The organism is Inquilinus sp. CAU 1745 (genome assembly GCF_039839375.1).
Lineage (GTDB): Bacteria > Pseudomonadota > Alphaproteobacteria > DSM-16000 > Inquilinaceae > JBDOQU01.
This window is the reverse complement of record NZ_JBDOQU010000017.1, coordinates 54195-109066: the sequence shown is the minus strand read 5'-3', so window position 1 is coordinate 109066 and position 54872 is coordinate 54195. Positions and strand designations below refer to the sequence as shown.

The following is a 54872-nucleotide window of genomic DNA, read 5'->3' as shown; positions in this document are numbered from 1 at the left end:
ATCGACGCCAAGGCCGCGGAGGCGGCCAAGGCAGGGGCGGGAATGCTGGTGATGCCGGAATACAATTCCGCCCATTGGCTGATGTACAAGCCCGCTGGCCTTGCCCGCCATGAGGAGGTGGCCTTCATGGCGGCCGAAGGGGTCCGCGCGCTGCCCGGGCTGCCGGAGATCGCCCGTCGCCACGGCGTCGCGCTGCTGGCGGGCACCATGCCGGCCGCCGACGGCGAAGGCGGGTTCTTCAACCGCGCCCATCTGGTGCTGGAGGACGGGACGATCGTAACCCAGGACAAGCTGTGCCTGACGCCTGCGGAGAAGGACCCTGAGGCATGGTCGCTCACCGCGTCGGACAGGCTGAAGGTGATCGAGTGGCGGGGGCTGAAGGTCGCGATCATGATCTGCCTGGACATCGAACTGCCGGCGCTTGCCGCCGCCGTCGCTGACCGCACGCTGGACCTGATCCTGACGCCGTCGATGACCGGAAAGCCGTCCGGCTACCACCGCGTTTTCGGCTGCGCCAAGGCGCGGGCGGTGGAGTTGCAGACGATCGTCGCGGCGGTCGGGACGATCGGGACCCAGTGGCCGGGCGAGACCAACTATTCCGGCGCGTCCGTCTTCACCCCGTGCGAGGAGGCGCTGGGCTTCACCGGCATCCATGCGTCCGTCGAGCCGACCGGCGATACGGAGGATGACGGGCCGATGCTGATCGCCCGCGACCTGCCCGTCGACACGATCCGCGATCTGCGCGCGGGCGGCGCGGAAGTCTGGCCCGGCGCCTGGAGGGCCGACCGGCTGCGGATCGAGGCCGCCTGAACCCCGCCATGCTGGCGCGCGTCGGGCGCTCCGGCGTAGTGTGCGCCCATGGCGCTGACCTTCCAAACCATGCGGAGCGGGTTCCGGCGACCGCGGGGCTGGTCCCTGGCGGCGCTGGCGCTTGTCGGGCTGCTGTTCGTCGCCCTGACCGCATGGTCGGCGTTCGAACTGGCGCTGAGGCGCAATCTGGCGCGGCTGGGGGACGAGGCCGAGAACCGGCTGACCCTGCTGGACATGACGCTGGAAGCGACCATCGAGGGCTTCCGCTACCTGCCCTTCGTGGTCGCTCAGGCGGAGCCGATCCAGATCCTGCTGGAAAACCCGGACGATCCCGCCGCCGTCGCCGCCGCCAACAACTATCTGTACGGCCTCAACGAGACGACGGCGTCCAACCAGCTCTATGTCATGGACATCAACGGGCTGACGCTCGCCTCCAGCAATTGGCGGGAGCCGGACAGCTTCGTCGGCCAGAACTACACCTTCCGCCCCTACTATCAGGACGCGGTGAGGGACCGGGCGGGGCAGTACTACGCGCTGGGGACCAGCAGCGGCATCCCCGGATACTACCTCTCCCGCCGCATCGACATCGACGGCCGTCCGGCCGGCGTCGCGGTGGTGAAGGTCGATCTGCGGCAGGTCGAGGCCCGCTGGTCACAATCGGACGAGTTGATCGCCGCGATCGACGAGAAGGGCGTGGCCTTCCTCTCCGCCCGCGCCGACTGGCGATACCGGCCGCTCTATCCGCTGGATCGCGAAATCCGCCGCCTTCTGGAGACGACGCGGCAGTACGGACCCGGCTCATCGACCGCCCCGCCCATCTTCGCCTCCCGGCAGGATTGGCGGGGCGCGCAGCTTGTCCGATTCACTGATCCGCCGGAGGAGGATAGCGGGCGCTATGTCCTCTATCGCCGCGCCCTGCCCCGGCACAACTGGTCACTGATGTTCTTCAAGCCCGTCTCCGAATTGGGCTGGCGGTCGATCGGGGCGGGCATCGCGGCTGGAACCGGGGCGATCGCCCTCATCCTGCTGACGGTGGTCGCCTATCAGCGGCACCGCACCACGACGTTGAAGCTGAACGCCCACAAATTCCTGGAGCAGCGGGTGGCGCGCCGGACGCTGGAGCTGCGGGAGGCGAACAGCCGCCTGCGCAGCGAGATGGAGGAGCGGGTCCGGGCGGAGGAGGAACGGCGGGCGGCGCAGGCCGGGCTGATCCAGGCGTCGAAGCTGGCGAGCCTGGGGCAGGCGCTGGCGGGCGTGGCCCATGAGGTGAATCAGCCTCTGGCGGCGCTTCGGACCTACCTCGCCAGCATGAAGATCCTGGTGCGGCGACGGGAGTGGACTACGGTCGACGACAACCTGTCCTCCATGCAGTCCCTGCTGGAGCGGCTGACCTCCCTGACCGGGCACCTCAAGACCTATTCCCGGAAGGAGACGGAGGCGCGCCAGCCGACCGATCTGCGGCAGGTCGTGTCCAACGCCCTGTCGCTCATCGGCTATCGCTTCAAATCCTCCGGTATCGCGCTGACGGTCGACACGCCCGACGGGCCGGTCTATGTGCTGGGCAACGCGATCAGGCTGGAGCAGGTGCTGGTGAACATCCTGTCCAACGCCGTCGACGCCCTGCAATCGGTCGACCGGCGTGCGCTATCCGTCGCTCTGGCCGCGGACGGGGACGAGGCGATGATCACCGTTACCGACACCGGCAGCGGCATCGAAGCCGACCGGCTGGAGCTGATCTTCGACCCCTTCTTCACCACGAAGGAGGTCGGCGAAGGCCTCGGGCTTGGCCTCTCCATTGTATATGGGATCATCAAGGATCTGGACGGAGGGATCGAGGTCAACAGCGCCGTGGGGCGCGGCACGACCTTCCGCATCCGCATCCCCCTTCAGACGATCGCCCAAGAGGGCGCGGCGCGCGAGCGCGAAGAAAGCATGGCGACGTGACACGACTGAATGTGCTGGTGGTCGACGACGAGAAGGTCGTCCGGGATTCCATCATCCAATGGCTGGGCCTGCTGGATTTCGACGTCACGGACGCGCCGGACGCCGAAAAGGGTCTGGCGGCGGCGGAGCGCCTGAAGCCGGACGTGGTGCTGACCGACGTCAAGATGCCCAGAATCACCGGCCTTGAACTGATGCGGTCGATCCGCCGGCTGGACGAGAGCATCTCCGTCGTCCTGCTGACGGCCCATGGCGACATCCCGATGGCGGTGGAGGCGATGCGCGACGGCGCGTTCGACTTCGTCCAGAAGCCCTATATGCCCGAACATCTGGCAGCGGTGCTGCAACGGGCCGGCGAGCAGTGCCGGCTGAAGCGGGAGATCGAGCAGTTGCGCTTCCGTCTGGACGGACGGGAGACGGCCCTGGAAGGCCGGCTGGTCGGCATGTCGCCGACGCTGGCGCGGCTGCGGCAGGCAGTAACCGAACTGGCGGCCATCGACGCCGACGTGATCATCACCGGCGAGACGGGGACGGGCAAGGAGGTGGTGTCGCGGGCTATCCACGATCTCTCCCCCCGCGCCGATGGCCCCTTCGTCGCCGTGAACTGCGCCGCCATACCGGCCGAGCTGGTCGAGAGCGAGCTGTTCGGGCACGAAGCGGGCGCCTTCACCGGCGCACGCGGCCAAAGGATCGGCAAGTTCGAACAGGCGACCGGCGGCACCCTGCTGCTGGACGAGATCGAGAGCATGCCGCTCGCCGTCCAGGCGAAGGTTCTGCGCGTCCTTCAGGAGCGGGTGGTGGAAAGGGTGGGCTCCAACCGCCAGATCAGCCTGGACATCCGCGTCATCGCCGCCTCCAAGGCCGACCTCATGGCCGAAAGCCAGGCCGGGCGCTTCCGGTCCGATCTCTATTTCCGGCTCAATGCGGCGGAGATCGACCTGGCGCCCCTGCGCCGGAGGATGGAGGACATCCCGCTTCTATTCGAACTGTTCGTGGATCGCGCCTGCACCCGCCTCGGCAAGCCGCGCCGAACCGCGTCCTCGTCGGACATCGCCGCCCTCATGGCGCACCGATGGCCCGGCAATGTCCGCGAACTGAAGATGATCGCGGAGCGTTTCGCGCTGGGCCTCTCGGCCACAGGGCGATCGGTGGAGGAAATCCTGCGCCTGGGCGGAACGGCGTCGCATGGCGAAACGACGGGGCTGGCCGATCTGGTGGCCGCCTACGAACGCCGACTGATCGAGATGGCGCTGGAGGAGCATGGCGGCTCGGTCACCGCCGTGATGGAGGCTCTTCAGGTCCCCAGGCGGACCCTGAACGAGAAGATGGTCAAGCACGGCATCGACCGCGGCGATTTCATCGACCGGGCGGGGGACGGGTAGGGTTTCGCCGCCCGCCACCTTCTCACGCTGAGCTTGTCGAAGCGTCTGTGCCCACATGGTTCGACGGGCTCACCATGAGGAAGAGGGGCGCGAACCTTTCCCTTCCTCGTCATTCCGGACTTGATCCGGAATCCATAGGCCATCGCCGCTTCACCGACAGCGAAGGAACGAGCGCGGCCCCAGCTTCCATCGACGCCGCATGGATGCTGGATCGGGGTCCAGCATGACGACGAATGGGGGAAGAATCACCCCACGCTGGCGATCAGCTTCGCCAAAAGGGCCGCCAGCGTGTCCCGTTCCTCAGCCGTCAGGCCGGAGAGGATCTGGTGCTCGTTCTCGACATGGGCGGTCACCGCCTCGTCGATGAGGGCGAGGCCCTTTTCCGTCAGCCGGACGACCACGCCGCGCCGGTCGGTCGGATGGGGTTCCCGCGCGATGAGGCCGGCGCGTTCCAACCGGTCGAGCCGGTTTGTCATGGCGCCCGATGAGATCATCGTCGCCTCGTAGAGCGCGGTCGGCGTCAGCGCGTGGGGCTTTCCCGATCGCCGAAGCGTCGCCAGCACGTCGAATTCCCCCGGCTGCAACCCGAACCGCGCGAATAGCGGGTTTATCCGATCCCGCGTGACGTAGGCCGCTTCGGCCAGCCGTCCCAGGACGGCCATGGGGCTGGCATCCAGATCCGGCCGCTCCCTCCCCCATTGCTCCACCGCTCTCGCCGCACGATCCATTTAACTCACCATAAGTATCTTGACGTAAAGTATCTTTACACTAAAGATTATCGCGAAACCAGTTGCAAGCCAAGGGTGATGGAAAAATGACCAGAGTCGCGGTTCTTGTCGGCAGCCTGCGCCGGGAATCCTACAGCCGGAAGGTCGCCAACGCGATCGCCGGGCTGTTCGATGATGGCGGGAAGCTGGTCAACGACAACACGAAGGCGTTCCTGACGACGTTCGGTCAAGCCTTCGAAGGCTTCATCAGGAAGGCTGCGGCATGACGGACGAAACGGCTGCGCCCGTCGCCACCGGGAAAGGCCCGATGAGTCGGCTTCAGGATTCGGCGTTCGGCCTGCTGCTCGTCACCGGAGGGCTGCTCGGCATGACGCCGCCCTTCGGCAAGCTGGCGGCCGAAGGCGGAATCCCGCCGACCTTGTGGTCCTTCGTCATCTCCTTCGGCGCGGGCAGCGTGCTGCTCTGCGTATTGCTGGCGCGGCGGATGCCCCTCAGACTCACCGCGCACAAGCTGCGCTACTTCGTCATCGCGGCCGCGATCTCCTACGCCATCCCGAACATACTGATGTTCTCCGCCATCCCGCATCTGGGCGCGGGCTACACGGCCATCATGCTGACGCTGTCGCCGGTGGTGACGCTGGTGCTGTCGATCCTTCTGGGCGTGCGCCGGCCCAGCATGCTGGGCGTGGCGGGCATCGCGGTCGGTTTCGCCGGGGCGGTGATGGTGACGATGACGCGCGGCGAGGCCTCCCAGCCGGCGGACCTGTTCTGGGTGGGCATCGGCCTGCTGATCCCGGTCAGCCTCGCCGCCGGCAACATCTACCGGACCAAGGACTGGCCGGAAGGGGCCGGGCCAACCGAGCTGGCGGTCGGCAGCCATCTGGCGGCGGCGGCGATGCTGCTTGCCGGGGTCTTCGCCATCGGCGACGGCGGCTCCTTCGGCAGCCTTCTCGACGCGCCGTTGCTGGTGGTTGCGCAAGTCGCCGCCTCCGCCGCGATGTTCGCCTTCTTCTTCCGGTTACAAGCAGTCGGCGGACCGGTCTATCTGAGCCAGATCGGCTATGTCGGGGCGGCAGTCAGCCTCGTCGCTGGAATCTTCTTCCTGGGCGAAAGCTATTCTCCGCCGACCTGGATCGGAACCGCCATCATCATGGCCGGCGTGATCATGACCACCAGGGCGCAAAGCCGGGCTTCCTGACCGGCTGCCCCGGCGGAATTCCGCCGGGGCACCTCTCGCGCCGGCAGGATTCCGCCGATTATCCTTCCCTGCTCGCCGGCGATGCATGCCGCCGCCGCCCGACGATATGAATCAGGAACCCGATGACGATCGCCGCGGCCCCGACGCCGATGAAGATCGGCTCCATCACAAGCAACGCGACGGCCCCGATCCCGAACAGGATGCGTTCGGCCCATCCGGCGGGTCCCAGCAGCCATGCGCCGGTCGCCACCGCGAGCGCGGAGACCGCTATGACGGAGATGACGAACGAAAGGAGGACCACCTGCCATCCGCCCTGGAACAGGAGGCCTATGCCGGGGTCCGACAGCACGATGATGAACGGAACCAGAAAGGCCGAGAGCGTATATCGCCAGGTCAGCCACATGGTCTTCACCGGCTTGCCGCCCGTGATGGCGGAAGCGGCGAACGGCGAGAGCGCGGTGGGCGGGGAAACCTCGCTGAGCACGGAATAGTAGAAGATGAACATGGCCGCGGCATATGCCGGAACGCCCACATCCTGCAAGGCGGGGCCGATGATCACCCAGGAGATGATGAAGCTGGCGGTTACCGGAACGGCGAGCCCGAGAAGAATGATGGATATCGCCGACAAGAGCGCGGTGAGGAACAAATTGCCGCCGGCGATCATGACGATGATGTTCGCCAGCTTGAGCCCGAGCCCGGTGAGCGTCATGACGCCAACGATCAGCCCGGCTGCGGCCATGACGGGTATGACCGAAAGCGCGCCCATGGCGCCCTGGGCCAGCGCGTCCCAGATGCGCCGGGGGGTCATCCAGGCTTCCCGGTCCAGGAAGCTGAGGATGAAGGCGAGCCCGGTGGCGTACATCACGGCGCGGAACGGGGTCATTCCCATCGCCATGAACACCACGATCGCGATCAGCGAACTGAAGTGATAGCCGAAGCGCAGCAGCAGCCCGCCGACGGGCTTGACCTCGATATCGACCGTGTGGGTCTTGAAGCGCCGGGCGTCCATCTCGATCGACAGGATGATGCCGAGATAATAGAGGAGCGTCGGGATCGTCGCCCAGATCAGCACCTGCAGATAGGAAACGCCCAGTAGCGCAGCGATGATGAAGGCGGCGGCCCCCAATGTCGGCGGCGACATGATGGCGCCGATGCCGGCGGCGGCAAGGACGGCGCCGCCATGTTCCTGCGGGTATCCGGCCTTTCGCAGCAGTGGCCACGATATACCGCCCAGCGTCACGGTGGTGGCGACGCCGGAGCCGGAGACGGTGCCGAGCAGGAAGCCGGCCATGGTCACGGTCCTTCCCGGTCCGGCCTTCGACTGGCCGAAGGCGGAGAAGGACAGGTCGATGAAGAAGCGGGTGGCGCCGGACGCGCTGAGCACCGCGCCGTAAATCGTGAAGAGAATGATGTAGGTCGCCGCAACGTCCGTGGGAACGCCGAACAATCCCTGCGTGCCCATGACGTTGTGGCCGACCAGCCGGGCCCAGCCGAAAGCCGAGGTGCCGAAGGGCGCTGGGAACAGAGGGCCCCAGAACGCGTAGCCGAAGAAGAAGAGGACCACCAGCGGGACCAGCAGCCCGACGGTTCGGCGGGCCGCTTCCAGAGTGACCAGAATGGCGATCGTCCCCATCGCCATGTCCAGCGGGGTCGGGATGATGGCGCGCCGGAAGAAGGAATCCCAGTCCGAGATGATGTAGGCGAACGGAACCGCCGCAATCACCGCCAGCGCCCAGTCCAGGAGATGCGGGTTGTCCGGCGCTTCGGAACCCGATCCGTTCGGCCGGCTCCAGCCGCGATAGACCAGGAAGGTCATGGGCAGGCTGATCATCAGGAACGACGGCAGGTAGAACTGCTTCGCCATCGGGTTGAAAACCCAGTAGAGCGCGAAAAGCGAAAGGCACACGCCTATCGTCTGGGCCGCGAGAAGAGGCATACCGCTCAGCCGACGGGCAGGCTTTTCGGCCTCGAACTCAGCAAGCAGCGCTTCCTCATCGATAGGCTGATCGCCGACGACGCTGACGCCGGATCGCTCGGTCATGGATTCTCCTCAATGCCCAGGACGACGAATGGCTGCCCGTCCTCGACCAGCCGCCAAAGCTCAAGTGGCGGCGCGCCGGGCACATGCACGGTGCGCTCGCCGAGGTCTGTAGCAGCTATTGACAGGCGTTCAAGCACTAACGGATGCGCGGGATCCGGCGGCACGACCCATTCGCGACGGTCCGGTTCCTCCGCACGTCGCGGGGCGCCGGGAACCGCGTAATATTCCTCCAGCACGGCCAATTGGTCCGCCGCGATCTGCACCAGCCGGTAGCGGCCGTCAGGCAGAACTTCGTAGCGTTCCTCGGCCGGTGTGCCGTAGATCGAATTGCGGTAGCTCACCGCGAAATGCTCGCCGTGCAGGGGCACGCTCGCCAGAATGCCGCCGTCGTGGCTGCGAACGACGATTGCCCGAGCGGCTTCACCCTGCGCGGGGTCGAGCCCGGCCGCCGAGGCGGCCGGACTCACCAGACAGGCGAGCACGACGGCGACGGCGGCCGGATTACGCAAGGAGGTTAACCGGCCTGATCGTAGTAGGCCTGCGATCCGGGACAAGTTTCGATGAACGGAATCTCGCCGGCCGTGGAGGGATCGAGTTCCTTGGCCGCCGGATGCACCTGAACCAGGTCTTCCTTGTTGTCGAAGATGGCTGCGGTGATGTTCTGCTGCAGCTCCTCATCCATGTCGGCGCGCACGACCAGGACGTTCGGCGAGGCGATGACCGAAACGGCTTCCGACTGACCCTGGTAGGTGTCGGCGGGCACGGACTTCTCCATGTAGTAGCCGCCATATTCAGTGGCGAGGGCCTCGGCATATTCGCCGATCGGGACGATCTTCATCTCGCCCGTGCTGGCCAGGTCGACCAGAGCGCCGGTCGGCAGGCCGCCGGACCAGAATCCCGCGTCGATCGTGCCGTCACGCAGCGCCGCCACCGTCTCCGCCGCGCCAAGCTGGCGCCGGTCGATGTCCGATTCGGGGTCGAGACCGGCAGCCTCGAGAATCCGGATGGCGCCAACCTCGGTCGCGGAGCCGGGCGCGCCGACGGAGACGACCTTGCCCGCCATGTCCTCGACGCTCTCGATTCCGGTCCCTTCGGTGGTCACCGGCTGCATGAAGTTGCTGTACAGGATGCCGATCGCGCAGATCGCCAGCGGCTCCTCGAACGGGTCGACGCCGGCGGCAGCGGCCGCCACCGTGTCGCCCACGCCGAGGGCCAGGTCGGCCGCGCCGGCCTTGAGGAGGAGCATGTTGTCCACCGAGGCGTTCGTCTCCTGGACGGTGGCGTCGTAGCCGTCGACATTCTCGCGAATCTCCGTGGCGATGCCGCCGCCGAGCGGATAGTAGACGCCGCCCGTGCCGCCGGTGGCGATGGACAGGTTCTGCGCGCTTGCGGTGCCGTGGGCGCCGAGAAACAGGACAGGCAGCGCGAGCGCGGCGACTGCAGCGCCGATCCTGTTGCGCCGTTGGGCGTTAGTGATTGTCATAATCGTGTCTCCTCCGTTTTTTTGGCGCCGTTCGCGCGCCGACAGTTATACCCAAGGGGGCCGCGATGACCATACCATTGTCCCGGAAAAAACCCTGCGGCCTTCGCGGCATTTCCTCAGAGCGGGATGTTGTCGTGCTTCTTCCAGGGGTTCTCCAGCTTCTTGTCGCGCAGCATGGCGAGTGCCCGGCAGAGCCGGCGGCGGGTGTTGCGCGGCTGGATCACGTCGTCGATATAGCCCCTGGCCCCGGCGACGAAGGGGTTGGCGAACTTCTCCCGATACTCCTGCGTGCGCTGTTCGATTTTCGCCGGATCGCCGGAATCGCCCCGGAAGATGATCTCCACCGCGCCCTTCGGACCCATGACCGCGATCTCAGCCGTCGGCCAGGCGTAGTTCACGTCGCCGCGCAGATGCTTTGACGCCATGACGTCATAGGCACCGCCATAGGCCTTGCGGGTGATCAGCGTGACCTTCGGCACCGTCGCCTCGGCATAGGCGAACAGCAGCTTCGCGCCATGTTTGATGATGCCGCCATATTCCTGAGTCGTGCCCGGCAGGAAACCCGGCACGTCCACGAAGGTCACGATCGGGATGTTGAAGGCGTCGCAGAAGCGGACGAAGCGGGCGGCCTTGCGCGACGAATCGATGTCCAGGCAGCCGGCCAGCACCATCGGCTGGTTGGCGACGATGCCGATCGTCTGGCCCTGCATCCGGCCGAAACCGGTGAGGATGTTCTTCGCGTAATCGGACTGAAGCTCGAAGAAATCGCCCTCGTCCACGACCTTGGCGATCAGCTCCTTCATGTCGTAGGGCTTGTTGGGATTGTCCGGGATCAGCGTGTCCAGCGACGGCTCCGGCCGGTCCACCGGATCGGCGGTCGGGCGCACCGGCGGCGCTGTTCGGTTGGAGGCGGGCAGAAAATCGACGAAGCGGCGGAGCTGGAGCAGCGCCTCCACATCATTCGTGAAGGCGAGGTCGGCGACGCCGGAACGGCCGGTATGGGTGGCCGCCCCGCCCAGTTCCTCCGCTGTCACGACCTCATGGGTGACGGTCTTCACCACGTCCGGCCCGGTGACGAACATGTAGGAGCTGTCCTGCACCATGAAGATGAAGTCGGTCATGGCCGGGGAGTAGACCGCACCGCCGGCGCACGGGCCCATGATCATGGAGATCTGGGGCACCACGCCCGAAGCCAGAACGTTCTTCTGGAAGACATCGGCATAGCCGCCCAGAGACGCCACGCCTTCCTGGATACGCGCGCCGCCTGAATCATTGATGCCGATGACCGGCGCGCCGACCTTCATCGCCTGGTCCATGACCTTGCAGATCTTCTCCGCATGGGCCTCGGAGAGGGAGCCGCCGAAGACGGTGAAATCCTGCGAGAAGACGAAGACCAGCCGGCCATTGATCGTGCCGTAACCCGTGACCACGCCGTCGCCGGGGATCTTCTGTTCGGCCATCCCGAAATCGCTGGAGCGATGTTCGACGAACATGTCCCATTCCTCGAACGATCCTTCGTCGAGCAGCAGTTCCAGCCGCTCCCGCGCCGTCAGCTTGCCCTTTGCGTGCTGGGCGGCGATCCGCTTCTCCCCGCCGCCGAGCCGCGCCGCCGCCCGTTTCGCTTCCAGCCGTTCCAGGATTTCCCGCATCGCTCGGCGCTCCCCCTGCGCTTTATTCAGTCTTTGGTTTTGCTTAGCATGTAGCGCGAAGCGGAGCGAGCGCGCGGGCCCGCATCAGATATCCAGCCGTGCGATGAAATCGTCGATGGCGGCCAGTTCCTCCCGTAGCGCGGCGCGGCGCTTCACGGCCTCCGCATCCTCGCCCCACCGTTCGATCTGGAAATCCTCGTCCAGCATGGAGGCCGCCATCGCCCCTTCCCACCCGATCCTGCGGTCGAGCAGCGCCAGCGCCAGCACGAGGGAGCCGAGAAGCGATGTCGCCGTCTGGAGCGCGATCAGGCGAAGATCGTCCTGAGCTTCGACTGCCCGGCGCAGCGAGGCTATCGATTCCTCCGGCTGCGCGACCGGCGCGATACCCTTCGTCACCGCCAGCGGCGCGTCATGGGCGACGGCGCACCAATCCAGCAGCGGCTGCCAGACCTGGTGCTGGCGCTCCACGAGGCTTTGGGGGTGTTCCGCGCGGTAGCAGAGCAGGTCCGTCTCCCCATAGCTCACCGCAGCGCCGACAACCGTCGTCCGATCCGGGGCGACCCGGTCGCGGGCGGTGTAGACGAGTTGGGTCAGATGCATGCCGGCGGGGACGATCTTCTCTCCCTGCCGGTCCCATTCCGCGGCGACGGCCTCCGCTAGGGCCGGTGTCGGCAGCCGCAACGGGTGCTTGGCCGGCGTGCGCAGCGGCCTGTCGTCCAGCCGGATCTCGAAATCCGGCGCGTCCGGCGCGACGGAGACGGTCTTGTAGAAGCGGCGCATGGCTGTGGATCGTCAGTCTTCGGACAGGGCGGCGACGCAGGGATTGCCGTCACCGCCCTCGCCGGCCGAGATGAAGGGAACCACGGCCGCCAGCGGGTTGATCGCGCCCAGCAGCAGGCCCGCCGCGCCCTGGACCAGCGCGTCGCGGGCGTCGACCTCGACCTCCGGGCTGGAGATCGGCCCGTGGATGCGGACGGAGGTGGCGACCTCGAACAGGCTGGGATCTCGGGGCTGCGGCGTCAGTATGGCGTCGACGGTTCCGTCGATGAGGCTGAGAGCGCCCTCCGCCGTCACCGTGGTGTCTGTGAGCGCGAAGACGAACTGTTCGGTGCGGGCGATGCCTTCGCGGATGGCGAAGGCGCCGGACGCGCAGACGATCTCCGCCGTCCGGTCCTCCTCGGAGGATGGGGCCAGGGCGGACAGCACACCTTCGCCCAACCGCTCCAGCGCGGTTCCCTCGATCGCCCCCTCGCCCATCGTGGCGTAGGCCTGTCCTCTCAAGGACGCCAGAAGCGCCGCCCGGTCCTCCCCCTGGGCCTCGACCCGGACTTCGAGATCGGCGCGGCCGGTCACCTGCTCCAGCAGCGCGCCGACATCGATGTCGGCCGCCGACATATCCACGCCGACCAGCGGCGGGGACATTCCGCCATGCAGCACGACCGCCCCCGACGCCGCGCCGTCCCACAGGGTCGCTTCGGAGATATCGGCGGTCAGCCGGCCGTCGACGATCCGGAGGTTCGTCGACACCGCCTCGGCCGTCTGGCCAAAGATCGTCAGGCTGTCCACCGTCACCGAAAGATCGCCATTCACCGTCCGGAGCGGCTCCAGCGCCTGGCCCAGCGTTCCTTCGCCGCCATCGGGGCCAAGGGCGAAGGCGTCGATCGCAAGGTCGCCGGTGAGGTTGGGCTTCGGGCCGGTCCAGGAGACCGACAGACGGCCCGCAACGGACGTGTCGCCGACCGTCGCCGTCAGATCCTCCATGGTCAGGCCGCCCTGTTCCTTGACGATGGTCGCGCCGGCGGATATCGGCATCCCTTCCGGCTGCGCGACGCCCAGGACGGCCGCGACCGGTTCCGGTCCTGGCGCGTCGATCTCCACCACGCCGGAAAAGGTCGCGGTCGACAGCGGCTGGCCCACCGCCCCGTCCATTGCGAGGGCGGCCTCCCCGACTTTCAGTTCCAGATCGACCGGCCAGTCGGCGCTGTCGGCGAACAGGGCGTCCAGCCCGCCTGTCGTCCCGTTCAGGGACAGCGGCATGCCGTCGGCCGAACCCGACACCGTCAAATCCGCCATGTCGCTCGCCGCGCCGGTCGCCAGAACTTCGTCCAGCCGCACCAGCCGCTCCGTTTCCCCGAAGCCGGGATAGCGGAGGTCGACGGCCAGAAGCCGCAGGCTGGCCAGATCGGAGAGAGCGCCCGTCCCGCCGGCGCCTTCGTCGAACGCCCAGTTGCGGCGTCCGTCCGACCCGTATTCCAGCAGCAGCTCGCCATCCCGCGCGGTCAGGGCCGTCACCTCCATATCGCCGGTCAGAAGCGGCCAGAGGCGGAGTTGGGCCGTCACTTCCGCGAACCGCGCCATCACCGGCTGCGACCCGCCCTCGATATTGGCCAGCGTGACGTCACGCAGCACCAGCTCCGGCGTCAGGCTGATTGCGTATCCGACCTCTCCGCCGACAGTCACCTGCCGGCCCAGCGCTTCCGTCAGGTCCCGCGCCACGCGCTGCCCGATCGCCTGCCGATCGAACGACATGACGAGCGCGACGGCCGCCACCGCGATGGCCGCGACGGCGATGATGGCGATGCGGATCAGCCTACGGAGGCGCAATGATCGACCTTCCCCATGAGTTCACCGACGGCGACGGGGACCGCGGCAAATGTATCCGTCAGACGATCGGCGCCCGCATCCAACAGATCGGTCGCCACATGATAACCCCAGGTGACCCCGACAGCGCCAGCACCCGCCGCCTTGGCCATCAGCATATCGAAGGCCGTGTCGCCGACCACCACCGTATTCCACCTCTCCGCGCCGGTTTCCCGAAGCGCGCGCTGGACCATATGCGGGCTGGGCTTGCCCGGCCCGTCATCGGCCGTCTGAAGCGTCACGAAGGAGCCGGCGAGGTCGTGACGATCCAGCACGCTGTCGAGTCCCCGGCGGGATTTCCCGGTCGCCACGCCGAGCAGGCAACCGGCGCCGGTCAACACGTCCAGCGCCTCCCGCACGCCGGGGAACAACGGCTCCTCGAACCGGCCGGCCAGCCGGTTCTCCCGGAAGGTCTGCTTGTAGATTTCCACCATCGACAGCAGCGGCCCGTCCTCCGGCGCCAGGCGGGCGATGACCTCCCCCAGCGGCAGCCCGACCAGACGCCGCACATCGGCGGCATTAGGCGGGATGAGATCGTGGCTCTGGAACGCCACGGTCATGGCTTCCACGATGGCGAACTGGCTGTCGACCAGCGTGCCGTCGCAATCGAAGAGGACGAGGTGCGGACCGTCAGTCATCGGCGATCTCCGCGAACGGATCGGCGTCGGCGGACGCTTCGTCAAATCCGAAATAGCTCCAGCTTTCCTTCATGTGCGGTGGCATCGGCGCGGTCACGTCGATCAAGCCCTTGCCGCCTGGATGGGGCAGGATGATCCGGCGCGCGTGCAGGTGCAGCTTGTCCGCGACTTCCGCGCCGGGCAGGAAGGCCTCCGCGCCGCCATACTTGCCGTCGCCCAGGATCGGCGTGCCGATGGCGGCGGCATGGACGCGGAGTTGGTGGGTGCGGCCGGTGCGCGGCCACATCGCCAGCCAGGCGGCGCGCTTGCCGACCGCATCCAGCGTCGTGAACAGCGTGATGGCGCGCTTGCCGTCATCCTCCGCCGCCGCGACCTTCTCCTTCCGCCCGTCGTCCCGCTTGGCGAGTGCGAGGTCGATCCGGCCCTGGCGCGGCTGCGGAACGCCGGCGACCAGCGCCCAGTAATATTTGCGCGCCGTCCGGTGCTTGAAGCCGGCGGCGAGGACCTTGGCCGCCTGCGCGGTGCGGGCGAGCAGCAGGACCCCGCTGGTGTCCCGGTCCAACCGGTGGACGAGTCGGGGACGATCCTCCCCTTTCCCGCGCAGCGCATCCAGCATGCCGTCGAGATGACGGGTCTGGCCTGTGCCGCCCTGGGTCGCGAGGCCCGCCGGCTTGTTGAGCGCGATCACCGCATCGTCGCTATAGAGGACCATCGCGCGGATCGTCTCGGCGTTCTGTCGCGACAGGGTGGGGACGGGCTTCTTGCCGGCGGGCCTCTCCGCGGCGTTCAACGGCGGCACCCGCACCGACTGGCCCGGCTCCAGCCGCTGGTTCGCCTTGACGCGCTTGCCGTCAACGCGGACCTGCCCGGTGCGTAGCAGCTTCTCCAACTGGCCATGGGTCAGGTGCGGATAATGGCGCTTGAACCAGCGGTCGAGCCGGATATCGGCATCGTCCGCGCGGACGGAAATCGTCTGGACGCTCATGCCGCCACCAGCCTGACCGCCGAAAGGCCGAGAAAGAGGCCGAGGACGCAGAGCGCGAGGGACGCCGCGACATAGGCGGCCGCCGCCATGGCCTCTCCCCGCTGGGCCAGCGAGACGACCTCCAGCGAGAAGGTGGAGAAGGTCGTGAAAGCGCCCAGCACGCCGACCGTCAGGAAGCCGCGAGCAGCGGCTCCCGGATCGGCGATGAGGGCAAAACCTTCCACCAGCATCCCCATGAGAATGGAGCCAGCGACATTCACCGCGAGCGTGGCCCAGGGGAAGCCGCTGCCGGCCCAGCCCTGTATCCAGTGGGAGGCGGCATGGCGGGCGACGGCGCCCGCCGCCCCGCCGGCGGCGACCGCCAGCAGAAGGCTGGGATTCATAAGTACGGTTCCATTCGGGTCGATCGGGCGCACCCTAGTCTCCGGCCCGCGCCGGAGCAACAGTCGGGCGAAGCGGCGCGCCCTCACGTCTCCGGCGTTATCCGTGCCCGCACCCTGTCGACCCATTCCAGCACCCGGTCACGGTTCACCCCGAAATCGTAATAGCCGACCCGGGCGCGGCTGTAGATCGCGAAACTCGCCAGATCCTCTCCGGCCGGGAAGGCGCGGATGCTGATGAAATCGATGAAACCAAAGGTCGCGCTGCGCTGCGCCGCCTCCAGCGCCAGCCCGTCATCGGAGATGGCGAGGACGGTGGCGCGCGGCGTCTCGTTGATGACGGCGACGAAGGCCTGGATGATTTCCTCCGGCGTCGCCGGGAAGATCGGGCTGACGGCGTCGGCCGGCGCCGCCGTGGCGTCTTCCGGCGCCATGAGGAATTCATTCGGCTGTCCGGTCCTGGCGAAGCTTTCGAAGGCAAGGAAATCCACCGACTCGTCAAGCGCGAGCCGCCGCGATTCGACGACATGCCAGCCGATCCACGCCGCGCCCGCCAGTACGGCCAGGAGGATAAGGAACCCGATGAGCTTGCCCAAGCCTAATCCTCGCTGTTCAGCCGATCGCGCAGCTTCGCCCAATAGTCGAGCCGCTTGCGGATCTCCCGCTCGAAGCCCCTGTCGAAAGGCCGATAGAATTCCCGCCTGGGCATGTCCTCAGGAAAGTAATTCTGCCCGGAGAAGGCTTCCGGCGTTTCATGATCGTAACGATAACCCGCCCCGTAGCCGATGTCCTTCATCAATCGGGTCGGCGCGTTGAGGATGTGCTTTGGCGGCATCAGGCTGCCCGTCTCCTTCGCCGCGCGGACGGCTTCCTTGTAGGCGCTGTAGACGGCGTTCGACTTCGGCGCGGTGGCCAGATGGACCACGGCCTGGGCGATTGCCAGCTCGCCCTCCGGGCTGCCCAGCCGCTCATAGGTGTCCCAGGCGGCGAGCGTGATCGGCAGGGCCTGCGGATCGGCCATGCCGATATCCTCAGCCGCGAACCGCACCAGTCGCCGGGCGATGTAGAGCGGGTCCTCCCCGCCGGCCAGCATCCGGGCGAACCAGTAGAGCCCGGCATCCACATCCGATCCGCGCAGGCTCTTATGCAGCGCGGAAATAAGGTTGTAGTGGCTCTCCTGCGCCTTGTCGTAGACCGGCGCGCGGCGCTGGACGGTCCCTGCCAGGGCGGCGGCGTCCAGCGGCTTGGGCGCATGAAGCTGGAACAGCTCCTCGCACAGATTGAGCAGGAACCGCCCGTCGCCATCAGCCATCGCCTTCAGCGCCGCGCGGCCATCCTCCGTCAGCGGCAGGGCGCGCCCCTCCTCCGCCTCCGCTCTCGCCAGCAGCTTCTCCAGCGCCGGCTCATCCAGCCGGTGGAGCACGAAGACCTGCGCGCGGCTGAGCAGGGCGGCGTTCAGCTCGAAGCTTGGATTTTCCGTCGTCGCGCCAACCAAGACGATCGTGCCGTCCTCCACATAGGGCAGGAAGGCGTCCTGCTGGCTGCGGTTGAAGCGGTGGATCTCATCGACGAACAGGAGCGTGCCGCGCCCGCCCGCGCGGCGCGCCCTGGCGGCCTCGAACACCTTCCGCAGATCGGCGACGCCGGAGAAGACGGCCGACAGCGGCTCGAACTGCAAATCCGTCTGGTCGGCCAGCAGGCGGGCGATGGTCGTCTTGCCGCAGCCGGGCGGCCCCCAGAGGATCATCGACGCCAGCCGCCGCGCCGCCACCATCCGGCCGATCGGCTTGTCCGGCGTCAGCAGATGATCCTGCCCCACGACCTCCGCGATCGTCTTCGGCCGCAGCCGGTCGGCCAACGGCCGGGGGGCGAGGCTTTCGAACAGCCCGCCGCCCGACTCCGCACCCGCCCCGCCCCTAGCCATGGACGACAACCTCCAGCGGCGCGCAGGACATGGCGGGGGTCGCGGCCAGGAAGCCGGCAGTCAGAAGAAGAACCAGGATGCGCATGACCGGCAATCTAGGGAGGCGGCGGGGTCCGCGCAACGGGCGGTCCTGTTTCAGGCGCGGCCATCCTAAAGCCGGAAGGTGAGGCTTTCGGCGGTGACGCCCGGCCCGAAGGCGAGCGCGCGGCCCAGCCCGGCGCTTCCGGCATCCATCATGGATTTCAGCACGACCATGATGGAGGTGGAGGAAAGGTTGCCGTAGCGCCGCAACGCCTCCCGCGACGGCGCCAGGGCTCCGTCGAGCGCCAGCCCCTGCTCCACCGCGTCCAGCACCGTCCGGCCGCCGGGATGGACCGCCCAGAGCGCGACCGGCTCGCCGTCCGGGCCGGCCCGCCAGGCCCGCCTGTCGGCATGGAGGCCGTCGCGCAATGCCGCCGGCACGGCGCCGGAAAGGTACATGTCGAATCCGCCGGCGCCGACCGCCCAAATGATGTGGTCCCGGGTATCCGGCATGATCTCGGCGCGGAAATCCAGCAGTTCCAGCCCCTTCGCCTCCGCCGTCACAAGCGAGGCCGATGCGCCGTCCGCGAACAGGAGGAAGGACAGAACCCGCTCCAGATCGTCGGTTTCCTGGAGATGCAGGGTACAGAGCTCCAGCGTGACCACCAGCACCCGCGCGGCGGGCTCCGACCGCACGATGTGGCGCGCCAGCTTCAGCGCGTTGATCGCGGCATAGCAGCCCATGAAGCCGACGACCGTCCGCTCCACCGATGGCTTGAGCCCCAGATCCGCCAGAAGATCGAGATCGGGTCCGGGGGCGTGGAATCCGGTGCAGGAGGTGACGATGAGATGGGTCGCGCCCCGCGCCTCCCCGCCCAGCGCCTCGGCCGCCCGCCGCGCCAGCGTCCGCCCCTCCCGCCGGTAGACCGCCATCCGACGGCGCGTGTCGGGAAAGGCGCCGCGCCGGTAGAATCCGTCTTCGTCCAGCCGCGCCGGGTCAGGGTCCGGGCGCAGCACGGAATAGCGCCGCTCGATCCCCGACCGCTCGGCCATCCGGGCGAACAGCCGGCGGTCCCGTTCGGAGGAGAGGAGCGACGGCGCATAGGCGGAGAACTTGCCATGCACCTCGTGCGGCGGCACCGCTATTCCGACCTGATTGACGAACACACGAACCATGATGCCGGCCTTTCCCTCCCGCTCGTAGAACGGGCGAACCGCCGCGATGGTTCTCTTCGACGTATCGGCAGGGAGATCAGCGCCGGGACGGCGGAAGAAAACCGTCATCATTTGTCATCATTCGTCATCATTCGAGGCGGCGCCGCATCCGTACCAACCAACACCCCCTCACCCTCCCGCTTCGCGGGTCCCTCCCTCTCCCACGGAGGGGAGAGGGTGAAGTTGTTAGCCCTCTCCCCTCCGTGGGAGAGGGTTGGGTGAGGGGGCGGTTGGTTTTTCCGGTGTCATCATTTGTCATCATTCGTCATCATTTCGGGGGCGGCGGCGAAACCACCTTCACCCCCAAACCCTCTCTCCCGCAAGCAGGAGAGGGGGTTACAAAAAAGCCCCGGCGAAGGCCGGGGCTCTTGTACTGCTCTTGGGGATCGGAGGAATTATTCCTCGGTTCCCCTGGCCTCGGCCTCAGCCTCGACGCGGGCCTTGTCGGCGGCGCCCTTGGCGGCGGCGTCGCGGTCGACCAGCTCGATCATCGCCATCGGGGCGGCGTCGCCATAGCGGAAGCCGGCCTTCAGGACGCGGGTGTAACCGCCGGCGCGGTCCTTGTAGCGGTCGGCGATGCCGTCGAACAGCTTGGCCACCACGGCGTCGTCGCGCAGCAGCGCATAGGCCTGACGGCGGTTGTGCAGGCCGCCCTTCTTGCCGAGCGTGATCAGCTTCTCCACCACCGGGCGGAGATCCTTCGCCTTCGGCAGGGTGGTCTTGATCTGCTCATGGGTGATGAGCGCGGCCGCCATATTGGCGAACATCGCCCTGCGGTGGCTGCTGGTCCGGTTGAACTTACGTCCGCTCATGCCGTGACGCATGGCTTCGTCCTCCTTCTATGGCGTGACCCCGCGACGCGGAGCCGGTTGTGATCGCCGCCGCCCCTCCCCCTATCCGGGGGAGAGAACGGCGCCGGCGGGTCACCGCGACCCGTTCATGCGTTCGAGCCGATCAGTACGGCTCTTCCAGCTTCTTGGCCAGATCCTCGATATTCTCGGGCGGCCAATTGGTGATCTCCATGCCGAGATGGAGGCCCATCTGGGAGAGAACCTCCTTGATCTCGTTCAGCGACTTGCGGCCGAAGTTCGGGGTGCGGAGCATCTCCGCCTCCGTCTTCTGCACCAGATCGCCGATATAGACGATGTTGTCGTTCTTCAGGCAGTTGGCCGAACGGACCGAAAGCTCCAGCTCGTCCACCTTGCGCAGCAGGTTCTTGTTGAACGGCACGTCGTCGGACGATTCCTCGCGGCGCTCGGCCTGCGGCTCCTCGAAATTGACGAACAGGCGCAACTGGTCCTGGAGGATGCGGGCTGCCAGCGCCACGGCGTCGTCCGGCGTGACCGCGCCGTTCGTCTCCACCGTCAGGGACAGCTTGTCATAGTCGGTGACCTGACCGACGCGGGTGTTCTCGACCTTGTAGCTGACCTTGCGGACGGGGCTGTAGAGTGCGTCGACCGGGATCAGGCCGATCGGCGCGTCTTCCGGACGGTTGTTGACGGCCGGGACATAGCCCTTGCCGAGCGCGACCGTCATCTCGAGGTTGAGGCGTGCGCCGTCGTCCAGCGTGCAGATGACGAGGTCGGGGTCCATCACCTCGATGTCCGAGCCGGTGATGATCTGGCCGGCGGTCACCGGGCCGGGACCCTCGGCGTGCAGGCGCATCTTCTTCGGGCCTTCCGCATGCATGCGGAGAGCCAGCGCCTTGACGTTGAGCACGATGTCCGTCACGTCCTCGCGGACACCGGGAATCGAGGAGAATTCGTGGAGGACGCCGTCGATCTGGATCGAGGTCACCGCCGCGCCCTGGAGGGAGGACAGCAGGATCCGGCGCAGCGCGTTGCCGAGCGTGAGGCCGAAGCCGCGCTCCAGCGGTTCCGCGACGATGGTCGCCTTGCGCTGCGGATCGTCGCTGGTCTGGATGTCCAGCGCGGTCGGCTTGATCAGGATCTGCCAGTTGTTCGAAATCACGGGAGATAGTTCCTATGCCATCAAGCGGCCGGCCTTTGCGCGGAAGAGCGCCCGAGGTCCGGCCCGAAAACCCGGAAAGCGCCGTCGCCGGCGCTTCGCTTCCGATCCCATGCGAGGCGGCCCCGTGGCGAGGGCCGCTGTCCCGGATCGGCGGGTGGTCGCTTCCCGATTCAGCCGACGGATGGGAACCATCCGTCAGCATCGGAACACTTGGAAGCGCCGGTCCTTAGACCCGGCGCTTCTTGCGCGGACGGACGCCGTTGTGCGGGATCGGCGTGACGTCCTTGATCGAGGTAATCTGGAAGCCGATCGACTGAAGGGCGCGCAGCGCGCTTTCGCGCCCGGAGCCCGGACCCTTCACGTTGACTTCCAGGATCTTCATCCCGTGCTCCTGGGCCTTCCGGCCCGCGTCCTCGGCGGCCATCTGGGCGGCGTAGGGAGTCGACTTGCGGCTGCCCTTGAAGCCCATCATGCCCGAGGAGGACCAGGAGATCGCGTTCCCCTGGGCGTCGGAGATGGTGATCATCGTATTGTTGAACGAAGCGTTCACGTGAGCGACGCCGGCGGTGATGTTCTTCCGCTCGCGGCGACGCAGGCGCGCGTTAGCAGCAGGCTTTGCCATGATCTATCCGCCTTACTTCTTCTTGCCGGCAATCGGCTTCGCAGGACCCTTGCGGGTGCGAGCGTTGGTGTGGGTGCGCTGGCCGCGAACCGGCAGGCCGCGACGATGACGAAGGCCGCGATAGCAGGCCATGTCCATGAGGCGCTTGATGTTCATCGCCGTCTCGCGGCGCAGATCGCCTTCGACCGTGTGGTCGGCGTCGATCGTCTCGCGGATGCGGAGAATCTCGTCTTCGGTGAGGTCGGCGACCCGGCGCTCGCTCGGGATGCTCAGCTTCTCACAGATGTTGGATGCGGTCGTCCGCCCGATGCCGTGGATGTAGGTGAGTGCGATCACCACGCGCTTTTGGGTCGGAATGTTGACGCCAGCAATACGTGCCACGTCTTACTCCTGGTTCGATGTTGCGGCCTGCGGCAAAGCCGCTGATCCAGGCCTTCCCTTCGGGGACGGTCCGGACCCTGCTTCGCCGGGTTGCGGTCTTGTTAACGCCTGGAGTGAGGACGCACGAAAACGTCGCACCTCCAGGTCCGAGGGCGCGGAGTATAGGCATCCGCGCCGCCGGGTCAACACATTATCGGTCGCCTTGGTCCGCGCCCTGTCGAAAGGCCGGAGCGCACATGGTTCGACAGGCTCACCATGAGGTTTACTTGTTGGGTCATCCCGGACTTGATCCAGGATCCATAGGCCCTGGCAGCTTCACCGACCGCGAAGGAATGAGCGCGGTACCAGCTTCCGGCGACGCCGCATGGATGCTGGATCAAGTCCCATAGGCGTTAACTTTGAGGCGGTGAGCCTCACACCCTCGCCTTCAAAACCCTCACCCTCCCACCGCTTCGCGGCGGGCCCTCCCTCTCCCGCAAGCAGGAGAGGGGAAAATTACGACCAAAGTTAGCGCCTATGGGATCAAATCCAGCATGACGACGATTGCATTTTATCAGACGGTCGAGGGGACCTTCAGAATGGCTTCGATCTGCCCCGAGACGTTCTCGATCGAGGCCATGCCGTCGACGCCCTGGAGGACGCCGCGATCGCGGTAATAGGGCAGGATCGGCGCGGTCTGGTCGCGGTAGACCTGGAGGCGTTTGCGCAGCACGTCGGCATTGTCGTCCGCGCGGAGGCCGCCATTCTCTTTCGCCCGCGTCTCGATCCGGCCGAAAAGGGCCTCCTCGTCGACCCGGATCTCGATCACCGCGTCGAGCGCCAGGCCCTTCTCCTCCAGCATATGGTCCAGCGCCTCGGCCTGGGCCACGGTGCGGGGAAAACCGTCAAGGATGAAGCCGTTGCGGCAGTCGGGCTGGTCGATCCGGTCGGAGATCATGCTGATCATGACGTCATCGGAGACGAGATGGCCGGCGTCGAGGATCGCCTGAACCTTCCTGCCGAGGTCGCTGCCGCTGGCGACGGCCGCACGCAGCATGTCGCCCGTGGAGAGCTGCTTCAGGCCGTGCTTTTCTTCCAGAAGCTTGGCCTGAGTTCCTTTTCCGGCGCCGGGCGGCCCCAGCAGGATCAAGTTCATCCGCGTCGTCCTCGCAACTTCGACTTCTTGATCAGCCCTTCATACTGATGGGCCAGCAGATGGGAGTGGACCTGCGCCACCGTATCCATGGTGACCGTCACCACGATCAGCAGGCTGGTGCCCCCGAAATAGAACGGCAGGGCGAATTCGGAGATCAGGAACTCCGGCAGCAGGCAGACCAGCGTGATGTAGAGAGCACCAACCGCCGTCAGCCGTGTCAAGACGTAGTCGATATAGTCCGCCGTGTTCTTTCCCGGACGGATGCCGGGGATGAAGCCGCCATACTTCTTCAGATTGTCGGCCGTCTCCTCCGGATTGAAGACGATAGCCGTGTAGAAGAAGCAGAAGAAGATGATGAGCGCGGCGTAGAGCAGCATGTAGAGCGGCTGCCCATGGCCCAGCGCCGCCGCGATCGGCTGCGCCCAGCTCCCTCCCCCAGCAGCGCCGGAGAAGCCGATGATCGTCGTCGGCAGCAGCAGCAGCGAGGAGGCGAAGATCGGCGGGATGACGCCCGCCGTGTTCAGCTTCAGCGGCAGGTGGGAGCTTTCGCCCCCGAACATGCGGTTGCCGACCTGGCGCTTGGGGTACTGCACCAGCAGGCGGCGCTGCGCGCGCTCCATGAACACGATGAAGGTGATGACGGCGACCGCCATCACCAGCATGAAGATGATGAACAGCGTGGAGATCGCGCCCGTCCGGCCGAGTTCCAGCGTGTTGATCAGCGCGCGGGGCAGTTCAGCCACGATGCCGGCGAAGATGATGAGCGAGATGCCGTTGCCGACGCCCCGCGCCGTGATCTGTTCGCCCAGCCACATCAGGAACATGGTGCCGCCGACGATCGTGATGACCGTGGAGATGCGGAAGAACCAGCCCGGATCGATCACCGCGGCGCCGGTCGAGCCCGACAGCCCCTCCAGCCCGACGGACAGCCCGTAGGCCTGGACCGTGGCCAGAAGCACGGTGAAGTAGCGGGTGTACTGGTTGATCTTCTTGCGGCCGCTCTCCCCCTCCTTCTTCAGCGCCTCAAGCGTCGGCGACACCGCCGTCATGAGCTGGATGATGATGGAGGCCGAGATGTACGGCATGATGTTGAGGGCGAAGATCGTCATCCGCCCCAGCGCGCCGCCGGAGAACATGTTCAACATGCCGAGCAGCCCGCCGCCGCCCTGCTGGTTGAAGATCTCGTTCAGCACGGTCGGGTCGATGCCCGGAATGGGGATATAGGTGCCGAGCCGATACACGATCAGCGCACCAAGGGTGAACCAGATGCGGTTCTTGAGTTCGGTCGCCTTCGCGAAGGCGCCGAAATTGATGTTCGCGGCTAGCTGTTCAGCGGCAGATGCCATAACGCCCTCGACGGTGGGACGGCGGGAGACCGCCGCATGCGGCCTCCCGATCTCTTCCTGGAGCGGCGGGAGTTAGGCGTCGGCCTTGGCCTCGCCCTTGGCCGGCGCGGTCACGACGACCTTGCCCCCGGCCTTCTCGACCGCTTCGACGGCGGCCTTGGACGCGCCCGTCACCTCGATCGTGACCTTGGCGGACAGTTCGCCCTTGGCCAGCAGCTTCACGCCGTCGAACGGCTTGTCCACCAGCCCCGCGGCCTGGAGGGTGGCCAGGTCGATCGTCTTCTTGGCGTCCAGCTTCTTGGCGTCGACCGCCTGCTGGAGTCTGCCCAGATTGACCTCGGCGAACCGCTTCTTGAAGTTCGCGTTGTTGAAGCCGCGCTTCGGCAGGCGACGGTAGAGCGGCATCTGGCCGCCTTCGAAGCCGTTCAGCGCGACGCCGGTCCGGCTGGACTGGCCCTTCACGCCGCGTCCGCCGGTCTTGCCCTTGCCGGAGCCGATGCCGCGGCCGATGCGCATGCGGCCCTTGCGGGCGCCCGCATTATCGCGAATTTCGTTCAACTTCATAATAAGGATCCTTCTACGCCGAGGGGCTTCAGCCCTGCTCGACTCGCACCAGGTGCTTCACCTTGTCGATCATGCCCCGCACGGCCGGCGTGTCAACCAGCTCACGGGTGCGATGCAGCTTGTTCAGGCCGAGCCCGACCAGCGTCTGCCGCTGATCCTGCCGGCGGCCGATGGGGCTGCCGATCTGGGTCACGACGACGGTGGCGGCGTCGGCCTTGGCCGGGGCCTTCTTCCGGGCCGGCGCCTTCTTCTTGGGAGCGGCGGCTTTCTTGGGAGCGGCGGCCTTCTTCGCGGCCGGGGCCTTAGCCTCGGCCTTCTTGGGAGCGGCCTTCGCCTCAGCCTTCTTGGGAACGGCCTTCGCCTCGGCCTTGGGAGCGGCCTTGGCGGCGGCTTCCTTCTTCGGGGCGGCGGCCTTCTTGGCCGGCGCCTTCTTCTCCGTGTCAGCCATTCGCGGCCTCCTGCGTCTCAGCGGTTTCCGCCGAAGCGCCCTGACGCGGCTTGATGATGTCGCTGACCCGCTTGCCGCGGCGCGCCGCCACGGCCCGCGGCCCCTCGACCGCCTTCAGCGCCTCGAAGGTCGCCTTGATCATGTTGTGCGGGTTCGACGACCCGATCGACTTGGCGACGACGTCCTGGACGCCCAGCGCCTCGAAGATCGCGCGCATCGGACCGCCGGCGATGATGCCGGTGCCCTGCGGGGCCGCGCGCAACACGACATTGCCGGCGCCGAACAGGCCCTTCATGTCGTGATGGAGCGTCCGTCCCTCGCGGAGCGGAACGCGGATCATGCTGCGCTTCGCCTGCTCGGTCGCCTTGCGGATTGCCTCGGGGACCTCACGGGCCTTGCCGGCGCCATAGCCGACCCGGCCGCGCCCGTCACCGGCGACGACAAGGGCGGCGAAGCCGAACCGGCGTCCGCCCTTCACCACCTTGGCGACGCGATTGATGCTGACGAGCTTCTCGATCAGCTCGCTGTCTTCGCCCCGCTCGCGCGGCGCCCGATCGTCTCTCTGGCCACGTGCCATAATCACGTTTCTCCTAGAAGTCCAAGCCGCCTTCGCGGGCGGCCTCGGCCAGCGCCTTGATCCGGCCGTGGTAGATGTAGCCGCCCCGGTCGAACACGACCTTGTCGACGCCGGCGGCCTTCGCGCGCTCGGCCAGCAGCTTGCCGACGGCCTTCGCCGCGTCGACGGTCGCGCCGCTCTTCAGCGCCTCCCGCAGGTCCTTGTCCAGCGTCGAGGCGGCGGCGAGCGTGTGGCCCTGGCCGTCATCGATGACCTGGGCATGAATGTGCTTGGAAGACCGGAACACCGACAGCCGGGGGCGCGGGTTCCGCATCTTCGCAAGCTTGGACCGCAGCCGCATCTGGCGGCGGTCGCGCAATTGCTTCGTCTTCAGCATGTCCGCACCCTTACTTCTTCTTGCCTTCCTTGCGGAGGATCGTTTCGGTCTCATACTTGATGCCCTTGCCCTTGAAGGGCTCCGGCGGCCGCATGGACCTGATCTCCGCGGCGACCTGCCCCACGCGCTGCTTGTCGTAGCCCGTGATGCTGATCGCGGTCGGCCGTTCCGTCTTCATCTGGATCCCCTCGGGGATGGGGTAGCGGATCTCATGGCTGTAGCCGAGCTGCAGCACGAGTTCCTTGCCCTGGACCGCGGCGCGGTAACCGACGCCGTTGATCTCCAGATTTGTGGTGAACCCCTCGTTCACGCCCTTGACGATATTGTTCACGAGGGTGCGGCTGGTGGCCCACATGTTCCTGGCGAAGCGGCTTTCCGACTTCGGCAGGACAGTGACCTTTCCGTCCTCCATCGAGACCTTGATCTCGTCAATGAGCTTGACGCTGAGCTGGCCCAGCTTGCCCTTGGCGGTCACGGTCTGTCCGTCGACGTTCACCTGAACGCCGGACGGGACGGGGACGGGATGTTTACCAATTCGGGACATCGCTCGGCACCCTTAGAACACTTCGCAGAGGATCTCGCCGCCGACATTGGCGGCGCGGGCCTCATTGTCTGACATCACGCCGCGCGGGGTCGACAGGATCGAGATGCCCAGCCCGTTATAGACACGGGGGATATCCTTCACCTTCTTGTAGACCCGGCGGCCCGGCTTGGAGACGCGGTCGATGTTCCGGATGACCGGCTGGCCGTCCTGGTACTTCAACTCCACGCGCAGGTTCCTGATCCCGGCGCGCACGTCCTCGCTGGAATAGCCGCGGATATAGCCTTCCCGCTTCAACACCTCCAGCACGTTCATGCGGAGGGTCGAGGCAGGGCTTTCCACGACCGGCTTGCCGGCGCGCTGACCGTTACGGATACGGGTCAGCAGATCGCCGAGAGGATCACTCAACAACATCTATCGATCCTCCCTTACCAGCTCGCCTTGACCATGCCGGGGATCTGTCCCCGGGAGGCCAAGTCGCGAAGCGCGATACGGCTGAGCTTGAACCGGCGGTAGAACGCCTTGGGGCGCCCCGTCAGTTCGCAACGGTTGTGGACGCGCGTCGGTGACGCATTGCGCGGCAACTCGGCCAGCTTGAGGCGGGCGGCGAAGGCCTCCTCAGGCGCGGCATTCTTGTCGCTCGCGAGGGCCTTCAGCCGCTCGCGCTTCGCCGCATACTGCTTGACCAGTCGCTCGCGCCTCTTGTTCTTCTCGATGGCGCTTTTCTTAGCCATGATCTGACCTCTCGAGCCGCTTAGTTGACGAACGGGAAGTCGAAGGCCTTCAGAAGCGCGTGCGCTTCCTTGTCCGACTTCGCGGTCGTCACGATAACGATGTCCATCCCCCGGACGCTGTCGACCTTGTCGTAGTCGACTTCGGGGAACACGATCTGCTCCTTGATGCCGAGGGAGTAATTTCCCCGGCCGTCGAAGCTGCTGCTGGGCAGCCCGCGGAAATCGCGGACGCGCGGCAACGCGATATTCACCAGACGGTCCAGGAACTCGTACATCCGCTCCTGGCGCAGGGTGACCTTGGCGCCGATCGGCATGCCTTCGCGCAGCTTGAAGGTAGCGATCGACTTGCGGGCGTGGGTGACCACCGGCTTCTGTCCGGCGATCGCCGTCAGTTCCTGCACCGCGGACGTCACCTTCTTGGAGTCCTGGACGGCTTCGCCCACACCCATGTTGATGACGATCTTCTCGATCCGCGGGGCCTGAAGGGTGTTCTTGTACTCGAACTCCTTCATGAGGGCCGGACGGATCACCTTCTGGTATTGCTCTTTAAGCCTAGCCATGGCGATCACCGATCAATCACTTCGCCGGAACGCTTCGCGAACCGGACCTTGCGGCCATCGTCGAGGATCCTGAAGCCGATGCGCGTGGCTTCGTTGCTGCCCGACGGGTCGATATGGGCGACGTTCGACAGGTGGATCGGCGCTTCCTTTTCCAGGATGCCGCCGGCGGACGTCGCGGACTGGCGGGTATGGCGCTTGACCATGTTCACGCCCTGGACGAGCACGCGGCTCTCCTGGGTCAGGACCCGCAGCACCTCGCCGCGCTTGCCCTTGTCGCGGCCGGTGGTGACGACGACGGTGTCGCCCTTCCTGATTCTCGCGGCCATCACAGCACCTCCGGCGCCAGGCTGATGATCTTCATGAACTTCTTGGCCCGCAGCTCACGCGTGACCGGCCCGAAGATACGGGTGCCGATCGGCTCGCCCTGCTTGTTGATCAGCACGGCCGCGTTGGTGTCGAACTTGATCGACGTCCCGTCGGTCCGGCGGATTTCCTTGGCGGTGCGAACGATGACGGCGCGATGGACGTCACCCTTCTTGACGCGGCCGCGCGGGATCGCCTCCTTCACCGAGACGACGATCACGTCGCCCACGGCGGCAACCCGGCGCTGCGAACCGCCCAGCACCTTGATGCACTGCACCCTGCGGGCCCCTGAATTATCGGCCACTTCCAGGTTCGTCTGCATCTGGATCATGGATCCGGCTCCTTACCTTAAGCGCTCGGACCGCCTTCGGCGGCCTTCTCGGTCACGACAACCCAGCGTTTGGTCTTCGACATCGGAGGCGCCTCGATGATCGAGACCTCGTCGCCGACCTTGAACTGGTTCTTCTCATCGTGCGCATGGAACTTCTTCGAGCGCTTGATGAACTTCTTGTAGACGGGATGCTTCAGCCGCCGTTCGACCAGGACGGTGATGGTCTTGTCCATCTTGTCCGAGACGACTTTCCCAATGAGCACACGCCGTGGCATGGCCCCACCTCCTAGCTGGCCGCCGCGGCGGCGCCGCGACGATCGGTAAGAATGGTCTTGATGCGGGCGATGTCGCGACGCACCTCACGCACCCGCGCGGTGTTCTCCAGCTGGCCGGAGGCCTTCTGGAAACGCAGGTTGAACTGTTCCTTCTTGAGCGAGAGGAGCTGATCCTTCAGCTCGTCCGCGCTCTTGGCGCGAATGTCTTCGGCCTTCATTTCTCTAGACCTCCTCGCCCAGGCGGGCGACGAAACGGGTTTCGACCGGCAGCTTGGCGGCCGCAAGCTCGAACGCCCGCTTGGCCAGGTCGCCCGGCACGCCGTCCAGCTCGAACATGACGCGGCCCGGCTTGACCCTGCACATCCAGTATTCCGGCGAACCCTTGCCCTTGCCCATGCGGACTTCGGCGGGCTTCTGGGAAACCGGCACGTCCGGGAAGATGCGGATCCACACCCGGCCCTGACGCTTGATGTGGCGGGTGATCGCGCGGCGGGCCGCCTCGATCTGCCGCGCGGTGACACGCGCCGGTCCTATGGCCTTCAGGCCGTAGGCGCCGAAGTTCAGCGTGGTGCCGCCCTTGGCGACGCCCTTGACGCGGCCTTTGTGCGCCTTGCGGAATTTTGTGCGCTTTGGACTAAGCATCGTTCAATGCCCTCGTTCTCTCGCCTCAGCCGCGCGCCGAGGTCTGCTCGGCCGCCCGCTTGTCCTGGGCCATCGGGTCATGGGCCATGATCTCACCCTTGAAGACCCAGACCTTGACGCCGCAGGTCCCGTAGGTGGTCTTCGCCGTCGCGGTGCCGAAATCGACGTCCGCCCGAAGCGTATGCAGCGGCACCCGGCCCTCGCGGTACCATTCGGTGCGCGCGATCTCCGCGCCGCCCAGACGGCCGCCGCAATTGATCCGGATGCCCTGCGCGCCGAGGCGCATGGCGTTCTGGACCGCCCGCTTCATCGCCCGGCGGAACGCCACCCGGCGCTCCAGCTGGTTGGCGATGTTCTCGGCGATCAGCTTGGCGTCGATCTCCGGCTTGCGGATCTCGACGATGTTCAGGCTGACCTCGCTGCCGGTCATCTTCGCCAGCTCCTGACGGAGCTTCTCGATGTCCGCGCCCTTCTTGCCGATCACCACGCCCGGACGGGCGGTGTGGATCGTCACGCGGGCCTTCTTGGCCGGCCGCTCGATGACGATGCGCGCGAGGCCCGCCTGGGCCAGCCGCTTCGTCAGAAGCTCGCGGATCGCGATGTCCTCGTGCAGCAGGTCGGCATAGTCCCTGGTCGCGAACCAGCGCGAATCCCAGGTCCGGTTGATGCCGAGCCGAAGCCCGATCGGATTGACTTTCTGACCCATAGTTACGCCGTCTCCTCACGCTCGCGGACGATCACGGTCAGGTTCGACCAGGCCTTCTCGACCCGCGACGCACGGCCGCGCGCCCGAGCGTGGAACCGCTTCATCGTCAGGCTCTTGCCGACGAACGCTTCCGCCACGATCAGACGATCGACGTCCAACTGATGGTTGTTCTCCGCGTTGGCGACCGCCGACTGCAGGACCTTCTTGACCTCCTGCGCCACGCGGCGCTTGGAGAAGGTGAGGTCCGCCAGCGCCTTGCTCGCATCCTTGCCGCGGATCATTCCGGCGACGAGGTTGAGCTTGCGCGGGCTGGTACGGATCAGCTTCGCGAAGGCTTTCGCTTCGGTGTCGGACAGGGTCCGCTCTGCCGCAGGCTTGCCCATGACTACTTCCTCTTCGCCTTCTTATCCGCCGCGTGACCGTAGTAGGTCCGCGTCGGCGCGAACTCGCCGAACTTGTGGCCGACCATGTTCTCGGTGACGAGGACGGGCAGGAACTTCTGCCCGTTGTAGACGCCGAAGGTCAGGCCGACGAACTGAGGCAGGATGGTGGACCGGCGCGACCAGATCTTGATGATCTCGTTGCGCGCGGAACTCCGCGCCGCCTCGGCTTTCTTGAGGAGAAACCCGTCGACGAAGGGCCCCTTCCAAACGGAACGTGCCATCGCCCGTCTCCTACTTCTTGTTCCGGCGACGCAGGATCATCTTATCCGTCGCCTTGTTGTTGCGGGTCTTGCGGCCCTTGGTCGGCTTGCCCCACGGCGTCACCGGGTGACGGCCGCCGGAGGTCCGGCCTTCGCCGCCGCCATGCGGGTGGTCGATCGGGTTCATGGCGACGCCACGGACCGAGGACCGCTTGCCCAGCCACCGCTTGCGACCGGCCTTGCCCAGGTTGGTGTTGCTCTCGTCCGGGTTCGACACGGCGCCGATCGAGGCCATGCACTCGCCGCGGATGAGACGAAGCTCACCCGACGCCAGCTTGAGCTGCGCCATGCCCATGTCGCGGCCGACGAGCTGGGCGTAGGTGCCGGCCGAACGGGCCATCTGGCCGCCCCGGCCCGGCTTCAGCTCCACATTGTGGACGATGGTGCCGATCGGGATCGACTTCAGCGGCATCGCGTTGCCCGGCTTCACGTCGACCTTGGCGCCGGAGACGACCTGGTCGCCGACCGCAAGGCGCTGCGGCGCCAGGATGTAGGACTGCTCGCCATCGGCATATTCGATCAGCGCGATGAAGGCGGTGCGGTTGGGATCATATTCGATCCGCTGCACGGTCGCCGTCACGTCATGCTTGGTGCGCTTGAAGTCGACCAGGCGGTAGGTCCGCTTGTGGCCGCCGCCGATGCGCCGCGCCGTGATCCGGCCGGTGTTGTTGCGGCCGCCCTTCTTGGTCAGGCCTTCGGTCAGCTTCTTGACCGGCTTGCCCTTGTAGAGCCCGGACCGGTCGACGATGACCAGCTGGCGCGTGCCCGGCGTGATCGGGTTGAATTGTTTCAGTGCCATCGCTTTAGATCCCCGTCGTCACGTCGATCCGCTGGCCCTCGGCCAGGGTGACGACAGCCTTCTTCTCGTCCGAACGGCGACCCATGATGCCGCGGAAGCGCTTGGTCTTGCCCTTCGAGCGCAGGGTGTTCACGCCGGTCACCTTGACCTTGAACACCTGTTCCACCGCCTGGCGGATCTCCGGCTTCGTCGCGTCCAGGGGCACCTTGAAGGTGACCTGGTTATGCTCCGACACCAGGGTCGATTTCTCGGTGATGACCGGGGCGCGGATGATGTCGTAGATCCGCTCCTGGCTCACCGGCTTGAATGTCTTCCGGCTCATTTCAGGCGGGCCTCCAGCTGCTCCACCGCGTTCCGGCTCAGGACCAGAATGTCGCGGCGCAGGATGTCGTAGACGTTGGCGCCCTGCTGCGGCAGCACGTCGATCAGCGGCAGGTTACGGGCGGCGAGCCGGAACTGGTCGTTCACGTTCTCGCCGTCGATGATCAGCGCCGACCCCAGGCCCAGCGCCGACAGCTTGGCGGCCAGTTCCTTGGTCTTGTGGCTGTCGGCGGTGACCGTGTCGACCACGATCAGCTTGCCGTCGGCGGCCTTCGCCGAAAGCGCCGTCTTCAGCGCCAGCTTGCGGACCTTCTTCGGCAGATCGTAGCCATGGTCGCGGACCACCGGGCCGAAGATCACAGCACCGCCGCGGAACTGCGGCGACCGGGTCGAACCCTGACGGGCGCGGCCGGTTCCCTTCTGCTTGAAGGGTTTCTTCGTGGTGCCGGCGATCTCGCTGATGCCCTTGGTCTTGTGCGTGCCGGCGCGCCGCTTGGCGAGCTGCCAGTGCACAATCCGGTGCAGCAGATCCTGGCGGACGGGGAGGCCGAAGATCGAGTCCGAAAGCTCGATCTCGCCCGCGTCCTTGTTTTCGAGTGTCTTAACCGAGAGCTTCATCGGTTCAGTCCTTCTTATCCGCGGCGGCCTCGCCCGCGGCATCGCCGCCGGCATCGCCATTCGCCTTGCGCACGGCGCCGGGGTACGGAACGTTGTCCGGCCGGGGACGCTTGACCGCGTCACGAACCATGACCCAGCCGCCGTCGGAGCCGGGAACGGCGCCGCGAACGAGGATCAGGCCCTTTTCGACATCGGTCGAGACGACCACGAGATTCTGGATCGTCACCCGCTCATGACCCATGTGGCCCGGCATCTTCTTACCCTTGAAGACCTTGCCCGGATCCTGGTTCTGACCGGTGGAGCCGATCGCACGGTGGCTGACGGACACGCCGTGGCTGGCGCGAAGGCCAGAGAAGTTGTGCCGCTTCATGCCGCCGGCGAAGCCCTTGCCGATCGAGGTGCCGGTGACGTCGACGCGCTGGCCAGCGACGAAATGCTCCGCCGTCAGCTCATCGCCGATCGACAGCAGCGCGTCGTCGGCGACGCGGAATTCGACCAGCTTCTTCTTCGGCTCGACCTTCGCCTTGGCGAAGTGGCCGCGCATCGGCTTGGTGACGTTCTTCACCTTGGCGGCGCCGGCGCCGAGCTGGACGGCAGTGTAGCCGTCGGCGTCGGCGGTGCGGACGGCGACCACCTGGCAGCCATCGACCTTCAGCACCGTGACCGGAACATGCTCACCCGCCTCGTTGAAGACGCGGGTCATGCCGACCTTCTGCGCAATCAATCCGGAACGCATATCGTCGCCCCCTTAAAGCTTGATCTCGACGTCGACGCCGGCCGCGAGGTCGAGCTTCATAAGAGCGTCGACGGTCTGCGGGGTGGGGTCGACAATGTCGAGCAGCCGCTTGTGGGTGCGAATCTCGAACTGCTCCCGCGACTTCTTGTCGATGTGCGGGGACCGCAGAACGGTATAGCGCTCGATGCGCGTCGGCAGCGGGATCGGCCCGCGAACCTGGGCGCCCGTCCTCTTGGCGGTGTTCACGATCTCCGACGTGCTCTGGTCGAGCACCCGGTGATCGAACGCCTTGAGGCGGATCCGGATATTCTGACTGTCCATTTATCCTAGTCCGTTATTTCGCCGAGAGGTGCGGGCGCCGGACCACCCGGCGGCGCACATCGCGAACAGTCCACGTCAAAAAAAATTCACCCGCGCCGCGAAGGTCGGCTCGGGTGAGGGCGTTCATATACGGGTTTCGATCCCCCCTGTCACCCCCGAAAGGCCGGGAAATGACAGAAAGATGATCGGACCCGCTATGCGTGACCGGCGGAGCGGACTCCGCCGATCTATCCCTTGTCCCGGGCCGCCCTTTCCGACCCTGCCGCCGGAGCGGCAGGGTATCGGAGGAACGGTCCTTCTTGAGGTCGCTAGACCTGCGTCTGGCGGCCTCTTACTCGATGATGCCGGCGACGACGCCGGCGCCGACGGTGCGGCCGCCTTCGCGGATGGCGAAGCGCAGGCCTTCATCCATGGCGATCGGCGCGATCAGCGTCACTTCCATCGACACGTTGTCGCCCGGCATCACCATCTCGGTGCCTTCCGGAAGCGTCACCACACCGGTCACGTCGGTCGTCCGGAAATAGAACTGCGGACGGTAGTTGGTGAAGAACGGCGTGTGGCGGCCGCCCTCCTCCTTGGTCAGGATGTACGCCTCGGCCTTGAACTTGGTGTGCGGCGTGATCGAGCCCGGCTTCGCCAGCACCTGGCCGCGCTCCACATCCTCGCGCTTGGTGCCGCGCAACAGCGCCCCGATATTGTCGCCCGCCTCGCCCTGGTCGAGCAGCTTGCGGAACATCTCGACGCCCGTGCAGGTCGTCTTCACCGTATCCTTGATGCCGACGATCTCGATCTCCTCGCCGACCTTCACGATGCCCCGCTCGACCCGCCCGGTCACCACCGTGCCCCGGCCCGAGATCGAGAACACGTCCTCGATCGGCATCAGGAACGGCAGGTCCTTGGGACGATCCGGCGTCGGGATGTACTCATCCACCTTCGCCATCAGCTCCAGGATCGCGTCGCGGCCGATCTCCGGGGTCTTGTCCTCCAGCGCCGCCAGCGCCGAACCCTTGATGATCGGAATGTCGTCGCCCGGGAACTCGTAGCTCGACAGCAGCTCGCGAACCTCAAGCTCGACCAGTTCCAGAAGCTCCGGATCGTCGACCTGGTCGACCTTGTTCATGAACACCACCAGCGCCGGAACGCCGACCTGGCGCGCCAGCAGGATGTGCTCGCGGGTCTGCGGCATCGGGCCGTCGGCCGCCGACACCACCAGGATCGCGCCGTCCATCTGCGCCGCGCCGGTGATCATGTTCTTCACATAGTCGGCATGGCCCGGGCAGTCGACATGCGCGTAGTGACGGTTCGCCGTCTCGTACTCCACATGCGACGTCGAGATCGTGATGCCGCGCGCCTTCTCCTCGGGAGCCTTGTCGATCGCGTCGTACGCCGTGAACGTCGCCCCGCCGCTCTCAGCCAGCACCTTCGTGATCGCCGCCGTCAACGTCGTCTTGCCATGGTCAACGTGACCAATCGTTCCAATGTTCGCGTGCGGCTTCGTACGCTCAAACTTCGCCTTCGCCATTTTCTCTAGTCTCCGTTCTTATATATTCAAAGGTCAGGCCAGCTTCGCGCGCACTTCGTCGGCGATCGCCTGGGGCACCGGCTCATAGTGGTCGAAATGCATGCTGTACTGCGCCCGGCCCTGGCTCATGGAGCGCAGCGTGTTGACGTAGCCGAACATGTTGGCCAGCGGCACCATGGCGGCGATCACGCTGGCGTTGCCGCGGCTGTCCATGCCCTGGACCTGGCCGCGACGGCTGTTCAGGTCGCCGATGACGTCGCCCATATAGTCTTCCGGCGTCACCACCTCGACCTTCATGATCGGCTCCAGCAGCACGGGCTTGGCCTTGACGATGCCTTCGCGGAACGCCGCGCGGGACGCGATCTCGAACGCCAGGACCGAGGAGTCGACGTCGTGATAGGCGCCGTCGATCAGGGTCGCCTTGAAATCGATCACCGGGAAGCCGGCAATGACGCCGTTATCCTTGGAGGATTCCAGGCCCTTCTGGACGCCCGGCACGTATTCCTTCGGCACGGAGCCGCCGACCACCTTGTTCTCGAAGGTGAAGCCCTCGCCCGGCTCCTGCGGCTCGAACACCAGCTTGATGCGGGCGAACTGGCCGGAACCGCCGGTCTGCTTCTTGTGGGTGTAGTCGATCTCCGCCTTCTGGGTGATCGTCTCCCGGTACGCGACCTGCGGAGCGCCGACATTGGCCTCCACCTTGAACTCGCGCTTCATGCGGTCGACGATGATCTCCAGATGGAGTTCGCCCATGCCCTTGATGACGGTCTGGCCGCTTTCCTGATCGACGGTCACGCGGAAGGACGGATCCTCCTGCGCCAGCCGCTGCAGGGCGGTGGACATCTTCTCCTGGTCGGCCTTCGACTTCGGCTCGACCGCGATCTCGATGACCGGCTCCGGGAACTCCATCCGCTCCAGAATGATCGGCTTGGCCGGATCGCAGAGCGTGTCGCCCGTCGTCGTCTGCTTCAGGCCGACCAGCGCCACGATGTCGCCGGCCGAGGCCCACTTGATCTCCTCACGGCTGTTGGCGTGCATCAGCAGCATGCGGCCCAGCCGCTCGCGCTGGCCCTTGACGGAGTTCAGCACGTAGGAGCCGGCCTCGACGGTGCCGGAATAGATGCGCGCGAAGGTCAGCGAGCCGACGAACGGGTCGGTCATGATCTTGAAAGCCAGCGCGGAGAACGGCGCCTGATCGTCGCACGGACGGCTGTCGACCTCGTCGCTGTCGATCTTCAGGCCCTTGACCGAGCCCACGTCGAACGGCGACGGCAGATAGTCGACCACGGCGTCGAGCATCGGCTGGACGCCCTTGTTCTTGAACGCCGAGCCGCACAGGACGGGAACGAACTTCAGGCCGATCGTGCCCTTGCGGATGCAGGCCTTGATCTGCTCGGCCGTCGGCACGGCGCCTTCGAGATAGGCCTCCATGACCTCGTCGTCCTGCTCGACGACCGTCTCGATCAGCTTCGTCCGGTACTCTGCCGCCTTCTCCGCCAGATCGGCCGGAATGTCGGCATAATAGAATTCCGCGCCGAGCGACTCGTCCTTCCACAGGATCGCGCGGTTCTCGACCAGGTCGACCAGACCGGCGAAGTCGCTCTCCGTCCCGATCGGGAGCTGGAGGACCACCGGCACCGCGCCCAGCCGATCGACGATCATGTCGACGGTGCGATAGAAGTTCGCGCCGATGCGGTCCATCTTGTTGACGAAGCACATCCGCGGGACGTGGTACTTGTCCGCCTGACGCCAGACCGTCTCCGACTGCGGCTCCACGCCGGCGACGGAGTCGAACACCGTGACCGCGCCGTCGAGCACGCGCAGGGACCGCTCCACCTCGATGGTGAAGTCGACGTGGCCCGGCGTATCGATGATGTTGATCCGGTAATCGTGCCAAAAGCAGGTCGTCGCGGCCGACGTGATCGTGATCCCGCGCTCCTGCTCCTGCTCCATCCAGTCCATGGTGGCGGCGCCGTCATGGACCTCGCCGATCTTATGGGACCGGCCGGTGTAGTAGAGGATGCGCTCGGTCGTGGTCGTCTTGCCGGCGTCGATATGCGCCATGATACCGATGTTGCGGTAATTGGCGATGGGGGTCTGGCGCGCGTTCATGGGTCGGCTCTCAATCAAACTCGGACGGTCGCGCCCCCGGACGGGGCGCGACCGAAATGGGTTACCAGCGGTAGTGCGAGAACGCCTTGTTGGCGTCCGCCATCCGGTGGGTGTCCTCGCGCTTCTTCACGGCGGCGCCGCGCTGGTTGGCCGCATCGAGAAGCTCATTGGACAGGCGGTCCACCATGGTCGTCTCCGACCGCTTGCGGGCGGCGGCGATCAGCCAGCGGATGGCCAGCGCCTGCGACCGCTCCGGACGGACCTCGACCGGCACCTGGTAGGTGGCGCCGCCGACCCGGCGGGACCGGACCTCGACCTGCGGGCGCACATTGTGCAGCGCCTCGTGGAAGGTCGCCACGGGGTCGGCCTTGGAGCGCGACTCGACCTTCTCCAGGGCGCCGTAGACGATCCGCTCGGTCGCGGACTTCTTGCCGTCGAGCATCAGGTTGTTCATGAACTTGCTGAGCACAACGTCGCCGAACTTGGGGTCCGGCAGGATTTCACGCTTTTCCGCGCGATGACGACGAGACATCGATTGTGCTCCTTACTTCGGACGCTTCGCGCCGTATTTCGACCGGCGCTGACGGCGATCCTTGACGCCCTGGGTATCGAGCGTGCCGCGGATGATGTGGTAGCGAACGCCGGGAAGGTCCTTCACACGGCCGCCGCGGATCATGACGACGGAGTGTTCCTGAAGGTTGTGGCCTTCGCCGGGGATGTAGCTCGTGACTTCGAAACCGTTGGTAAGGCGCACACGAGCGACCTTACGAAGGGCCGAGTTCGGCTTCTTCGGCGTGGTGGTGTAGACGCGGGTGCAGACCCCCCGCTTCTGCGGGCACGCCTCAAGCGCCGGAACCTTGTTGCGCGCACGCTGCGGCTTGCGCGGCTTACGGATCAACTGATTGATCGTTGGCATTTCAGCCCTTCTTGAAAAAAGACAAAACAAACGACGACACAAACGATGACGAGGCGTTCCCGGCGCCACGAGCGCCGACGCCGAAACCGTCGAGGGACTGACTCAAGGGTTAAACGAAGCAAAAAACCCGACCAAGCGGCCATTTCCGGCCCGCCTGGCGGGATCAGCTTGTTCAACGCGGAACAGGGAAATCCCCGACCGCTATGACGTCATCCTCAACGAGATCAGCGTCTAGGCGACGCGCCGCCTACGGCCAGCTCCCGTCAAAGGCGCGCGGACTATACGGATGGCCCATGGGTGCGTCAAGCGCAAGGAATCGGCCTTCGGTCATTCCGCGGCGGGCTCGGGTCAAGGGGGTGGGGAATCCCTGTCCCCGCCCCTCATGGTGAGCCTGTCGAACCATGTGTGCCCGCACCTTTCGACAAGCTCAAGGTAAGGTGGGCGGGCTGGGATTCGCCCCCTCCCCTCCCCCAGCCGGTCAGTCCAGCTCGTTCATGGAGGTGACGATCTTGTGGACCATGCCGTAGGCGGAGGCTTCCTGGGCGGACATCCAGTAGTTCCGGTCGGTGTCCTTCGCCACGCGCTCCAGCGGCTGGCCCGTCTCCTCGGAGATGATGCGGTTGATGCGTTCGCGCATCTTGATGATCTCCCGCGCCTCGATATCGATATCGACGGCCGGGCCGCGCACGCCGCCGATCGGCTGGTGCAGCAGGAAGCGGGTGTTGGGCAGGCAGAACCGCTTGTCCTTCTCCGCGCCCAGGAAGATGTGCGCGCCGGCGCTGGCGACCCAGCCGGTGCCGATCATCCGGATCGGGACGGCGGAGCGGATGAACTTGATGACGTCGTGGATCGTGTCGCCCGATTCGACGTGGCCGCCGGGCGAGTTCACATAGATGTCGATCGTCTTGTCGGAATCCTCGGCGAGCGCCAGCAGCCGGGCCGTGGCGTCGCGGGCCACCTTGTCGTTGATCTCACCGAAGATCAGCACCTTCCGTTTGTTGAGAAGGCGGGTTTCCAACTCGTTGACCACGCCCTCGGGCCTGGCTTCGGTCGGCTGGGGGTGATCGGGATCCTCGTCCAGCAGGAAACGATCATGGGTCATGGTCACGTCGCGCAGCCTTTCGCTTCGGGTATCGAGGGCAAACTAGAGCATCGGACAAAGAAAATAAAAGCCCCCTCCTCGACGGATCGAAGAGGGGGCTTCGCGGCGGCCCGCCGGAGCGGGATCAGGCCGCGCTGGATTCGCTCGAGGAGCTGTCCAGCAGGTCGGTGTCGGCGTCGCCGTCGGTAAGGCTTTCCTGGGACACCCGGTCGCGCTCCGCCGCCACCCGCTTCAGGCGGGCGACATGGGAACCCGTGCCGGCCGGGATCAGCGAACCGACGATGACGTTCTCCTTCAGCCCCTCCAGCCGGTCGATCTTGCCGGAGACGGCGGCCTCGGTGAGGACGCGGGTCGTCTCCTGGAACGACGCGGCGGAGATGAAGGACTTGGTCTGCAGGCTGGCCTTGGTGATGCCCTGGAGGACCGGCATGCCGCTCGCCGGCTTGTAGCCTTCGGCGATCGTCTTGTCGTTGACCTCGTCGAACTCCTCCCGGTCCACCTGCTCGCCGACCAGGAAGGTCGTCTCGCCGCCATCCAGGATCTCGACCTTCTGCAGCATCTGGCGAACGATCACCTCGATGTGCTTGTCGTTGATCTTCACGCCCTGCAGCCGGTAGACGTCCTGGACCTCGTTGATGAGGTAGTCGGCCAGCGCCTCCACCCCCATCACCGACAGGATGTCGTGCGGGACGGGATTGCCGTCCATCAGCAGGTCGCCCTTTTCGACAAAGTCGCCCTCCTGGACGGAGATGTGCTTGCCCTTCGGGATCATGTACTCCTTGGACTCCTGATCGGCGTCCTCGGGCACAACCACGATCCGGCGCTTGGTCTTGTAGTCCTTGCCGAACTCCACCCGGCCGGCGATGTCCGAGATGATGGCGTAGTCCTTCGGCTTGCGCGCCTCGAACAGTTCCGCCACCCGCGGCAGACCGCCGGTGATGTCGCGGGTCTTGGAGCTTTCCCGCGGGATGCGGGCCAGCACGTCGCCGGCCTGGACATGGGCGCCGTTGGCGACCGACAGGATGGCGTCGACCGACATGAAGTACCGCGCCTCAAGCCCGTTCGGCAGCTTGACGACCTCACCCGTCTCATCCCGAAGGGTGATGCGCGGCCGCAGATCCGCGCCGCGCGGCTGCTGACGCCAGTCGACCACCACCTTGGAGGAGATGCCCGTGGTCTCGTCCATCACCTCGCGCATCGAGACGCCTTCGACCAGGTCGACGTAGCTGACCGTGCCTTCCTTCTCGGTAATGATCGGGATGGTGTACGGATCCCACTCCGCCAGCTTCTGGCCGCGTTCGACGGTGACGCCTTCGTCGGCCAGCAGCTTGGCGCCGTAGGGCAGACGGTGCCGGGCCTTCTCGCGGCCCTGCTCGTCCACCAGCACCAGTTCGCTGTTGCGGCCCATCACCACCGGCACGCCGCCGGAATTGGCGACGACGTTGCGGTTCTTGATCTGGACCTTGGCGTCGAACGCCGCCTCGATTGCCGACTGCTCCGCGCCACGCTGGGCGGCGCCGCCGATGTGGAAGGTCCGCATGGTGAGCTGGGTGCCCGGCTCGCCGATCGACTGGGCGGCGATGACGCCCACCGCCTCGCCGATATTGACCGTCGTGCCGCGCGCCAGGTCGCGACCGTAGCACTTGCCGCAGACGCCGCCCTTGCTCTCGCAGGTCAGCGCCGACCGGATCAGCAGGCGGTCGACGCCCGCCGTCTCGATCAGCTCCACCCGCGGCTCGTCGATCAGCTCGCCCGCCGGGACGACCACGTCGCCGGTCAGCGGGTGCTTCACGTCCTCCAGCGCGGTGCGGCCCAGGATGCGCTCGCCCAGCGGCACGATCACCTCGCCGCCGTCGATGACGGCGGTGGCGGTGATGCCCTGCTGGGTGCCGCAATCCTCCTCGACCACGACGCAATCCTGCGCCACGTCGACGAGACGGCGGGTCAGGTAGCCCGAGTTCGCCGTCTTCAAGGCGGTGTCGGCCAGGCCCTTACGGGCGCCGTGCGTGGAGTTGAAGTACTCCAGGACGGTCAGGCCTTCCTTGAAGTTGGAGATGATCGGCGTCTCGATGATCTCACCCGACGGCTTGGCCATCAGGCCGCGCATGCCCGCGAGCTGGCGGATCTGCGCGGCGGAGCCACGGGCGCCGGAATGGGCCATCATGTAGACGGAGTTCACCTGCCGGGAGGGATCGTTCAGGGTGGAGGAGATTTCCTTCATCATCTCCTCCGCGACCCGGTCGGTGCAGGTCGACCACACGTCGACGACCTTGTTGTACTTCTCGCCGCGGGTGATGAGGCCGTCGAGATACTGGTTCTCGTACTCCTTCACCAGTTCGGAAGCCTCCGACACCAGCTTGGCCTTGGCCTTGGGGATGACCATGTCGTCCTTGCCGAAGGAGATGCCGGCCCGGCACGCATAGGCGAAGCCGGTCTGCATCATCCGGTCGGCGAAGATCACCGTCTCCTTCTGGCCGCAATGGCGGTAGACCACGTCGAGGACGTTGGTCACCTCCTTCTTGGTCAGCATCTTGTTGATCAGGGCGAAGGGCACCGCCGGGTGGCGGGGCAGGATTTCCGACAGGATCATCCGGCCCGGCGTCGCGGTGACCCGCTGCACGATCTTCTCGCCGTTCTCATCCACCCCGTGGAACCGCGCCTTGATGCGGGTATGCATGCCGATCGCGCCGGCGGCCAGCGCCTGCTCGATCTCGCCCATGGAGGCGAAGCGCGGCACCAGATGGGCGACGATTTCACCCTTCTTCAGCCGGGCCAGCAGCTTCTTGGTGTCGGCGGGATCGACCAGTTCGGACAGCTTGGACGGATTGCGCAGCACGATGTCGTCCCGCGCCACGGCGGCGTCCAGCGCCTCCTGGCTGTCGATCGAGACGACCGGCCCCAGGATGTCGTTCCGCTCCATCGACAGGTAGTAGAGGCCGAGAACGATGTCCTGCGACGGCACGATGATCGGCTTGCCGCTGGCCGGGCTGAGGATGTTGTTGGTCGACATCATCAGCACGCGGGCCTCAAGCTGGGCTTCGAGGCTCAGCGGGACGTGCACGGCCATCTGGTCGCCGTCGAAATCGGCGTTGAAGGCGGTGCAGACCAGCGGGTGAAGCTGGATCGCCTTGCCCTCGATCAGCGTCGGCTCGAACGCCTGGATGCCCAGGCGGTGCAGCGTCGGCGCGCGGTTCAGCATGACCGGGTGCTCGCGGATCACCTCTTCGAGGATGTCCCAGACCTCCGGCCGCTCCTTCTCCACCATCCGCTTGGCGGCCTTGATGGTCGACGCCATGCCGTAAAGTTCAAGCTTGTGGTAGATGAACGGCTTGAACAGCTCCAGCGCCATCTTCTTCGGCAGGCCGCACTGGTGCAGCTTCAGCTCGGGCCCGACGACGATGACCGAACGGCCCGAATAGTCGACGCGCTTGCCCAGCAGGTTCTGACGGAACCGGCCCTGCTTGCCCTTCAGCATGTCGCTGAGCGACTTCAGCGGACGCTTGTTGGCGCCGGTGATGACGCGGCCGCGACGGCCGTTGTCGAACAGGGCGTCGACCGCCTCCTGCAGCATGCGCTTTTCGTTCCGGACGATGATGTCCGGAGCGCGCAGCTCGATCAGGCGCTTCAGCCGGTTGTTCCGGTTGATGACGCGGCGGTAGAGGTCGTTGAGGTCGGAGGTCGCGAAGCGGCCGCCATCCAGCGGGACCAGCGGGCGCAGTTCTGGCGGGATGACCGGCACGACGTCCAGGATCATCCATTCCGGACGGGAGCCGGAGTCCTGGAACGCCTCGATCAGCTTCAGCCGCTTGACCAGCTTCTTCCGCTTGGCTTCCGATCCGGTCTCGCGCAAATCCTCGCGGACCGTGACCTTCTCCTCGTCCAGGTCGATGGCCGACAGCATCTGCTTCAGGGCTTCCGCGCCGATCTTGGCCTGGAACGCCTCCTCGCCATACTCGTCCTGGGCGCGCATGAACTCTTCTTCGGAAAGAAGCTGGTTGCGCTTCAGCGGTGTCAGGCCGGGTTCGATCACGACGTAGTTTTCGAAATAGAGAACCCGCTCGAGATCCTTCAGCGTCATGTCGACCATCAGGCCGATGCGCGACGGCAGGGACTTCAGGAACCAGATATGGGCGACCGGCGAGGCCAGCTCGATATGGCCCATCCGCTCGCGCCGCACCTTGGAGAGCGTGACCTCGACGCCGCACTTCTCGCAGATGATGCCCTTATACTTCATGCGCTTGTACTTGCCGCACAGGCACTCGTAATCCTTGATCGGACCGAAGATGCGCGCGCAGAACAGGCCGTCGCGCTCCGGCTTGAAGGTCCGATAGTTGATCGTTTCGGGCTTCTTGATCTCGCCGAACGACCAGGACCGGATGCGCTCCGGGCTGGCGATGGCGATCTGGATACTGTCGAAGCTCTGCGGGCTCTGCACCTGGCCGAGGATGTTGATCAACTCGTTCATGGCAACCGAACTCCCTGAGGGGCTATCCCTCGCAGCATGGACCTGGAACCGGCGGACACCCCGTGCGTCCGCCGGATAAGCATTTGTCTTTCAGCGATCACTGCTGTTCCAACTCGACATTGAGACCCAGCGAGCGGAGCTCCTTGACGAGAACGTTGAAGCTCTCGGGAATGCCGCTCTCGAAGTCGTTGTCGCCGCGGACGATCGCCTCGTAGACCTTGGTTCGGCCGGACACGTCATCCGACTTGACCGTCAGCATCTCCTGGAGGGTGTAGGCGGCGCCATACGCCTCCAGCGCCCAGACCTCCATTTCGCCGAACCGCTGGCCGCCGAACTGCGCCTTGCCGCCCAGCGGCTGCTGGGTGACGAGGCTGTAGGGGCCGATCGACCGGGCGTGGATCTTGTCGTCCACCAGATGGTGCAGCTTCAGCATGTAGATGTAGCCGACCGTGACCTTCCGGTGGAACGTCTCGCCCGTGCGGCCATCCATCAGCGTCACCTGGCCGGAGGAATCGAGGCCGGCCTGGCTCAACATCTCGACGATGTCGTCCTCACGTGCGCCGTCGAAGACCGGCGTCGCCATCGGCACGCCGTTGCGGAGGTTGCCCGCCATCTCGATCAGCTCGTCATCGTCAAGGTCGGCCACGTCACGGCCGAACTGGTCCTTGCCGTAGATGGTCTTCAGGCGGTCGCGCAGGGAATCCATCGATTCCTTGCTCTGCCCCTGATAGCGCATCTTCTCCACGATCTCACCGATCTGACCGCCCAGGCCGCGCGCGGCCCAGCCCAGATGGGTTTCCAGGATCTGCCCGACATTCATGCGCGACGGCACGCCCAGCGGGTTCAGCACCAGATCGACCGGCGTCCCGTCCTCAAGGTGAGGCATGTCCTCGATCGGCATGATGCGAGAGATGACGCCCTTGTTGCCGTGACGGCCGGCCATCTTGTCGCCCGGCTGCAGCTTGCGCTTCACCGCGACGAAGACCTTGACCATCTTCATCACGCCCGGGGGCAGCTCGTCGCCGCGCTGCAGCTTCTCGACCTTGTCCTCGAACCGCTTGCGCAGCGCCTCGACGGAATCGTCGAAATGCTTGCCCATGGACTCGATCTCGGCCATCCGCTGCTCGTCCGACACGGTGACCTGCCGCCACTGGCCGCGGGTCAGCGACTCCAGGTCGGCTTCCGTCACCTTGCCGCCGGCCTTGAAGCCCTTCGGCCCGGAGACGGAGGTCTGGTCGATCAGCTTCTCCTTCAGGCGGGCGTAGAAGCCGCGCTCCAGGATCGCGCGCTCGTCGTCGCGATCCTTCGCCAGCCGCTCGATCTCCGAACGCTCGATCGCCATCGCGCGTTCGTCCTTGTCGACGCCGCGGCGGGAGAAGACGCGCACCTCGACGATCGTACCGCTGACGCCGGGGGGCAGCTTCAGCGACGTGTCGCGCACGTCGGACGCCTTCTCGCCGAAGATGGCGCGGAGCAGCTTCTCCTCCGGCGTCATCGGGCTTTCGCCCTTCGGCGTCACCTTGCCGACCAGGATGTCGCCCGGCTTCACTTCGGCGCCGATATAGACGATGCCGGCCTCGTCGAGCTGGCGGAGCGATTCCTCGCCGACATTCGGAATGTCGCGGGTGATCTCCTCCTGGCCCAGCTTGGTGTCGCGGGCCATCACCTCGAACTCCTCGATATGGATCGAGGTGAAGACGTCGTCCTTCACGATCCGTTCGGAGATCAGGATGGAGTCTTCGAAGTTGTAGCCGTTCCACGGCATGAACGCGCACAGCACGTTCCGGCCCAACGCCAATTCGCCCAGATCGGTCGAGGGGCCGTCGGCGATGATGTCGCCCTTGGCCACCCGGTCGCCCACCTTCACCAGCGGACGCTGGGTGATGCAGGTGTTCTGGTTGGACCGCTGGAACTTCAGCAGGTTGTAGATGTCGACGTTGGAGACGGAGCTTTCATCCTCCGTCGCCCGGATCACGATGCGGGTGCCGTCGACCTGGTCGACCACGCCGGTCCGGCGGGCGCCGATGGCGACACCGGAATCCTTCGCGACCGTGCCTTCCATGCCGGTGCCGACCAGGGGCGCTTCCGCCTTGATCAGCGGCACCGCCTGGCGCTGCATGTTCGAACCCATCAGCGCGCGGTTGGCGTCGTCATTCTCCAGGAACGGGATCAGCGCCGCCGCGACCGAGACGATCTGCTTGGGACTGACGTCCACCAGCTCGATCGATTCCGGACGCATCAGCATGTTCTCGCCGCCCTTCCGGCAGGAGACCAGCTCCGCGGTGAAGCGGTTGTCGGTATCGAGCTGCGCGTTCGCCTGGGCGATCGTGTAGCGGTACTCCTCCATCGCCGACAGGTAGATAACCTCGCTGGTCACCTGGCCGTCCACCACCTTGCGGTAGGGGCTTTCGATGAAGCCGTACTTGTTGACCCGCGCATAGGTGGCGAGGCTGTTGATCAGGCCGATGTTCGGGCCTTCCGGAGTCTCGATCGGGCAGATGCGGCCATAATGCGTCGGGTGGACGTCGCGGACCTCGAAGCCCGCGCGCTCACGCGTCAGGCCGCCCGGCCCGAGGGCCGAGAGCCGCCGCTTGTGCGTGATCTCGCTGAGCGGGTTGGTCTGGTCCATGAACTGGGAGAGCTGCGAGGAGCCGAAGAACTCCCGCACCGCCGCGGCCGCCGGCTTGGCGTTGATCAGATCGTGCGGCATGACCGTGTCGATGTCGACCGAGGACATGCGCTCCCGGATCGCGCGCTCCATGCGCAGCAGGCCGACGCGGTACTGGTTCTCCATCAGCTCGCCGACCGAACGGACGCGCCGGTTGCCCAGATTGTCGATGTCGTCGATCTCGCCCCGCCCGTCCTTGAGGTCGAGGAGGATCTTGACGATCGCCAGGATGTCCTGCTTGCGCAGCACGCGAAGCTGGTCGTCGGTCTCGAAGCCCAGCTTGGTGTTCATCTTGACGCGGCCGACCGCCGAGAGGTCGTAGCGCTCCTGGTCGAAGAACAGGCCCTTGAACAGCGCCTCGGCGCTTTCCAGGGTCGGCGGCTCGCCCGGGCGCATGACCCGGTAGATGTCGATCAGCGCGTCCTCGCGGGTCGCGTTCTTGTCGATGCCCAGCGTGTTGCGGAGGTAGGGGCCGACATTGACATGGTCGATCGCCAGCGTCGGGATCTGCTCGATCCCCTTCTCCGCGAAGTCCTCCAGCATCTCCGGCGTGATCTCTTCGCCGGCCTCGTAGAAGACCTCGCCCGAGGATTCGTCGATGATGTCCGAAGATAGGTAGCGGTTATAGAGCTCCTCGGCGGCGACCAGCTGTTCGGTCATCCCGGCGTCGACCAGCTTCTTGGCCGTGCGCGGGGTCATCTTGGCGCCGGCTTCGGCCACCACCTTGCCGGTGGCGGCGTCGACCAGATCGGTCACCAGCTTGACGCCGCGCATCGCCTCCGGATCGAACGGCGTCTTCCAGCCATTCTCCGTCTTGGTGAAGATGACGGCGTTGTAGAAATAGTGAAGGATCTCCTCCCGGGTCATCCCCTGCGCCTCGTAGGGCAGCAGCGCCTTGCCGTCGGCCTTGCGCTCGGCGCGCAGCGCCTCCGTCTCCGCCCCGTCGAGCGCGAGCAGCAGCGTCGTCGCCGGCAGCTTGCGGCGACGGTCGATGCGGACATAGACGTGGTCCTTGGCATCGAACTCGAAGTCCAGCCAGGAGCCGCGATAGGGAATCACGCGGGCGGCGAACAGGTACTTGCCCGACGAATGGGTCTTGCCCTTGTCGTGATCGAAGAACACGCCGGGGCTGCGGTGCATCTGGGAGACGATGACGCGCTCGGTGCCGTTGATCACGAAGGTGCCGTTCGTCGTCATGAGCGGCATGTCGCCCATATAGACGTCCTGCTCCTTGATGTCGCGGATCGACCGGAGGCCGGTATCCTCCTCGACGTCGAAGACGGTCAGGCGCAGCGTCACCTTGAGCGGCGCGGCGAAGGTCATCCCGCGCTGCTGGCATTCCTCAACGTCGTATTTCGGCTGCTCAAGCTCGTAGCGGACGAAATCGAGTTCGGAGCGCTCGGAGAAATCCTTGATCGGGAAGACCGACCGGAAGACCTCCTGGATGCCCAGATGAAGCCGCTCCTCCGGCCTTTCGTGCATCTGGAGGAACTGATCGTAGGAGCTTCTCTGCACCTCGATCAGGTTGGGCATCTGGGCGACTTCCGGAATCCGCCCGAAATCCTTGCGGACGCGCTTACGACCCGTGAACGACTTGGCCATGTATGCCCCTCAAGACTGAAATCAGTGGCATGCCGTCCGAAAACGGCAAAGAGGAACCGCCGCCCTTGGCCCCGTCGGGCCGGGAAGCGATCCCGGTATCCTCAAAAAACAAACCGTGCTCCGCACCCGTGGCGGCGGTCGAGGGCCGGTCCCTGTCGATCGAAATCAATCCGGGGGGCCAACCCTCCACCGACGCCGCGGCAGCGCAAAAGACGCCTTTAGGCGGCAAACCGCCCTGGTTTCCCAGGGGGTTTGCCGCCTTCGGGCGTCGATATGTCAACAACGATCTTCAGCACGCGATCCTTACTTAACTTCGACCGTCGCGCCCGCTTCTTCAAGCTGTTTCTTGAGCTTCTCGGCTTCGTCCTTGGTCGCGCCTTCCTTGACGGGCTTCGGCGCGCCTTCGACCAGGTCCTTGGCTTCCTTCAGCCCGAGGCCCGTGATCGCGCGGACTTCCTTGATGACATTGATCTTCTTGTCGCCCGCGCCGGCGAGGATAACGTCGAAGCTATCCTTCTCCTCGGCGGCGGCGGCTTCACCGCCGCCAGCGGCGGCAACGCCGGCCACGGCGACCGGAGCGGCGGCGGAAACGCCCCACTTCTCTTCCAGCAGCTTGGAAAGCTCGGCCGCCTCGAGGACGGTCAGGCTCGAAAGCTCGTCAACGAGCTTGGACAGGTCAGCCATTTCGATACTCCTAGATGTCTTGGCTTGGTCTGGGTACTTGGGAAATTCGGCTTACGCCGCCTCGTCCTTGCGGGCATAGGCGCCGAAAACGCGGGCCAACTGGCCAGCCGGGGCCTGAACCACACCGGCGATACGGGTCGCCGGGGTCTGGATCATGCCAACCAACCTGCCGCGCAGCTCGTCCAGGGACGGCAGCTTGGCCAACGCTTCAACACCCGCGATATCGAGCTTCTGATCGCCAAGCGACCCGCCGACGATCGTCAGCTTGTCGTTCTTCTTGGCGAACTCGACCGCCACCTTGGCCGCGGCCACCGGATCTTCAGAGAAGGCCACGGCGGTCGGACCGGTGAACAGGTCGTCAAGACCCTCGAACCGGGTACCCTTCAGGGCGATACGGGCGAGCCTGTTCTTCGTAACGCGGAAGTTGGCACCCGCCTGGTACATACGCCGCCGAAGATCGGTCGATTCACCGACCGAAAGGCCATTCTGGTGAGCAACGATCACCAGCACAGCCTCCTTCAGCGACTCATGCAAGGCGGCGACCTTTTCTTCCTTCTGTGTACGGTTCACGGATCGCCTCCGTCATTGGGGATTCCGGCGGTGCCGGGGGACCCCATTGCACAAGAACCGGCGTTAGCCCCAAGGGGGCGGCGGCCGATCCGCTTCGCCTGTCCCAGAAGTCCAAGCCCAAGACCACCGAAGCGCCGGAATACCGGCCCTTCTGGAAATCCTCGGTCTCTTTCTCCCGTCTATGCGGGACTTATGGCCGTTTCCGGCCCACCCGCAGTCTCGGACAGGTTGGCCGCCCGGGTCACCCCGGCCGGCCTGTCGCCGGGATGGTCGGAACCATTCCGGCGGCATTCCTTAAAGCCTTCGTCAGGCAGCCTTGGCGCCGGACTCGGCGCTCAGCTTGCTGATGTCGAGCTTCACGCTCGGCCCCATGGTGGAGCTGACCGACACCTTCTTGACGAAGGCGCCCTTGGCCCCGCTGGGCTTCGCGCGGATGATCGCGCCGACGAACGCGCTGACATTCTCGACCAGCGCCTCCTCGGTGAAGCTGGCCTTGCCGACGCCGGCATGGACGATGCCCGCCTTCTCGGCCCGGAACTCGACCGAGCCCGCCTTGGCGGCGTTCACGGCGGCGGCGACGTCCGGGGTCACGGTGCCCAGCTTCGGGTTCGGCATGAGGCCGCGCGGACCAAGCACCTTACCCAGCCGGCCGACGACGGCCATCATGTCCGGCGTGGCGATGCAGCGGTCGAAATCCATCCGGCCGTCCTGAATCTCCTGCGCCAGATCCTCCGCGCCGACGATGTCGGCGCCGGCGGCCTTCGCGGCCTCCGCCTTGTCGCCCTTGGCGAAGACGGCGACGCGGACGCTCTTGCCCGTGCCGTTCGGCAGCTGGACGACGCCGCGGACCATCTGGTCGGCGTGGCGCGGATCGATGCCGAGATTCATCGCGATCTCGATCGTCTCATCGAACTTCGCGATGGCGCGCGACTTGATCAGCTTGATCGCCTCGGGGATGCCGTAGGTCGTCTCGGCGTTCAGCCCTTCGGACGCCTTGCGGAAACGCTTTGTCATGCGGCCCATGGATCAGCCCTCCACCACGTCGAGGCCCATCGAACGGGCGGAACCGCGGATCATCTCCACCGCCGCGTCGACATCGTTGGCGTTCAGGTCGGCCATCTTGGTCTCCGCGATCTCGCGCAGCTGGCTTTCCTTGACCTTACCGGCAAAGCCCTTGGACGGGGTCTTGTGGCCACTGGAGACGCCGGCCGCCTTCTTCAGGAAATAGCTGGCGGGCGGGGTCTTGGTGACGAACGTGAAGGTGCGATCACCGTAGGCCGTGATGACCACCGGGATCGGCATGCCCTTCTCGAGATTCTGTGTCTGGGCGTTGAACGCCTTGCAGAACTCCATGATGTTCAAGCCGCGCTGACCCAGCGCTGGCCCGATCGGCGGCGACGGGTTAGCTGCGCCCGCGGGCACCTGCAGCTTGATGAGACCGACAACTTTCTTAGCCATCGTCTTTCCCTTCAAAGGATCGACGCCGAAGGCACATGGCCCCGGCGTCCTGGGATGCGCGGTGCGGCCATGGCTTCAGCCTCCCGCGCGCTTCACGGGGACCGGCTTCCCGGCCCCGAATTTAAGATCAGACCTTCTCGACCTGCGTATATTCCAGCTCGACCGGAGTCGCACGCCCGAAGATCGACACCGCGACCTTGAGCCGCGCCCGCTCCTCGTCGACTTCCTCCACCGTGCCGTTGAACGAGGTGAAGGGCCCGTCGGCGACGCGCACCTGCTCCCCGATCTCGAAGGTGATCGACGGCTTCGGCCGGTCGATGCCTTCCTGCACCTGGCGCAGGATGCGCTCGGCCTCGGCGTCGGAGATCGGCAGCGGCTTGCCGCGCGAACCGAGGAATCCGGTCACCTTCGGCGTGTTCTTGATGAGGTGCCAGCTCTCATCCGTCAGGTCCATCTTCACCAGCACGTAGCCGGGGAAGAACTTCCGTTCGGCATTGATCTTCTGGCCCCGGCGCATCTCCACCACCTCTTCGGTGGGCACCGAGATCTCCTCGAACCTGTCTTCCAGCCCCTTCTGAGCCGCCTGTTCGCGGATCGATTCGGCGACCTTCTTCTCGAAGTTCGAATAGACGTGGACGACGTACCAACGCATCGCCATGGATCGTTAGGCCCCCAGACCGATGACGAAACTAACGAGCCAGCCGGCCACCTGGTCGACCAGCAGGAAGAAAATGGCCATGATGAACACGAACACGAACACCATCGCGGTCGTGACGCCCGTTTCCTTCCGGCTCGGCCAGGTCACCTTGGCGACCTCCTGCCGGACCTGCCGGGTAAATTCTATCGGGTTGGTTCTGGCCATCTTGAATCTGACTTCTTATCCGCGTTTGGCGGGCTTGCGCCGCGTGGCAGGAGTGGAGGGGCTCGAACCCCCAGCCCCCGGTTTTGGAGACCGGTGCTCTACCAGTTGAGCTACACTCCTATTGAGCCGGAAAGCCGCGCCGACGCGTCCGCGACACAGGCCGCGCGACCTCCCGATCGAACGGCGAAACGCGCTTCTAAAGGACTGAGGGCGAACAGGCAAGGGTTAATCTGAAACCGGCAGGGATATCCTGAATCATGTCATGCTGGACCTGATCCAGCATCCATTCGGCGTCGAGGCTGGCAGGGGCTGGGCCCTGCTCTTCTCCGCCGGTGAAAGCGGCGATGCCCCATGGATTCCGGATCAAGTCCGGAATGACCAATAAAGAGGAAGGGCGCCGGAGCTTTCGTTCCGGCGCCCTTCGCATCCCCGCGTCGCGGGGACAGCCTTACTCGATGATGCCGGCGACGACGCCGGCGCCGACGGTGCGGCCGCCTTCGCGGATGGCGAAGCGCAGGCCCTCATCCATGGCGATCGGCGCGATCAGCGTCACTTCCATCGACACGTTGTCGCCCGGCATCACCATCTCGGTGCCTTCCGGAAGCGTCACCACGCCGGTCACGTCGGTCGTCCGGAAATAGAACTGCGGGCGGTAGTTGGTGAAGAACGGCGTGTGGCGGCCGCCCTCCTCCTTGGTCAGGATGTACGCCTCGGCCTTGAACTTGGTGTGCGGCGTGATCGAGCCCGGCTTCGCCAGCACCTGGCCGCGCTCCACATCCTCGCGCTTGGTGCCGCGCAGCAGCGCCCCGATATTGTCGCCCGCCTCGCCTTGGTCGAGCAGCTTGCGGAACATCTCGACGCCCGTGCAGGTCGTCTTCACCGTATCCTTGATGCCGACGATCTCGATCTCCTCGCCGACCTTCACGATGCCCCGCTCGACCCGGCCGGTCACCACCGTGCCCCGGCCCGAGATCGAGAACACGTCCTCGATCGGCATCAGGAACGGCAAATCCTTCGGACGATCCGGCGTCGGGATGTACTCATCCACCTTCGCCATCAGCTCCAGGATCGCGTCGCGGCCGATCTCCGGGGTCTTGTCCTCCAGCGCCGCCAGCGCCGAACCCTTGATGATCGGAATGTCGTCGCCCGGGAACTCGTAGCTCGACAGCAGCTCGCGAACCTCAAGCTCGACCAGCTCCAGAAGCTCAGGATCGTCGACCTGGTCGACCTTGTTCATGAACACCACCAGCGCCGGAACGCCGACCTGGCGCGCCAGCAGGATGTGCTCACGGGTCTGCGGCATCGGGCCGTCGGCCGCCGACACCACCAGGATCGCGCCGTCCATCTGCGCCGCCCCGGTGATCATGTTCTTCACATAGTCGGCATGGCCCGGGCAGTCGACATGCGCGTAGTGACGGTTCGCCGTCTCGTACTCCACATGCGACGTCGAGATCGTGATGCCGCGCGCCTTCTCCTCGGGAGCCTTGTCGATCGCGTCGTACGCCGTGAACGTCGCCCCGCCGCTCTCAGCCAGCACCTTCGTGATCGCAGCCGTCAACGTCGTCTTGCCATGGTCAACGTGACCAATCGTTCCAATGTTCGCGTGCGGCTTCGTACGCTCAAACTTCGCCTTCGCCATCTCGTCACTTCCTATGCGAGCGCCCCATGGAAGAGGCTGAACCAGACCAACCGGGTGCCCCAGGGTCCCTTCCCCGAACGGTCGGGAAGGGATGGAGCGGGTGAGGGGAATCGAACCCCCGTATTCAGCTTGGAAGGCTGCTGCTCTACCATTGAGCTACACCCGCCCGCTGCACCTCGGGCTCAGGTCCGTTCGGCCGGGCCGGTAGATCGGTGGTGGAGGGGGCTGGATTCGAACCAGCGTACGCTATGCGGGCAGATTTACAGTCTGCTGCCTTTAACCACTCGGCCACCCCTCCAAGGGACCGGCGACCCGGGAATCTCTCCCCTTGGCCGGCTGAACGGCGAGCGGAAGTAAGAGAATTTGAACGCCCCTGTCAACCGATTCCGCCGACTATTTCGACAATGCGATACCGGCGCGGACGGGCGGCGGTGAATGCGTTCGGCATGTGTCTGGTTCACAGCCCATCCTCCGGCCATCGCCGGGCGCCGTGAAGGACGCGAAGAATGCGGACCACTTCACCTGTGATGCAGTAACCGACAACATAGGGCGTTCCGGCGACGACCATCTCCCGCGTACCTTCGATACGGCCGAGGCGGCCGCTTTCGGGAAAATGGCGAAGTCTCCCGATCTGCCCGGAAATGGCTTCATCGACCGCTATGGCCGCCCTGGGGTCCTCCGCTTCGATATGATCGAATATCTCCTCGCGATCCCTCAGGGCGGGGATCGACCATTCGAGCCTCACGCATCACCATCGGCGAGCCCGCGACGCGCCGCCGCGCGCCGGCCGGCGAACCGGGCCTCCACCTCCTCATGGGAAACGGGAGGATTTTGATCCTCCAGAGCCTCGCGGATTTTGGCGCGGAACCATTCGTCGTGGGCCTTGCCATCGTCCATCAGCGCGAACGGCAGCGCGCCTTCTTTCGCGATGCGGGTCAGGAGTATACGAACGGCGTCCGAGACGGTGAGGCCCATATCCTCCAGCACCGCCGCCGCCCGCTTCTTTATCACGGGATCGATTCGCGTTTGCACCAGCGCGTTCGTCGCCATCGTCCGTCTCTCCCCTATCAGGCTGCGGATAATGCAATTGAATTACAAATCTATGCGCATGCCCGTGATAATCAAGCTGGCGAAATCGCGCGTGTCCCGGCAGGATCGCGGCCATGT

Annotated in this window: 63 protein-coding genes and 3 tRNA genes (2 of these 66 cut by a window edge); 7 read left to right on the top strand and 59 right to left on the bottom strand. The window is 65.8% G+C overall.

Features of this window, described 5'->3' with window-relative positions:
* The 3 genes in view from AAFN89_RS17825 to AAFN89_RS17815 are tightly spaced (at most 48 nt apart) and all read left to right on the top strand, a layout consistent with a single transcriptional unit that may run on beyond the window.
* Positions 1-810, top strand: the 3' portion of a protein-coding gene (locus AAFN89_RS17825; protein WP_347540562.1) for a nitrilase-related carbon-nitrogen hydrolase. 78 nt of this gene lie to the left of the window's left edge; the window shows 810 of its 888 coding nt (coding positions 79-888); its start codon lies beyond the left edge, outside the window; the stop codon is at positions 808-810.
* Between the two features lie 48 nt (positions 811-858).
* Positions 859-2754, top strand: coding sequence for an ATP-binding protein (locus AAFN89_RS17820; RefSeq protein WP_347540561.1), 1896 nt, complete (start codon positions 859-861; stop codon positions 2752-2754).
* Complete coding sequence (locus AAFN89_RS17815) at positions 2751-4133, top strand: sigma-54 dependent transcriptional regulator (protein ID WP_347540560.1); 1383 nt, start codon at positions 2751-2753, stop codon at positions 4131-4133. The genes AAFN89_RS17820 and AAFN89_RS17815 overlap by 4 nt, the downstream gene beginning before the upstream one ends.
* A 245-nt stretch (positions 4134-4378) precedes the next feature.
* Here AAFN89_RS17815 and AAFN89_RS17810 read toward each other — a convergent pair whose 3' ends face one another.
* Positions 4379-4861, bottom strand: coding sequence for a MarR family transcriptional regulator (locus tag AAFN89_RS17810; RefSeq protein ID WP_347540559.1), 483 nt, complete (start codon positions 4859-4861; stop codon positions 4379-4381).
* 86 nt (positions 4862-4947) lie between these two features.
* On the opposite strand from AAFN89_RS17810, the gene AAFN89_RS17805 reads away from it, so the two are divergent.
* Entirely contained in the window at positions 4948-5127 is a 180-nt protein-coding gene (locus AAFN89_RS17805; protein ID WP_347540558.1) for a hypothetical protein, read from the top strand.
* Entirely contained in the window at positions 5124-6059 is a 936-nt protein-coding gene (locus AAFN89_RS17800) for a DMT family transporter (RefSeq protein ID WP_347540557.1), read from the top strand. Before AAFN89_RS17805 ends, AAFN89_RS17800 begins: the two co-directional genes overlap by 4 nt.
* A gap of 58 nt (positions 6060-6117) precedes the next feature.
* On the opposite strand, the gene AAFN89_RS17795 is transcribed toward AAFN89_RS17800, so the two are convergent.
* The 46 genes from AAFN89_RS17795 to rpoB all read right to left on the bottom strand — a co-directional run bounded on the left by AAFN89_RS17795 (position 6118) and on the right by rpoB (position 48492).
* Positions 6118-8100, bottom strand: a complete 1983-nt coding sequence (locus AAFN89_RS17795) for a TRAP transporter fused permease subunit (protein ID WP_347540556.1) — start codon at positions 8098-8100, stop codon at positions 6118-6120.
* Complete coding sequence (locus AAFN89_RS17790) at positions 8097-8609, bottom strand: hypothetical protein (RefSeq protein WP_347540555.1); 513 nt, start codon at positions 8607-8609, stop codon at positions 8097-8099. The genes AAFN89_RS17795 and AAFN89_RS17790 overlap by 4 nt, the downstream gene beginning before the upstream one ends.
* Positions 8610-8614: 5 nt before the next feature.
* Positions 8615-9583, bottom strand: coding sequence for a TAXI family TRAP transporter solute-binding subunit (locus tag AAFN89_RS17785; protein ID WP_347540554.1), 969 nt, complete (start codon positions 9581-9583; stop codon positions 8615-8617).
* Positions 9584-9699: 116 nt separating this feature from the next.
* The gene (locus AAFN89_RS17780) at positions 9700-11232 is read right to left on the bottom strand and encodes an acyl-CoA carboxylase subunit beta (RefSeq protein WP_347540553.1); all 1533 of its coding nucleotides are present in this window, start codon (positions 11230-11232) and stop codon (positions 9700-9702) included.
* 84 nt (positions 11233-11316) lie between these two features.
* On the bottom strand, positions 11317-12012 hold the full coding sequence (locus tag AAFN89_RS17775) for an ATP12 family protein (RefSeq protein WP_347540552.1): 696 nt from the start codon (positions 12010-12012) through the stop codon (positions 11317-11319).
* Positions 12013-12024: 12 nt separating this feature from the next.
* Positions 12025-13836: an AsmA family protein gene (locus AAFN89_RS17770; RefSeq protein WP_347540551.1), complete on the bottom strand. Its 1812-nt coding sequence runs from the start codon at positions 13834-13836 to the stop codon at positions 12025-12027.
* Positions 13818-14510, bottom strand: coding sequence for an HAD-IA family hydrolase (locus AAFN89_RS17765; protein ID WP_347540550.1), 693 nt, complete (start codon positions 14508-14510; stop codon positions 13818-13820). The genes AAFN89_RS17770 and AAFN89_RS17765 overlap by 19 nt, the downstream gene beginning before the upstream one ends.
* Positions 14503-15495, bottom strand: coding sequence for an RluA family pseudouridine synthase (locus tag AAFN89_RS17760; RefSeq protein ID WP_347540549.1), 993 nt, complete (start codon positions 15493-15495; stop codon positions 14503-14505). The genes AAFN89_RS17765 and AAFN89_RS17760 overlap by 8 nt, the downstream gene beginning before the upstream one ends.
* Entirely contained in the window at positions 15492-15878 is a 387-nt protein-coding gene (crcB, locus tag AAFN89_RS17755) for a fluoride efflux transporter CrcB (protein WP_347540548.1), read from the bottom strand. The genes AAFN89_RS17760 and crcB overlap by 4 nt, the downstream gene beginning before the upstream one ends.
* A gap of 83 nt (positions 15879-15961) precedes the next feature.
* Entirely contained in the window at positions 15962-16471 is a 510-nt protein-coding gene (locus tag AAFN89_RS17750) for a DUF1499 domain-containing protein (RefSeq protein WP_347540547.1), read from the bottom strand.
* A 2-nt stretch (positions 16472-16473) separates the two neighbouring features.
* Entirely contained in the window at positions 16474-17799 is a 1326-nt protein-coding gene (locus AAFN89_RS17745; RefSeq protein ID WP_347540546.1) for a replication-associated recombination protein A, read from the bottom strand.
* A gap of 150 nt (positions 17800-17949) precedes the next feature.
* Complete coding sequence (locus AAFN89_RS17740) at positions 17950-19107, bottom strand: type III polyketide synthase (RefSeq protein ID WP_347540545.1); 1158 nt, start codon at positions 19105-19107, stop codon at positions 17950-17952.
* A gap of 323 nt (positions 19108-19430) precedes the next feature.
* Positions 19431-19859: a 50S ribosomal protein L17 gene (rplQ, locus tag AAFN89_RS17735; RefSeq protein WP_347540544.1), complete on the bottom strand. Its 429-nt coding sequence runs from the start codon at positions 19857-19859 to the stop codon at positions 19431-19433.
* 130 nt (positions 19860-19989) lie between these two features.
* Positions 19990-21006: a DNA-directed RNA polymerase subunit alpha gene (locus AAFN89_RS17730; protein ID WP_347540543.1), complete on the bottom strand. Its 1017-nt coding sequence runs from the start codon at positions 21004-21006 to the stop codon at positions 19990-19992.
* Between the two features lie 226 nt (positions 21007-21232).
* A complete protein-coding gene (rpsK, locus tag AAFN89_RS17725; protein WP_347540542.1) occupies positions 21233-21628 on the bottom strand; it encodes a 30S ribosomal protein S11 in 396 nt (131 codons plus the stop codon).
* 12 nt (positions 21629-21640) lie between these two features.
* Complete coding sequence (rpsM, locus tag AAFN89_RS17720; RefSeq protein ID WP_347540541.1) at positions 21641-22009, bottom strand: 30S ribosomal protein S13; 369 nt, start codon at positions 22007-22009, stop codon at positions 21641-21643.
* Between the two features lie 553 nt (positions 22010-22562).
* Positions 22563-23144: an adenylate kinase gene (locus AAFN89_RS17715; RefSeq protein WP_347540540.1), complete on the bottom strand. Its 582-nt coding sequence runs from the start codon at positions 23142-23144 to the stop codon at positions 22563-22565.
* Positions 23141-24490, bottom strand: a complete 1350-nt coding sequence (gene secY, locus AAFN89_RS17710) for a preprotein translocase subunit SecY (RefSeq protein ID WP_347540539.1) — start codon at positions 24488-24490, stop codon at positions 23141-23143. Before secY ends, AAFN89_RS17715 begins: the two co-directional genes overlap by 4 nt.
* Positions 24491-24562: 72 nt before the next feature.
* Positions 24563-25054 (bottom strand): 50S ribosomal protein L15, encoded by a 492-nt coding sequence (gene rplO / locus AAFN89_RS17705; protein WP_347540538.1) that lies wholly within the window; start codon positions 25052-25054, stop codon positions 24563-24565.
* A gap of 28 nt (positions 25055-25082) precedes the next feature.
* On the bottom strand, positions 25083-25247 hold the full coding sequence (gene rpmD / locus AAFN89_RS17700) for a 50S ribosomal protein L30 (RefSeq protein WP_347540575.1): 165 nt from the start codon (positions 25245-25247) through the stop codon (positions 25083-25085).
* Between the two features lie 247 nt (positions 25248-25494).
* Positions 25495-26079, bottom strand: a complete 585-nt coding sequence (rpsE, locus tag AAFN89_RS17695; protein WP_347540537.1) for a 30S ribosomal protein S5 — start codon at positions 26077-26079, stop codon at positions 25495-25497.
* Between the two features lie 13 nt (positions 26080-26092).
* Complete coding sequence (rplR, locus tag AAFN89_RS17690) at positions 26093-26455, bottom strand: 50S ribosomal protein L18 (protein ID WP_347540536.1); 363 nt, start codon at positions 26453-26455, stop codon at positions 26093-26095.
* Between the two features lie 10 nt (positions 26456-26465).
* A complete protein-coding gene (rplF, locus tag AAFN89_RS17685) occupies positions 26466-26999 on the bottom strand; it encodes a 50S ribosomal protein L6 (RefSeq protein WP_347540535.1) in 534 nt (177 codons plus the stop codon).
* Between the two features lie 12 nt (positions 27000-27011).
* Positions 27012-27410 (bottom strand): 30S ribosomal protein S8, encoded by a 399-nt coding sequence (gene rpsH / locus AAFN89_RS17680; protein ID WP_347540534.1) that lies wholly within the window; start codon positions 27408-27410, stop codon positions 27012-27014.
* A gap of 14 nt (positions 27411-27424) precedes the next feature.
* Positions 27425-27730, bottom strand: a complete 306-nt coding sequence (gene rpsN / locus AAFN89_RS17675) for a 30S ribosomal protein S14 (protein WP_347540533.1) — start codon at positions 27728-27730, stop codon at positions 27425-27427.
* Positions 27731-27750: 20 nt separating this feature from the next.
* Positions 27751-28290 (bottom strand): 50S ribosomal protein L5, encoded by a 540-nt coding sequence (rplE, locus tag AAFN89_RS17670; RefSeq protein ID WP_347540532.1) that lies wholly within the window; start codon positions 28288-28290, stop codon positions 27751-27753.
* Between the two features lie 5 nt (positions 28291-28295).
* Positions 28296-28619: a 50S ribosomal protein L24 gene (gene rplX, locus AAFN89_RS17665; protein WP_347540531.1), complete on the bottom strand. Its 324-nt coding sequence runs from the start codon at positions 28617-28619 to the stop codon at positions 28296-28298.
* On the bottom strand, positions 28616-28984 hold the full coding sequence (rplN, locus tag AAFN89_RS17660; RefSeq protein WP_347540530.1) for a 50S ribosomal protein L14: 369 nt from the start codon (positions 28982-28984) through the stop codon (positions 28616-28618). Before rplN ends, rplX begins: the two co-directional genes overlap by 4 nt.
* Before the next feature lie 17 nt (positions 28985-29001).
* Complete coding sequence (gene rpsQ / locus AAFN89_RS17655) at positions 29002-29259, bottom strand: 30S ribosomal protein S17 (protein ID WP_347540529.1); 258 nt, start codon at positions 29257-29259, stop codon at positions 29002-29004.
* An 11-nt stretch (positions 29260-29270) separates the two neighbouring features.
* Positions 29271-29477: a 50S ribosomal protein L29 gene (gene rpmC, locus AAFN89_RS17650; protein WP_347540528.1), complete on the bottom strand. Its 207-nt coding sequence runs from the start codon at positions 29475-29477 to the stop codon at positions 29271-29273.
* Positions 29478-29481: 4 nt separating this feature from the next.
* Positions 29482-29901: a 50S ribosomal protein L16 gene (rplP, locus tag AAFN89_RS17645; protein ID WP_347540527.1), complete on the bottom strand. Its 420-nt coding sequence runs from the start codon at positions 29899-29901 to the stop codon at positions 29482-29484.
* Positions 29902-29926: 25 nt separating this feature from the next.
* Entirely contained in the window at positions 29927-30607 is a 681-nt protein-coding gene (rpsC, locus tag AAFN89_RS17640) for a 30S ribosomal protein S3 (RefSeq protein ID WP_347540526.1), read from the bottom strand.
* A 2-nt stretch (positions 30608-30609) separates the two neighbouring features.
* Positions 30610-30990: a 50S ribosomal protein L22 gene (rplV, locus tag AAFN89_RS17635; protein ID WP_347540525.1), complete on the bottom strand. Its 381-nt coding sequence runs from the start codon at positions 30988-30990 to the stop codon at positions 30610-30612.
* 2 nt (positions 30991-30992) lie between these two features.
* A complete protein-coding gene (gene rpsS, locus AAFN89_RS17630) occupies positions 30993-31271 on the bottom strand; it encodes a 30S ribosomal protein S19 (RefSeq protein WP_347540524.1) in 279 nt (92 codons plus the stop codon).
* Positions 31272-31281: 10 nt separating this feature from the next.
* A complete protein-coding gene (rplB, locus tag AAFN89_RS17625; protein ID WP_347540523.1) occupies positions 31282-32109 on the bottom strand; it encodes a 50S ribosomal protein L2 in 828 nt (275 codons plus the stop codon).
* A 4-nt stretch (positions 32110-32113) separates the two neighbouring features.
* Positions 32114-32431 (bottom strand): 50S ribosomal protein L23, encoded by a 318-nt coding sequence (locus AAFN89_RS17620; protein ID WP_347540522.1) that lies wholly within the window; start codon positions 32429-32431, stop codon positions 32114-32116.
* A complete protein-coding gene (gene rplD / locus AAFN89_RS17615) occupies positions 32428-33048 on the bottom strand; it encodes a 50S ribosomal protein L4 (RefSeq protein ID WP_347540521.1) in 621 nt (206 codons plus the stop codon). Before rplD ends, AAFN89_RS17620 begins: the two co-directional genes overlap by 4 nt.
* 4 nt (positions 33049-33052) lie before the next feature.
* Complete coding sequence (gene rplC / locus AAFN89_RS17610; protein WP_347540520.1) at positions 33053-33784, bottom strand: 50S ribosomal protein L3; 732 nt, start codon at positions 33782-33784, stop codon at positions 33053-33055.
* Between the two features lie 12 nt (positions 33785-33796).
* Complete coding sequence (gene rpsJ / locus AAFN89_RS17605; RefSeq protein ID WP_347540519.1) at positions 33797-34105, bottom strand: 30S ribosomal protein S10; 309 nt, start codon at positions 34103-34105, stop codon at positions 33797-33799.
* A 331-nt stretch (positions 34106-34436) separates the two neighbouring features.
* Positions 34437-35627: an elongation factor Tu gene (gene tuf, locus AAFN89_RS17600; RefSeq protein ID WP_347540506.1), complete on the bottom strand. Its 1191-nt coding sequence runs from the start codon at positions 35625-35627 to the stop codon at positions 34437-34439.
* A 33-nt stretch (positions 35628-35660) separates the two neighbouring features.
* Positions 35661-37739 (bottom strand): elongation factor G, encoded by a 2079-nt coding sequence (gene fusA, locus AAFN89_RS17595; RefSeq protein WP_347540518.1) that lies wholly within the window; start codon positions 37737-37739, stop codon positions 35661-35663.
* Positions 37740-37800: 61 nt separating this feature from the next.
* Complete coding sequence (rpsG, locus tag AAFN89_RS17590) at positions 37801-38271, bottom strand: 30S ribosomal protein S7 (RefSeq protein ID WP_347540517.1); 471 nt, start codon at positions 38269-38271, stop codon at positions 37801-37803.
* 12 nt (positions 38272-38283) lie between these two features.
* A complete protein-coding gene (rpsL, locus tag AAFN89_RS17585) occupies positions 38284-38655 on the bottom strand; it encodes a 30S ribosomal protein S12 (RefSeq protein ID WP_347540516.1) in 372 nt (123 codons plus the stop codon).
* Between the two features lie 478 nt (positions 38656-39133).
* The gene (locus AAFN89_RS17580) at positions 39134-39757 is read right to left on the bottom strand and encodes an ATP-dependent Clp protease proteolytic subunit (protein WP_347540574.1); all 624 of its coding nucleotides are present in this window, start codon (positions 39755-39757) and stop codon (positions 39134-39136) included.
* A 124-nt stretch (positions 39758-39881) separates the two neighbouring features.
* Complete coding sequence (gene rpoC, locus AAFN89_RS17575; protein WP_347540515.1) at positions 39882-44222, bottom strand: DNA-directed RNA polymerase subunit beta'; 4341 nt, start codon at positions 44220-44222, stop codon at positions 39882-39884.
* A gap of 97 nt (positions 44223-44319) precedes the next feature.
* On the bottom strand, positions 44320-48492 hold the full coding sequence (rpoB, locus tag AAFN89_RS17570; protein WP_347540514.1) for a DNA-directed RNA polymerase subunit beta: 4173 nt from the start codon (positions 48490-48492) through the stop codon (positions 44320-44322).
* Positions 48493-48494: 2 nt separating this feature from the next.
* Here rpoB and AAFN89_RS17565 point away from each other — a divergent pair, with 2 nt between their 5' ends.
* On the top strand, positions 48495-48803 hold the full coding sequence (locus AAFN89_RS17565) for a hypothetical protein (RefSeq protein WP_347540513.1): 309 nt from the start codon (positions 48495-48497) through the stop codon (positions 48801-48803).
* On the opposite strand, the gene rplL is transcribed toward AAFN89_RS17565, so the two are convergent.
* The 12 genes from rplL to AAFN89_RS17505 form a co-directional block, all read right to left on the bottom strand.
* The gene (gene rplL / locus AAFN89_RS17560; protein WP_347540512.1) at positions 48796-49176 is read right to left on the bottom strand and encodes a 50S ribosomal protein L7/L12; all 381 of its coding nucleotides are present in this window, start codon (positions 49174-49176) and stop codon (positions 48796-48798) included. The two genes, AAFN89_RS17565 and rplL, sit on opposite strands and share 8 nt — an antisense overlap.
* A gap of 51 nt (positions 49177-49227) precedes the next feature.
* Positions 49228-49746, bottom strand: a complete 519-nt coding sequence (rplJ, locus tag AAFN89_RS17555) for a 50S ribosomal protein L10 (protein ID WP_347540511.1) — start codon at positions 49744-49746, stop codon at positions 49228-49230.
* 306 nt (positions 49747-50052) lie between these two features.
* Positions 50053-50769 (bottom strand): 50S ribosomal protein L1, encoded by a 717-nt coding sequence (gene rplA / locus AAFN89_RS17550; protein WP_347540510.1) that lies wholly within the window; start codon positions 50767-50769, stop codon positions 50053-50055.
* A gap of 3 nt (positions 50770-50772) precedes the next feature.
* A complete protein-coding gene (gene rplK / locus AAFN89_RS17545) occupies positions 50773-51204 on the bottom strand; it encodes a 50S ribosomal protein L11 (RefSeq protein WP_347540509.1) in 432 nt (143 codons plus the stop codon).
* Between the two features lie 127 nt (positions 51205-51331).
* Complete coding sequence (nusG, locus tag AAFN89_RS17540; protein WP_347540508.1) at positions 51332-51862, bottom strand: transcription termination/antitermination protein NusG; 531 nt, start codon at positions 51860-51862, stop codon at positions 51332-51334.
* 6 nt (positions 51863-51868) lie between these two features.
* Positions 51869-52066, bottom strand: coding sequence for a preprotein translocase subunit SecE (gene secE, locus AAFN89_RS17535; protein ID WP_347540507.1), 198 nt, complete (start codon positions 52064-52066; stop codon positions 51869-51871).
* 44 nt (positions 52067-52110) lie between these two features.
* Positions 52111-52186, bottom strand: a tRNA-Trp gene (locus AAFN89_RS17530).
* Between the two features lie 328 nt (positions 52187-52514).
* The gene (gene tuf / locus AAFN89_RS17525; protein WP_347540506.1) at positions 52515-53705 is read right to left on the bottom strand and encodes an elongation factor Tu; all 1191 of its coding nucleotides are present in this window, start codon (positions 53703-53705) and stop codon (positions 52515-52517) included.
* 92 nt (positions 53706-53797) lie between these two features.
* Positions 53798-53871: transfer RNA gene (locus tag AAFN89_RS17520), tRNA-Gly, on the bottom strand.
* 47 nt (positions 53872-53918) lie between these two features.
* Positions 53919-54003: transfer RNA gene (locus AAFN89_RS17515), tRNA-Tyr, on the bottom strand.
* A gap of 159 nt (positions 54004-54162) precedes the next feature.
* Positions 54163-54450 carry a type II toxin-antitoxin system RelE/ParE family toxin gene (locus AAFN89_RS17510; protein ID WP_347540505.1) on the bottom strand — a complete coding sequence of 96 codons (288 nt, stop codon included), beginning with the start codon at positions 54448-54450 and terminating at the stop codon, positions 54163-54165.
* Positions 54447-54755, bottom strand: coding sequence for a type II toxin-antitoxin system RelB/DinJ family antitoxin (locus AAFN89_RS17505; RefSeq protein ID WP_347540504.1), 309 nt, complete (start codon positions 54753-54755; stop codon positions 54447-54449). Before AAFN89_RS17505 ends, AAFN89_RS17510 begins: the two co-directional genes overlap by 4 nt.
* 113 nt (positions 54756-54868) lie before the next feature.
* Here AAFN89_RS17505 and rlmB point away from each other — a divergent pair, with 113 nt between their 5' ends.
* Positions 54869-54872, top strand: the 5' portion of a protein-coding gene (rlmB, locus tag AAFN89_RS17500; protein ID WP_347540503.1) for a 23S rRNA (guanosine(2251)-2'-O)-methyltransferase RlmB. Its footprint extends 839 nt past the window's final position; 4 of the gene's 843 nt are visible here — the first part of the coding sequence; it begins with the start codon at positions 54869-54871; the stop codon falls past the right edge of the window.

What these genes read in the sequence shown, in the direction of transcription:
- AAFN89_RS17820 (WP_347540561.1), top strand. Translation starts at nt 859, where the DNA reads ATGGCGCTGACCTTCCAAACCATGCGGAGCGGGTTCCGGCGACCGCGG.
- AAFN89_RS17810 (WP_347540559.1), bottom strand. Translation starts at nt 4,861, where the DNA reads ATGGATCGTGCGGCGAGAGCGGTGGAGCAATGGGGGAGGGAGCGGCCG.
- AAFN89_RS17805 (WP_347540558.1), top strand. Translation starts at nt 4,948, where the DNA reads ATGACCAGAGTCGCGGTTCTTGTCGGCAGCCTGCGCCGGGAATCCTAC.
- AAFN89_RS17800 (WP_347540557.1), top strand. Translation starts at nt 5,124, where the DNA reads ATGACGGACGAAACGGCTGCGCCCGTCGCCACCGGGAAAGGCCCGATG.
- AAFN89_RS17795 (WP_347540556.1), bottom strand. Translation starts at nt 8,100, where the DNA reads ATGACCGAGCGATCCGGCGTCAGCGTCGTCGGCGATCAGCCTATCGAT.
- AAFN89_RS17785 (WP_347540554.1), bottom strand. Translation starts at nt 9,583, where the DNA reads ATGACAATCACTAACGCCCAACGGCGCAACAGGATCGGCGCTGCAGTC.
- AAFN89_RS17780 (WP_347540553.1), bottom strand. Translation starts at nt 11,232, where the DNA reads ATGCGGGAAATCCTGGAACGGCTGGAAGCGAAACGGGCGGCGGCGCGG.
- AAFN89_RS17775 (WP_347540552.1), bottom strand. Translation starts at nt 12,012, where the DNA reads ATGCGCCGCTTCTACAAGACCGTCTCCGTCGCGCCGGACGCGCCGGAT.
- AAFN89_RS17765 (WP_347540550.1), bottom strand. Translation starts at nt 14,510, where the DNA reads ATGACTGACGGTCCGCACCTCGTCCTCTTCGATTGCGACGGCACGCTG.
- AAFN89_RS17760 (WP_347540549.1), bottom strand. Translation starts at nt 15,495, where the DNA reads ATGAGCGTCCAGACGATTTCCGTCCGCGCGGACGATGCCGATATCCGG.
- crcB (WP_347540548.1), bottom strand. Translation starts at nt 15,878, where the DNA reads ATGAATCCCAGCCTTCTGCTGGCGGTCGCCGCCGGCGGGGCGGCGGGC.
- AAFN89_RS17745 (WP_347540546.1), bottom strand. Translation starts at nt 17,799, where the DNA reads ATGGCTAGGGGCGGGGCGGGTGCGGAGTCGGGCGGCGGGCTGTTCGAA.
- AAFN89_RS17740 (WP_347540545.1), bottom strand. Translation starts at nt 19,107, where the DNA reads ATGATGACGGTTTTCTTCCGCCGTCCCGGCGCTGATCTCCCTGCCGAT.
- rplQ (WP_347540544.1), bottom strand. Translation starts at nt 19,859, where the DNA reads ATGCGTCACGGCATGAGCGGACGTAAGTTCAACCGGACCAGCAGCCAC.
- rpsK (WP_347540542.1), bottom strand. Translation starts at nt 21,628, where the DNA reads ATGGCAAAGCCTGCTGCTAACGCGCGCCTGCGTCGCCGCGAGCGGAAG.
- AAFN89_RS17715 (WP_347540540.1), bottom strand. Translation starts at nt 23,144, where the DNA reads ATGAACTTGATCCTGCTGGGGCCGCCCGGCGCCGGAAAAGGAACTCAG.
- secY (WP_347540539.1), bottom strand. Translation starts at nt 24,490, where the DNA reads ATGGCATCTGCCGCTGAACAGCTAGCCGCGAACATCAATTTCGGCGCC.
- rplO (WP_347540538.1), bottom strand. Translation starts at nt 25,054, where the DNA reads ATGAAGTTGAACGAAATTCGCGATAATGCGGGCGCCCGCAAGGGCCGC.
- rpsE (WP_347540537.1), bottom strand. Translation starts at nt 26,079, where the DNA reads ATGGCACGTGGCCAGAGAGACGATCGGGCGCCGCGCGAGCGGGGCGAA.
- rplR (WP_347540536.1), bottom strand. Translation starts at nt 26,455, where the DNA reads ATGCTGAAGACGAAGCAATTGCGCGACCGCCGCCAGATGCGGCTGCGG.
- rplF (WP_347540535.1), bottom strand. Translation starts at nt 26,999, where the DNA reads ATGTCCCGAATTGGTAAACATCCCGTCCCCGTCCCGTCCGGCGTTCAG.
- rpsH (WP_347540534.1), bottom strand. Translation starts at nt 27,410, where the DNA reads ATGTTGTTGAGTGATCCTCTCGGCGATCTGCTGACCCGTATCCGTAAC.
- rpsN (WP_347540533.1), bottom strand. Translation starts at nt 27,730, where the DNA reads ATGGCTAAGAAAAGCGCCATCGAGAAGAACAAGAGGCGCGAGCGACTG.
- rplE (WP_347540532.1), bottom strand. Translation starts at nt 28,290, where the DNA reads ATGGCTAGGCTTAAAGAGCAATACCAGAAGGTGATCCGTCCGGCCCTC.
- rplN (WP_347540530.1), bottom strand. Translation starts at nt 28,984, where the DNA reads ATGATCCAGATGCAGACGAACCTGGAAGTGGCCGATAATTCAGGGGCC.
- rpsQ (WP_347540529.1), bottom strand. Translation starts at nt 29,259, where the DNA reads ATGCCACGGCGTGTGCTCATTGGGAAAGTCGTCTCGGACAAGATGGAC.
- rpmC (WP_347540528.1), bottom strand. Translation starts at nt 29,477, where the DNA reads ATGAAGGCCGAAGACATTCGCGCCAAGAGCGCGGACGAGCTGAAGGAT.
- rplP (WP_347540527.1), bottom strand. Translation starts at nt 29,901, where the DNA reads ATGCTTAGTCCAAAGCGCACAAAATTCCGCAAGGCGCACAAAGGCCGC.
- rpsC (WP_347540526.1), bottom strand. Translation starts at nt 30,607, where the DNA reads ATGGGTCAGAAAGTCAATCCGATCGGGCTTCGGCTCGGCATCAACCGG.
- rplV (WP_347540525.1), bottom strand. Translation starts at nt 30,990, where the DNA reads ATGGGCAAGCCTGCGGCAGAGCGGACCCTGTCCGACACCGAAGCGAAA.
- rpsS (WP_347540524.1), bottom strand. Translation starts at nt 31,271, where the DNA reads ATGGCACGTTCCGTTTGGAAGGGGCCCTTCGTCGACGGGTTTCTCCTC.
- rplB (WP_347540523.1), bottom strand. Translation starts at nt 32,109, where the DNA reads ATGGCACTGAAACAATTCAACCCGATCACGCCGGGCACGCGCCAGCTG.
- AAFN89_RS17620 (WP_347540522.1), bottom strand. Translation starts at nt 32,431, where the DNA reads ATGAGCCGGAAGACATTCAAGCCGGTGAGCCAGGAGCGGATCTACGAC.
- rplD (WP_347540521.1), bottom strand. Translation starts at nt 33,048, where the DNA reads ATGAAGCTCTCGGTTAAGACACTCGAAAACAAGGACGCGGGCGAGATC.
- rplC (WP_347540520.1), bottom strand. Translation starts at nt 33,784, where the DNA reads ATGCGTTCCGGATTGATTGCGCAGAAGGTCGGCATGACCCGCGTCTTC.
- rpsJ (WP_347540519.1), bottom strand. Translation starts at nt 34,105, where the DNA reads ATGGACAGTCAGAATATCCGGATCCGCCTCAAGGCGTTCGATCACCGG.
- tuf (WP_347540506.1), bottom strand. Translation starts at nt 35,627, where the DNA reads ATGGCGAAGGCGAAGTTTGAGCGTACGAAGCCGCACGCGAACATTGGA.
- fusA (WP_347540518.1), bottom strand. Translation starts at nt 37,739, where the DNA reads ATGAACGCGCGCCAGACCCCCATCGCCAATTACCGCAACATCGGTATC.
- rpsG (WP_347540517.1), bottom strand. Translation starts at nt 38,271, where the DNA reads ATGTCTCGTCGTCATCGCGCGGAAAAGCGTGAAATCCTGCCGGACCCC.
- rpsL (WP_347540516.1), bottom strand. Translation starts at nt 38,655, where the DNA reads ATGCCAACGATCAATCAGTTGATCCGTAAGCCGCGCAAGCCGCAGCGT.
- AAFN89_RS17580 (WP_347540574.1), bottom strand. Translation starts at nt 39,757, where the DNA reads ATGACCCATGATCGTTTCCTGCTGGACGAGGATCCCGATCACCCCCAG.
- rpoC (WP_347540515.1), bottom strand. Translation starts at nt 44,222, where the DNA reads ATGAACGAGTTGATCAACATCCTCGGCCAGGTGCAGAGCCCGCAGAGC.
- rpoB (WP_347540514.1), bottom strand. Translation starts at nt 48,492, where the DNA reads ATGGCCAAGTCGTTCACGGGTCGTAAGCGCGTCCGCAAGGATTTCGGG.
- AAFN89_RS17565 (WP_347540513.1), top strand. Translation starts at nt 48,495, where the DNA reads ATGCCCCTCAAGACTGAAATCAGTGGCATGCCGTCCGAAAACGGCAAA.
- rplL (WP_347540512.1), bottom strand. Translation starts at nt 49,176, where the DNA reads ATGGCTGACCTGTCCAAGCTCGTTGACGAGCTTTCGAGCCTGACCGTC.
- rplA (WP_347540510.1), bottom strand. Translation starts at nt 50,769, where the DNA reads ATGGGCCGCATGACAAAGCGTTTCCGCAAGGCGTCCGAAGGGCTGAAC.
- rplK (WP_347540509.1), bottom strand. Translation starts at nt 51,204, where the DNA reads ATGGCTAAGAAAGTTGTCGGTCTCATCAAGCTGCAGGTGCCCGCGGGC.
- nusG (WP_347540508.1), bottom strand. Translation starts at nt 51,862, where the DNA reads ATGGCGATGCGTTGGTACGTCGTCCACGTCTATTCGAACTTCGAGAAG.
- secE (WP_347540507.1), bottom strand. Translation starts at nt 52,066, where the DNA reads ATGGCCAGAACCAACCCGATAGAATTTACCCGGCAGGTCCGGCAGGAG.
- tuf (WP_347540506.1), bottom strand. Translation starts at nt 53,705, where the DNA reads ATGGCGAAGGCGAAGTTTGAGCGTACGAAGCCGCACGCGAACATTGGA.
- AAFN89_RS17505 (WP_347540504.1), bottom strand. Translation starts at nt 54,755, where the DNA reads ATGGCGACGAACGCGCTGGTGCAAACGCGAATCGATCCCGTGATAAAG.